Annotated in this window: 48 protein-coding genes and 1 pseudogene (2 of these 49 only partly in view); 14 read left to right on the forward strand and 35 right to left on the reverse strand. The window is 47.5% G+C overall.

All coding sequences use genetic code 11. From position 1 onward, the window contains the following. Positions 1 to 445: the beginning of a PrkA family serine protein kinase gene (locus B2739_RS07830; RefSeq protein ID WP_331345309.1), read on the reverse strand. It extends 1,478 nt beyond the left edge of the window; the window shows 445 of its 1,923 coding nt (coding positions 1-445); it begins with the start codon at positions 443 to 445; its stop codon lies off the left edge, out of view. Between the two features lie 330 nt (positions 446 to 775). Between B2739_RS07830 and aat the strand changes: the two genes are divergently transcribed. The 3 genes from aat (at position 776) to infA (ending at position 2,644) form a co-directional block, all read left to right on the forward strand. Next, entirely contained in the window at positions 776 to 1,489 is a 714-nt protein-coding gene (gene aat / locus B2739_RS07835) for a leucyl/phenylalanyl-tRNA--protein transferase (RefSeq protein ID WP_331345310.1), read from the forward strand. Positions 1,490 to 1,510: 21 nt separating this feature from the next. Then, a complete protein-coding gene (locus B2739_RS07840) occupies positions 1,511 to 2,218 on the forward strand; it encodes an arginyltransferase (RefSeq protein ID WP_331345311.1) in 708 nt (235 codons plus the stop codon). A gap of 207 nt (positions 2,219 to 2,425) precedes the next feature. Next, the gene (infA, locus tag B2739_RS07845; protein ID WP_039916411.1) at positions 2,426 to 2,644 is read left to right on the forward strand and encodes a translation initiation factor IF-1; all 219 of its coding nucleotides are present in this window, start codon (positions 2,426 to 2,428) and stop codon (positions 2,642 to 2,644) included. A gap of 97 nt (positions 2,645 to 2,741) precedes the next feature. On the opposite strand, the gene clpA is transcribed toward infA, so the two are convergent. Together clpA and clpS are read right to left on the reverse strand one after the other, a co-directional pair. Further along, positions 2,742 to 5,033 carry an ATP-dependent Clp protease ATP-binding subunit ClpA gene (gene clpA / locus B2739_RS07850; protein ID WP_331345312.1) on the reverse strand — a complete coding sequence of 764 codons (2,292 nt, stop codon included), beginning with the start codon at positions 5,031 to 5,033 and terminating at the stop codon, positions 2,742 to 2,744. A gap of 127 nt (positions 5,034 to 5,160) precedes the next feature. Further along, positions 5,161 to 5,532 carry an ATP-dependent Clp protease adapter ClpS gene (gene clpS, locus B2739_RS07855; protein WP_049629034.1) on the reverse strand — a complete coding sequence of 124 codons (372 nt, stop codon included), beginning with the start codon at positions 5,530 to 5,532 and terminating at the stop codon, positions 5,161 to 5,163. Positions 5,533 to 5,861: 329 nt separating this feature from the next. Between clpS and cspD the strand changes: the two genes are divergently transcribed. After that, complete coding sequence (cspD, locus tag B2739_RS07860) at positions 5,862 to 6,080, forward strand: cold shock domain-containing protein CspD (RefSeq protein ID WP_331345313.1); 219 nt, start codon at positions 5,862 to 5,864, stop codon at positions 6,078 to 6,080. Between the two features lie 179 nt (positions 6,081 to 6,259). Here the strand turns inward: cspD and B2739_RS07865 are convergent, their stop codons facing one another. Beyond that, positions 6,260 to 8,485, reverse strand: coding sequence for an NADP-dependent isocitrate dehydrogenase (locus B2739_RS07865; protein WP_331345314.1), 2,226 nt, complete (start codon positions 8,483 to 8,485; stop codon positions 6,260 to 6,262). Between the two features lie 229 nt (positions 8,486 to 8,714). On the opposite strand from B2739_RS07865, the gene B2739_RS07870 reads away from it, so the two are divergent. After that, on the forward strand, positions 8,715 to 9,479 hold the full coding sequence (locus B2739_RS07870) for a pseudouridine synthase (RefSeq protein WP_414633218.1): 765 nt from the start codon (positions 8,715 to 8,717) through the stop codon (positions 9,477 to 9,479). Positions 9,480 to 9,549: 70 nt separating this feature from the next. Here the strand turns inward: B2739_RS07870 and B2739_RS07875 are convergent, their stop codons facing one another. The 6 genes from B2739_RS07875 to cysM all read right to left on the reverse strand — a co-directional run bounded on the left by B2739_RS07875 (position 9,550) and on the right by cysM (position 18,336). Continuing rightward, complete coding sequence (locus B2739_RS07875) at positions 9,550 to 10,764, reverse strand: HD-GYP domain-containing protein (RefSeq protein WP_331345315.1); 1,215 nt, start codon at positions 10,762 to 10,764, stop codon at positions 9,550 to 9,552. 279 nt (positions 10,765 to 11,043) lie between these two features. Further along, the gene (gene mazG / locus B2739_RS07880; RefSeq protein ID WP_414633219.1) at positions 11,044 to 11,889 is read right to left on the reverse strand and encodes a nucleoside triphosphate pyrophosphohydrolase; all 846 of its coding nucleotides are present in this window, start codon (positions 11,887 to 11,889) and stop codon (positions 11,044 to 11,046) included. Beyond that, on the reverse strand, positions 11,861 to 14,101 hold the full coding sequence (gene relA / locus B2739_RS07885) for a GTP diphosphokinase (protein WP_331345317.1): 2,241 nt from the start codon (positions 14,099 to 14,101) through the stop codon (positions 11,861 to 11,863). The genes mazG and relA overlap by 29 nt, the downstream gene beginning before the upstream one ends. A gap of 88 nt (positions 14,102 to 14,189) precedes the next feature. Beyond that, on the reverse strand, positions 14,190 to 15,722 hold the full coding sequence (gene rlmD, locus B2739_RS07890; protein ID WP_331345318.1) for a 23S rRNA (uracil(1939)-C(5))-methyltransferase RlmD: 1,533 nt from the start codon (positions 15,720 to 15,722) through the stop codon (positions 14,190 to 14,192). Positions 15,723 to 15,808: 86 nt separating this feature from the next. Next, complete coding sequence (locus B2739_RS07895) at positions 15,809 to 17,284, reverse strand: CotH kinase family protein (RefSeq protein ID WP_331345319.1); 1,476 nt, start codon at positions 17,282 to 17,284, stop codon at positions 15,809 to 15,811. Positions 17,285 to 17,448: 164 nt separating this feature from the next. Further along, positions 17,449 to 18,336 (reverse strand): cysteine synthase CysM, encoded by an 888-nt coding sequence (cysM, locus tag B2739_RS07900; protein ID WP_331345320.1) that lies wholly within the window; start codon positions 18,334 to 18,336, stop codon positions 17,449 to 17,451. Positions 18,337 to 18,502: 166 nt separating this feature from the next. On the opposite strand from cysM, the gene B2739_RS07905 reads away from it, so the two are divergent. Further along, on the forward strand, positions 18,503 to 21,301 hold the full coding sequence (locus B2739_RS07905; RefSeq protein WP_331345321.1) for a response regulator: 2,799 nt from the start codon (positions 18,503 to 18,505) through the stop codon (positions 21,299 to 21,301). Positions 21,302 to 21,319: 18 nt separating this feature from the next. On the opposite strand, the gene recO is transcribed toward B2739_RS07905, so the two are convergent. The 6 genes from recO to lepA form a co-directional block, all read right to left on the reverse strand. Further along, a complete protein-coding gene (gene recO, locus B2739_RS07910) occupies positions 21,320 to 22,033 on the reverse strand; it encodes a DNA repair protein RecO (protein ID WP_331345322.1) in 714 nt (237 codons plus the stop codon). 12 nt (positions 22,034 to 22,045) lie between these two features. Beyond that, entirely contained in the window at positions 22,046 to 22,972 is a 927-nt protein-coding gene (gene era, locus B2739_RS07915; protein WP_331345323.1) for a GTPase Era, read from the reverse strand. Positions 22,973 to 23,042: 70 nt separating this feature from the next. Beyond that, complete coding sequence (gene rnc, locus B2739_RS07920) at positions 23,043 to 23,723, reverse strand: ribonuclease III (RefSeq protein WP_331345324.1); 681 nt, start codon at positions 23,721 to 23,723, stop codon at positions 23,043 to 23,045. Between the two features lie 3 nt (positions 23,724 to 23,726). After that, positions 23,727 to 24,164, reverse strand: a complete 438-nt coding sequence (locus B2739_RS07925) for a DUF4845 domain-containing protein (protein WP_331345325.1) — start codon at positions 24,162 to 24,164, stop codon at positions 23,727 to 23,729. A 68-nt stretch (positions 24,165 to 24,232) separates the two neighbouring features. Next, positions 24,233 to 25,081 (reverse strand): signal peptidase I, encoded by an 849-nt coding sequence (gene lepB / locus B2739_RS07930; protein ID WP_331345326.1) that lies wholly within the window; start codon positions 25,079 to 25,081, stop codon positions 24,233 to 24,235. Between the two features lie 87 nt (positions 25,082 to 25,168). Then, on the reverse strand, positions 25,169 to 26,959 hold the full coding sequence (lepA, locus tag B2739_RS07935) for a translation elongation factor 4 (RefSeq protein ID WP_414633220.1): 1,791 nt from the start codon (positions 26,957 to 26,959) through the stop codon (positions 25,169 to 25,171). Positions 26,960 to 27,249: 290 nt separating this feature from the next. Between lepA and B2739_RS07940 the strand changes: the two genes are divergently transcribed. The 4 genes from B2739_RS07940 to B2739_RS07955 all read left to right on the forward strand — a co-directional run bounded on the left by B2739_RS07940 (position 27,250) and on the right by B2739_RS07955 (position 32,236). Continuing rightward, positions 27,250 to 27,939, forward strand: coding sequence for a hypothetical protein (locus B2739_RS07940; RefSeq protein WP_331345327.1), 690 nt, complete (start codon positions 27,250 to 27,252; stop codon positions 27,937 to 27,939). 86 nt (positions 27,940 to 28,025) lie between these two features. Then, entirely contained in the window at positions 28,026 to 28,643 is a 618-nt protein-coding gene (locus tag B2739_RS07945) for a DUF4412 domain-containing protein (RefSeq protein ID WP_331345328.1), read from the forward strand. 30 nt (positions 28,644 to 28,673) lie between these two features. Beyond that, positions 28,674 to 29,936, forward strand: coding sequence for a hypothetical protein (locus tag B2739_RS07950; protein ID WP_331345329.1), 1,263 nt, complete (start codon positions 28,674 to 28,676; stop codon positions 29,934 to 29,936). Between the two features lie 2 nt (positions 29,937 to 29,938). Beyond that, positions 29,939 to 32,236, forward strand: coding sequence for a hypothetical protein (locus B2739_RS07955; protein ID WP_331345330.1), 2,298 nt, complete (start codon positions 29,939 to 29,941; stop codon positions 32,234 to 32,236). Positions 32,237 to 32,294: 58 nt separating this feature from the next. Here B2739_RS07955 and B2739_RS07960 read toward each other — a convergent pair whose 3' ends face one another. The 5 genes and pseudogenes from B2739_RS07960 to B2739_RS07980 form a co-directional block, all read right to left on the reverse strand. Continuing rightward, the gene (locus B2739_RS07960; RefSeq protein WP_331345331.1) at positions 32,295 to 33,116 is read right to left on the reverse strand and encodes a hypothetical protein; all 822 of its coding nucleotides are present in this window, start codon (positions 33,114 to 33,116) and stop codon (positions 32,295 to 32,297) included. Positions 33,117 to 33,161: 45 nt separating this feature from the next. Beyond that, complete coding sequence (locus B2739_RS07965) at positions 33,162 to 34,133, reverse strand: HEAT repeat domain-containing protein (protein WP_331345332.1); 972 nt, start codon at positions 34,131 to 34,133, stop codon at positions 33,162 to 33,164. 136 nt (positions 34,134 to 34,269) lie between these two features. Then, positions 34,270 to 35,319, reverse strand: a pseudogene (locus B2739_RS07970) (glycoside hydrolase family 11 protein); the annotation flags it as partial. A 450-nt stretch (positions 35,320 to 35,769) separates the two neighbouring features. Then, positions 35,770 to 37,176, reverse strand: coding sequence for a Do family serine endopeptidase (locus B2739_RS07975; RefSeq protein ID WP_331345333.1), 1,407 nt, complete (start codon positions 37,174 to 37,176; stop codon positions 35,770 to 35,772). A gap of 199 nt (positions 37,177 to 37,375) precedes the next feature. After that, complete coding sequence (locus tag B2739_RS07980) at positions 37,376 to 38,443, reverse strand: OmpA family protein (protein ID WP_331345334.1); 1,068 nt, start codon at positions 38,441 to 38,443, stop codon at positions 37,376 to 37,378. A 197-nt stretch (positions 38,444 to 38,640) separates the two neighbouring features. On the opposite strand from B2739_RS07980, the gene pyrC reads away from it, so the two are divergent. The 3 genes from pyrC to B2739_RS07995 all read left to right on the forward strand — a co-directional run bounded on the left by pyrC (position 38,641) and on the right by B2739_RS07995 (position 41,558). Next, the gene (gene pyrC, locus B2739_RS07985; RefSeq protein WP_331345335.1) at positions 38,641 to 39,678 is read left to right on the forward strand and encodes a dihydroorotase; all 1,038 of its coding nucleotides are present in this window, start codon (positions 38,641 to 38,643) and stop codon (positions 39,676 to 39,678) included. A gap of 92 nt (positions 39,679 to 39,770) precedes the next feature. Then, a complete protein-coding gene (gene rnt, locus B2739_RS07990) occupies positions 39,771 to 40,394 on the forward strand; it encodes a ribonuclease T (RefSeq protein ID WP_331345415.1) in 624 nt (207 codons plus the stop codon). Positions 40,395 to 40,514: 120 nt separating this feature from the next. Then, complete coding sequence (locus tag B2739_RS07995) at positions 40,515 to 41,558, forward strand: catalase family peroxidase (protein ID WP_331345336.1); 1,044 nt, start codon at positions 40,515 to 40,517, stop codon at positions 41,556 to 41,558. Positions 41,559 to 41,587: 29 nt separating this feature from the next. On the opposite strand, the gene B2739_RS08000 is transcribed toward B2739_RS07995, so the two are convergent. Continuing rightward, positions 41,588 to 42,064, reverse strand: a complete 477-nt coding sequence (locus tag B2739_RS08000) for a MaoC/PaaZ C-terminal domain-containing protein (protein WP_331345337.1) — start codon at positions 42,062 to 42,064, stop codon at positions 41,588 to 41,590. A 170-nt stretch (positions 42,065 to 42,234) separates the two neighbouring features. On the opposite strand from B2739_RS08000, the gene B2739_RS08005 reads away from it, so the two are divergent. Next, complete coding sequence (locus tag B2739_RS08005; RefSeq protein ID WP_331345338.1) at positions 42,235 to 43,056, forward strand: universal stress protein; 822 nt, start codon at positions 42,235 to 42,237, stop codon at positions 43,054 to 43,056. Positions 43,057 to 43,219: 163 nt separating this feature from the next. On the opposite strand, the gene B2739_RS08010 is transcribed toward B2739_RS08005, so the two are convergent. The 13 genes from B2739_RS08010 to ccoO form a co-directional block, all read right to left on the reverse strand. After that, positions 43,220 to 45,010, reverse strand: coding sequence for a glycosyl hydrolase family 18 protein (locus B2739_RS08010; protein WP_331345339.1), 1,791 nt, complete (start codon positions 45,008 to 45,010; stop codon positions 43,220 to 43,222). A 596-nt stretch (positions 45,011 to 45,606) separates the two neighbouring features. Beyond that, positions 45,607 to 46,407 carry a co-chaperone DjlA gene (gene djlA, locus B2739_RS08015; protein ID WP_331345340.1) on the reverse strand — a complete coding sequence of 267 codons (801 nt, stop codon included), beginning with the start codon at positions 46,405 to 46,407 and terminating at the stop codon, positions 45,607 to 45,609. A 69-nt stretch (positions 46,408 to 46,476) separates the two neighbouring features. Further along, positions 46,477 to 48,105: a protein adenylyltransferase SelO gene (locus B2739_RS08020; protein WP_331345341.1), complete on the reverse strand. Its 1,629-nt coding sequence runs from the start codon at positions 48,103 to 48,105 to the stop codon at positions 46,477 to 46,479. Position 48,106: 1 nt separating this feature from the next. After that, entirely contained in the window at positions 48,107 to 48,490 is a 384-nt protein-coding gene (gene gloA, locus B2739_RS08025; RefSeq protein WP_331345342.1) for a lactoylglutathione lyase, read from the reverse strand. A gap of 80 nt (positions 48,491 to 48,570) precedes the next feature. Continuing rightward, a complete protein-coding gene (locus tag B2739_RS08030) occupies positions 48,571 to 50,193 on the reverse strand; it encodes a hypothetical protein (protein WP_331345343.1) in 1,623 nt (540 codons plus the stop codon). A 335-nt stretch (positions 50,194 to 50,528) separates the two neighbouring features. Further along, entirely contained in the window at positions 50,529 to 51,326 is a 798-nt protein-coding gene (locus B2739_RS08035; RefSeq protein ID WP_331345344.1) for a sulfite exporter TauE/SafE family protein, read from the reverse strand. Continuing rightward, positions 51,323 to 51,514 (reverse strand): cbb3-type cytochrome oxidase assembly protein CcoS, encoded by a 192-nt coding sequence (gene ccoS, locus B2739_RS08040; RefSeq protein WP_331345345.1) that lies wholly within the window; start codon positions 51,512 to 51,514, stop codon positions 51,323 to 51,325. The genes B2739_RS08035 and ccoS overlap by 4 nt, the downstream gene beginning before the upstream one ends. Positions 51,515 to 51,551: 37 nt before the next feature. Then, a complete protein-coding gene (locus B2739_RS08045) occupies positions 51,552 to 53,999 on the reverse strand; it encodes a heavy metal translocating P-type ATPase (RefSeq protein WP_331345346.1) in 2,448 nt (815 codons plus the stop codon). A 14-nt stretch (positions 54,000 to 54,013) separates the two neighbouring features. Further along, on the reverse strand, positions 54,014 to 54,574 hold the full coding sequence (locus tag B2739_RS08050) for a FixH family protein (RefSeq protein WP_331345347.1): 561 nt from the start codon (positions 54,572 to 54,574) through the stop codon (positions 54,014 to 54,016). Between the two features lie 64 nt (positions 54,575 to 54,638). Then, positions 54,639 to 56,045, reverse strand: a complete 1,407-nt coding sequence (ccoG, locus tag B2739_RS08055) for a cytochrome c oxidase accessory protein CcoG (protein ID WP_331345348.1) — start codon at positions 56,043 to 56,045, stop codon at positions 54,639 to 54,641. Between the two features lie 118 nt (positions 56,046 to 56,163). Continuing rightward, positions 56,164 to 57,075, reverse strand: coding sequence for a cytochrome-c oxidase, cbb3-type subunit III (gene ccoP / locus B2739_RS08060; protein ID WP_197085464.1), 912 nt, complete (start codon positions 57,073 to 57,075; stop codon positions 56,164 to 56,166). A 24-nt stretch (positions 57,076 to 57,099) separates the two neighbouring features. Further along, complete coding sequence (locus tag B2739_RS08065; protein WP_331345349.1) at positions 57,100 to 57,294, reverse strand: cbb3-type cytochrome c oxidase subunit 3; 195 nt, start codon at positions 57,292 to 57,294, stop codon at positions 57,100 to 57,102. Beyond that, positions 57,294 to 57,671, reverse strand: partial view of a cytochrome-c oxidase, cbb3-type subunit II gene (ccoO, locus tag B2739_RS08070; protein WP_049628998.1) — the 3' portion only. It continues 234 nt past the right edge of the window; the window shows 378 of its 612 coding nt (coding positions 235-612); its start codon lies off the right edge, out of view; it ends in the stop codon at positions 57,294 to 57,296. Before ccoO ends, B2739_RS08065 begins: the two co-directional genes overlap by 1 nt.

Raw genomic sequence — 57,671 nt, forward strand, 5'->3', positions numbered from 1 at the left:
TAAATAACCCGAGTGGCGATTCAAATACAGGAGAGCCTTTGATGCAGTAAATTGGCATTTTCTCCATCAAGGATTTGAGCATCTCTGCCAATGAGGATTTACCGCCACCCACCGGCCCCAGCAAATACAAAATTTGTTTCTTTTCCTCTAAACCTTGTGCAGCATGTTTGAAGAAAGACACTATCTGCTGAATGGATTCTTCCATTCCATAAAATTCACTGAAAACTTTATAACGCTTGATAATTTTATTGGAAAAAATACGACTCAGGCGAGGGTCTTGCGAGGTATCGACCATTTCTGGCTCACCGATCGCCATTAGCATACGCTCAGCAGCAGAAGCGTATACACTGGGATCTTTTTTACACAGTTCAAGATATTCCTTGATGGTTAACTCTTCCTGCTGGGTAGTTTCAAAACGCTCGCGGTAATGACTGAAAATACTCATAATCTACCTCGGGTTAGCGACTAAAGCGGCAAAATTAACAACGAAAACATTACACCATTTTTTGCGGTTTACCTTGGCAATAAACGTTAATTTACTGATACTCCTAAGCATAGTCCTAAAATTCTCAAGCATTAAACGGAATAACAATTTATTGACTGATTTCTCGCTAAACTTTTACACTCAAAAAACGCGCCAACTAACAACACATTCCAACAATCCAATAATACTTAACAAATAGTAGATAGCCGGATAACCAATCGCCTGTAACACCATTACACATAACATTTAGTTATCAGTTACTGATACGTAAAAAAGATCGATTGAGACTTCATGAATAGACTTTGTTGGTTAGATCCAGACACATTGGAATTTCCCGATCCTTCGCTTGCACTGAGTGACCCAGAGGGTTTGGTTGCGGTGGGAGGAGACTTGTCACCCGAACGAATTCTTGCCGCTTATCACAAAGGGATTTTCCCTTGGTTCAATCCGGGCGACCCTATTTTGTGGTGGAGCCCCGATCCACGCACGGTCGTGTTCCCCCATCAGCTGCATATATCCAAAAGCCTTCGTAAAACCCTGCGCAAAGCAACTTACCAAGTCACCTTTGACAATTGTTTTGAAACTGTCATGCGCGCCTGCGCCGCCCCCAGAAGTTACGCCGATGGAACCTGGATTAGTGAAGACATTATTGAAGGTTACTGCGCACTGCATAAACGCGGCTTTGCACATTCTGTAGAAGTTTGGCTCAATGATGAATTGGTGGGAGGACTTTATGGTATGGCACTTGGCCGTGTGTTTTTTGGCGAATCCATGTTCAGCCGGGCAGACAACGCATCCAAGGTCGGATTTGCACACCTGGTCAGGCAACTTTGCACCTGGAACTTCCAGCTCATCGACTGTCAGGTCGCTAACGATCATTTATTTAGTTTGGGTGCAGTGGAAATCCCGCGTGAAGAATTCCAGCAATTACTGGTAAACTTTGCCCACGAGCCTGATGTTTATTCTTTGCCTTGGTCAACATTGACTCTGGCGCCGTGGGAATAACCGGATTTGCGTGAGGCATCTATGTCCGATTTATCAACTCTCAAACTTTTTGCAACACAGCCCCACCCTTGTAGTTATCTTGATGGACAAGAAGCTACAACGGTTTTTGTTGATCCTGAAGCAAACATAGATCCATCAATCTACACACAGCTCTCCCAATTGGGTTTTCGTCGCAGTGGCGCGCACTTGTATCGCCCTCAATGCTTGCGCTGCCAAGCGTGCATTTCCTGCCGGATTCCGGTAAAACTGTTCAAGCCCAATCGCAGCCAAAAACGCTGTTTGCAGCAGAATCGAGACTTATCACTGCATCTTACCCAGAATATCAACACACTTGAGCACTACAGTCTTTATTCACGCTACATTGAAAGCCGCCATCAGGATGGTGACATGTACCCGCCATCAGAAGAACAATACAAGGCATTTTTGACCAGCGAGTGGGGTATTACCCAATTTATCGAGATTAGACTGGGCGATCGATTGATTGGCGTTTCTGTCTGTGATCATCTGGGAGACGGGTTATCAGCTGTCTACACTTTTTACGATACACATGAGGAGGCCAGAAGCTTGGGCAAATTTGCCATATTGGCCCAGATCGAAAAAGCAAAAAGCATGGGGCTTGATTATTTGTATCTGGGCTATTGGATCAAGGAGTGCGAAAAAATGAATTACAAAATCCAATATCGCCCCTTGGAGTTATTGGTCAACCGCCGCTGGATGCGCCTGAATTAAGCACACTCCCTCAAGGTCAGCACTATCGGCTGGAAATTGTGCAGAATTACGCCCAATCCCTTCGATATCTTCGTTTATCTGCCGCTTTTACTCCCTTTCCCCTTGGCACCGCTGGTTAATTAAGGCACAATCCACGCCTATTTTTTTACCCCCTCCCGTTGTAGATATGACGGGGATGATTACCGGAAAAGTTGAGGAAACTGCCGCATGGCAAAAGACGATTGCATTGAATTTGACGGCGAAGTGGTTGATACCCTGCCCAACACTACCTTTCGCGTAAAACTGGAAAATGGGCATGTAGTCATTGCTCACATTTCAGGAAAAATGCGCAAAAACTATATCCGCATCCTTACAGGTGACAAGGTCAAGGTTGAGATGACTCCCTATGACCTCACCAAAGGCCGTATTACCTACCGCGCGCGCTAGTCATTCATCTGGAAAGATATTCACTTTCTGCCAGACAATAAAAAAGCCGCACTGCTGCGGCTTTTTTATTTTTTACCCTACTTCGACAACACTTCTATCAAGCGGGCAATGCGTGCTTAGCCCTGACATCTATAACAATTTTGTCTTCAACCGTGTCCACATCCACCGCAACAGTTCCTCCACCATGTGAAAGAGAGCCAAATAGAATTTCTTCTGCCAGTGGTTTCTTCAGTTTATCCTGAATTAAACGAGCCATTGGGCGGGCGCCCATTTTGACATCGTATCCATGGATCGCCAGCCACTCTCGCGCCTCATCACTGATCTCAAGCGTCACATGCTTATCATCCAACTGGGTTTGCAATTCCATCAGGAATTTATCAACCACTGTTTTGATGGTATTCAACGTCAGCGAAGCAAATTGAACAATCGCATCCAAACGATTGCGGAATTCAGGAGTAAACATCTTCTTGATTGCTTCCATACCATCGGTGGTGTGATCCTGGTGAGTGAAGCCAATAGATGCCCTGCTCATCACTTCCGCACCTGCGTTGGTTGTCATAATCAAAATGACATTACGGAAATCTGCCTTGCGTCCATTGTTATCAGTAAGGCTGCCGTGATCCATCACTTGCAGCAGCAAGTTAAAGACCTCTGGATGCGCTTTCTCAATTTCATCCAACAACAATACACAGTGTGGCTGCTTGGTAATGGCATCGGTTAACAGACCACCTTGATCAAATCCCACATAACCCGGTGGCGCACCAATTAAGCGCGATACAGTATGGCGCTCCATATACTCTGACATATCAAAGCGAACCAGCTCCATCCCCATACATTTTGCCAACTGACGGCACACTTCGGTTTTACCCACACCCGTTGGACCAGCAAACAAAAATGAACCGATTGGCTTTTCTGTTGATCCCAAACCAGCGCGAGACAATTTAATTGCAGTAGCAAGGGTATCAATTGCCTCGTCCTGACCAAACACGGTCATCTTCAAATTCTGATCCAGTTTACGCAACTGTTCTTTATCAGAAGAAGAAACGCTTTTGGGGGGGATACGCGCAATTTTTGCCACTACGTTTTCCACATCAGTAACGCCGATAGTTTTCTTGCGTTTGCTGGGAGTCTGTAATTGCTGATATGCACCCGCTTCATCGATAACATCAATTGCTTTATCTGGCAGGAAGCGGTCGTTGATGTAACGCTCAGCCAATTCAGCGGCAGCACGCAACGCAGCATCGGTATAACGCAAACTGTGATGCTGCTCAAAACGACTCTTCAAACCTTTCAGGATTTGGTAGGTTTCTTCAACACTAGGCTCATTCACATCCACTTTTTGGAAACGACGGGAAAGGGCACGGTCTTTATCAAAAATACCGCGATATTCCTGATAAGTGGTTGAACCCATACAGCGAATTTCACCTGACGACAACAAAGGCTTCAACAAGTTGGAGGCATCCATAACACCGCCCGACGCAGCACCTGCGCCAATAATGGTATGGATCTCGTCAATAAATAAAATCGAATTTTTTTGTTTCTTCAGTTCATTCAATAGACTTTTGAAACGCTTTTCAAAATCACCGCGATATTTAGTACCCGCCAACAGTGCGCCCATATCCAATGAGTAAACCACACTGTCAGACAAATTCTCGGGGACATCACCATCTACAATACGTTTGGCCAAACCTTCCGCAATAGCGGTTTTTCCAACACCAGACTCGCCTACCAACAAAGGATTGTTCTTGCGACGACGCGATAGAATTTGGCAAACACGCTCAACTTCATATTCGCGCCCTACCAAAGGATCTATGCGCCCTTGCATTGCTGCTTCGTTCAAATTACTGGCAAAACTTTCTAACGGACTTTGCGATGTAGATTCACCACTGGTAGCTTCTTCATCCTGATTTTCTTGCGATGAGTGCTGGTCATGTGTGTGATCTGTATGACCAGATACTTTATGGATACCGTGAGTGATGTAATTCACTACATCAATACGTGCGATGCTTTGTTGTTTAAGATAATAAACAGCCTGACTTTCTTGTTCGCTGAAAATAGCGACCAGAACATTCGCACCTGTGACCTCTTGTTTGCCTGATGATTGGACATGGAATACTGCGCGCTGTAAGACACGCTGAAACCCCAGCGTTGGCTGCGTCTCACGTTCGGAATCATTCTCCGGAATGAGCGGCGTAGTGGAATCAACAAACTCAATTAATTCTTTGCGCAGACTCATCAAATCTGCACCACAAGCACGTAACACATTTGCTGCCGAATCATTATCGATAAGCGCCAACAACAGATGCTCGACCGTCATAAATTCGTGTCGCTTGGAACGCGCACCTTTGAAAGCAAGATTTAAGGTTACTTCAAGATCTTTACTTAACATCGCGCCTACCCTCATCTAACCAACAAATTTGAAATCTTCCTGCAGCTTATAAATTCCTTACAACTCTCTGTACACCAATCTAAGCTGTCGTTTACTGAACACGATCTGAACGTCCAGATAAGATTCTTTATTCACCATCATCAACTGCTTCAATTTCACACAACAACGGATGTTGGTTTTCTCTTGAATATTGATTCACTTGTGCTGCTTTAGTTTCAGCAATATCACGAGTATAGATGCCGCACACCGCTTTGCCGTGAACATGTACTGTTAACATCACATGCGTTGCTTTCTCACGCGACATGGAGAAAAACATCTCCAATATTTCCACCACAAAATCCATCGGTGTGTAATCGTCGTTCAGCAACATCACCTTGTACATGGGAGGTCGTTTGAGCTTCGGTTTGGATGTCAGAACTGCCAAACCACCATCAGACTCATCGGCAGAATTGTCATCATCTTTACTTAAGGTTAGTAGAAGGTTTTGGAGATTGCCCATAGAGATTCAATACAAAATAAAAAGATTGGTTAATGGTGCGCATTGTAACCCATAGGTATATCAACCCCTAATAGCACCGGATACGGTTTACCGCTTGACTTTAGATCAATTGTTGGATAAAAAAAGAACACTCAGTGCATACAAATGCGGCACCTTGTCTAACAAGCATCCGAATAAAAGCACAGAGACTCTAATAACAATTCTGAGAAATTCAACAAGGTTACAAAAACCAGCATTTCGTCCAACCCCGAGCAATAGCTGTTCTTGGGAAAATAATAACGACAGTGATGTTTTTCAAGGGCATCACCTGGGCAGAAGGACTCCAATGTATGTCAACAGGCACCGTGAAATGGTTCAATAATGCAAAAGGTTATGGCTTCATTCTGGCGGATGAAGGCGGGGAAGACTTGTTTGCACATTATTCCGCTATATCAATGGATGGCTATAAAACCCTCAAAGCCGGCCAGCAAGTCACTTTTGATATAACAAAAGGGGATAAAGGTTTGCACGCAGTCAATATCTCTGCGCCTGCGAGCAACAACCTTTAAACTAATCCTATTATTTATCAATTAGATAGAGGCAACCTTTGTTGCTTAATGCCCAATCATCGACACTGACTTCAATCGTTGATTGCGTAGATTCCCAATTGATAAACACCCAATAAAAAAGCCTCTCGTGTTTCCACCAGAGGCTTTTCGCATTATCTGCTGGCTTAACCAGCAATTTATCAGCCTAAGCTAGCCAACACAGTGTTGAGTGTTGTGCTCGGGCGCATCGCAGAAGATGTTTTTGCAGTATCTGGACGATAGTAACCGCCCAAATCAACTGGTTTACCACCTGCAGCAATCAGTTCTGCAACTATTTTGCTTTCATTTTCAACCAGGCTTTTGGCAAGCGGTGCGAACTGTGTAGCCAAGGCGGCATCTTCAGTTTGAGCCGCCAAGGTTTGCGCCCAGTACATAGCCAGATAGAAATGGCTGCCACGGTTATCAAACTCACCTACTGCACGGCCTGGTGACTTGTTGTTGTCCAGGAACAAGCCGTTGGCTTGATCCAAGGTCTTGGCGAGGACTTTGGCTTTGGCGTTGCCGGTTACGTTGCCGTAATGATCCAACGACTCTGCCAACGCCAGGAACTCACCCAATGAATCCCAACGCAGATGCCCTTCTTCGACAAATTGCTGTACGTGTTTCGGAGCCGAACCGCCAGCACCTGTTTCAAACAAACCGCCGCCATTCATCAGAGGAACGATCGACAGCATTTTGGCTGAAGTTCCCAATTCCATGATTGGGAACAAGTCAGTCAAATAATCGCGCAACACGTTGCCGGTAACAGAAATCGTGTCTTTACCCTGACGAATGCGATCCAATGAAAATTGGGTTGCCGCTTCAGGTGACATGATGTGAATTTCAAGACCGTTGGTATCGTGGTCTTTCAGATAGGTTTTTACCTTGGCGATCAACTGGGCATCGTGAGCACGTTTCTCGTCCAACCAGAACACAGCTGGGGTACCGGTTGCACGGGCACGGTTAACCGCCAGTTTCACCCAGTCCTGCACTGGCAGGTCTTTTACCTGACAGGCACGGAAAACATCACCTTCTTCAACTGCTTGTTCCAGCACCACTTTGCCATTGGCATCTACCAAGCGCACAGTACCGTTTGCAGGGATTTGGAATGTCTTATCGTGTGAACCGTATTCTTCAGCGGCTTGCGCCATCAAACCTACGTTTGGCACGCTGCCCATAGTCACAGGGTTGAATGCACCGTTCTTTTTACAATCGTCGATAACAACCTGATAAACACCCGCGTAGCAACGGTCAGGGATACAAGCTTTCGTATCTTGCAGCTTGCCTTCAGCGTTCCACATTTTGCCGGAATCACGAATCATCGCAGGCATAGAAGCGTCTACGATTACGTCGCTCGGTACGTGCAGGTTGGTGATGCCTTTATCGGAATTCACCATTGCCAATTGTGGACGGGTTGCATAAAGCGCTTTGATATCCGCTTCAATTTCAGCTTGCTTTTCCGCTGGCAATGATTTGATTTTGGTGTACAGGTCGCCGATACCGTTATTAACATCAACACCCAGCTCAGCAATTACTGCCGCGTGTTTTTCCAATACCGGAGCGTAAAACACAGATACGAAATGACCGAAAATAATTGGGTCAGATACTTTCATCATGGTGGCTTTCAGGTGGACTGACAGCAATACACCAGTATTTTTTGCATCTTCAATTTCTTGCGCAATAAAACTACGCAGCGCTTTTTTGCTGATGACAGACGCGTCAACAATTTCACCTGCCAATACTTTTACAGACTCTTTTAACACTTTGACCGAGCCATCAGCAGCAACCAGTTCAATCTTCAAACTGCCTGCATCGGCGATAGTGGTAGATTTTTCGCTGCCGTAGAAATCGTTGCTGTCCATATGTGCAACATGGGATTTTGAATCAGCGGACCAAGCGCCCATTTTGTGCGGGTTTTTGCGTGCGTAGTTTTTAACTGACAGAGGTGCACGACGATCCGAGTTACCTTCACGCAGTACCGGATTTACAGCAGAGCCTTTGATTTTGTCATAGCGTGCTTTGAAGTTTTTCTCTTCATCGTTCGCCGGAGATTCAGGATAGTCGGGCAAGTTGTAGCCCTGACTTTGTAATTCTTTGATCGCCGCTTTCAGTTGCGGGATGGATGCACTGATATTTGGCAGCTTGATGATATTCGCTTCTGGTGTAGTCGCTAATTGGCCCAATTCAGCCAGATGGTCACCGATACGTTGGGCATCAGTCAAACGCTCGGGAAATGCAGCAATAATACGGCCAGACAGGGAAATATCACGGGTTTCAATCACTACACCGGAAGACTTGGTGTATGCCTGAACTATCGGTAACAAGGAATATGTGGCAAGGGCGGGGGCTTCGTCGGTAAGGGTGTAGATAATTTTTGAATCTGTCATTTTAAAGATGGCTCCATCAATTCATGCGGCTCGGCCTTGTGAGCTCTACCATTAACAATATGAAAATTTAGAAAAAGAGCCCCGCCACAGGGATCGACCCCTTGCCAGAGCGCTGGCGATTCTACACCCCCAGCCGGGTTTATGCATGAATTATGTTGCTTTGGCGGCAGGGCCAATCTCGGCTAAAATCCAGTTTTTCTTCGATAACCATCACGTTGTATAAGGGTTTATGGCTTCTCTCATTCTGTTTAACAAACCTTTTGGTGTGCTTTCGCAATTTACCGATGGCGAGGGTCGTCCGACACTCAAAGACTACATCAAAATTCCAAAAGTCTATCCGGCCGGTCGATTGGATCATGACTCTGAAGGATTGTTGCTGCTAACCGATGACGGCGATTTGCAACATTTCATCAGCCACCCGGCACACAAACAACCGAAAACCTATTGGGTTCAGGTTGAGGGCGCCCCCAACAGTTATGCCCTGACCAAGTTGCGCCAGGGCGTTGAGCTGAATGATGGTATGACGCAACCAGCAGAAGTGCGCCTGATTCCTTCACCCAAAATTTGGGAGCGAAATCCGCCTATTCGCGATCGCGTAAATATCCCGACACAATGGTTGGAGATCGTCATTAGCGAAGGGCGCAACCGTCAAGTGCGCAGGATGACTGCTGCTGTCGGCCACCCGACACTGCGATTGGTGCGGGTAAAAATCGGCAACTGGACACTGGAAGGTATCGAGCCAGGCAAATACAAAACCGAAACCGTACAAACACCTACCGTGCCAGGGATGAAGCCTGCGCGTCCGCGCAGTGATGCCAAAAAACCGGAAGCTCGCGCACCCGGCCGCCATAAACCCAATACCAAAACCAACAATAAAACGGGCGGCAATAAATCCGCTTCCGGTACAACAAAATCGTCGACGCCTGCAGCGAATACGCATAAAACGCTGGTGATACAAAAATCGAAACCTAAACGGATTATCAATCCTGAATAATGTCATTCGTCAAAAAAATAAGGTGCCATCAGGCACCTTATTTTTTCAAGCGCGCTAGCTGCTGCAAATATTAATAAGTAAATGCCAGCCCCCTCTCGCGGTATTCCCTGATTCTGATGCCATAACTTCCATCGCATAGCGCTCGCTTGATCAAAAAGGATTTATCCAAATTTTTTTGTTCCACCTCGTTCAGATTAATAATGCGCTCTTTATCGAGCGGTTTATTCAAATCTTTCACAACAATAATTTTGGGTAAGTGGCGATATTTGTGGTTGGACTCCAATACTATCCCGACCAAACCATTCACCAATTCAACAAGGCTACCGGGCGGATACAAACCAACACATTTGATAAATTCCAGCGCAAGCCGTTCATCAAAATGCGTTCCGCGGTCATGAAAAATGCGCTTGAGCGCCTCGGTACCGGGAATCGCGCGGGAATAGCAGCGATCTCCCGTCATCGCATCATAGGCATCGACGATACCGATAATGCGCGCAAAATCTGAAATTCCTGAAGCTTTTAATTTACGTGGATATCCGCTTCCATCTACCCGCTCGTGATGACTGTAAGCAACATCGACCGTTGAGTTGGGAACCCCCGGTGAAGACATCAATAAATTGCGGCCGTGAACAGTATGTGCCTTGATGATGTTGAATTCTTTTTCACTCAATTCTTCGCGTTTATTTAATATTTGGGGAGGCACACGCATCTTCCCTACATCGTGCAACAAACCACATAAACCCAATTTTTCCAGCTCTGCTTCGCTCATTCCCAAGTGGCGGCCAAACGCAATCGCGAGTATGCATACATTGAGGCAATGCTCAGCAGTGTATTCATCCTCGTTGCGCATTTTGGACATCCATATCAATGCATCTGCATTGCGCAAAATACTGCTGACGCAATCTTTCACTGTCGCCTTTGCTTGCTCGGTATTCACAACACCACCGAGACGCACATCGTCCAATAACGTTTTAGTGAGCTTTTTGGCTTCGCGGAACACGCCCAAGGCAGCTTGATGCTCTTTTTGGGCTTCGATTTTATTAATGTAGGTTTTGACTTTGGGGATGGCAGATCCGGAAACACCTCGTTGCTCCGGCGGAATCCACTCGTCACGGACAGCATCAATCCAGACATACTGGGAAAACTCGGCAACAGTATCTATATCATCCAGGCTTTCAATCATAAAGCCTTGCATAAGGAAGGGAGTTTCTTGCCAGTCACGGTCGAGCTTGGAGACAAACATGCCTATCTTCAGCTCGGAAATGTGGATTTTGATGGTGCTCAATCGCTTATCCACATAGCCTGGCTTGACTTCACGCTGATCTGGTACAGATCGATCCGATTCACGCCAACCCAAGGGAACCTCACTATCAATGTTTTTATTGTTGCAGCAGGCATTTCAACGATTCATTCCTATGAATCATAGCTGCTTTCAGAAGTGTTCCCTTGTAATAAAAAGCTATGAACTTGCGTTATTGTTATTACTTACTGGAGGTTTTGAGCGCCACTGCGGGAATGGCGGGTTGATGAAAAAGCGGATCAAGGTGATGCAAAGCAATCAGTATCAGTGCTGCTTTGCCTGTTCCCACAGTCGGTTCATTTCGGTAATCGATGTTTCCGATAATGACCGTTCAGCATGGGTTTCAATATAGTGGAAACGCTGTTCAAATTTTTGATTGGCAATCCGCAGCGCTTGTTCAGGATCTATTTTTTGGTAGCGGGCGATATTCACCACGGCAAACAACAAATCACCCAACTCTTCTTCAAGTGCCTTGGTATCGCCCGAGTCCAATTCCGCTTCTACTTCAAGTAATTCTTCACGCACTTTGGCGATAGGGCCGTACACATCCTCCCAATCAAATCCTACGCTTGCAGCACGCTTTTGCAATTTTGCCGCGCGGCTGAGTGATGGGAGATTCAAAGGCACATCGGCCAACAAACCTCGTGCACCTTTCTCGGCGCGCTCTTGTTGTTTGATCGCCTCCCAGCGCGCTTTGACATCCGTTGGCAAGGTGTGGCGATTATCAATGCGACTGTGCAATGTCCCATCGGGAAATACATGGGGATGACGGCGAATCAACTTCGCGACCAAATCAGAAACAACGCCGGCAAATTCAAAACGCTCTTCCTCTTTACCCAGCTGGCTGTAGAAAATAACCTGAAACAATAAATCGCCCAGCTCTTCTTTGAGATGGACAAAATCCTGTTTCTCTATCGCATCAACAACCTCGTAAGCCTCTTCCAGGGTTGATGGTGCAATGCTGGCGTAGTCTTGCTTGATATCCCAAGGGCAGCCGGATTGTGGATCGCGCAAACGCGCCATCAAATACAGTAAATCGTCAATTGTGTAATGAGCCACAGTCTTTCCTGCACAGAAAAAATTAATGTTTGCGCCGCGCCGAAGCGACATTCGGCAACTGGTTAAGTTTGGTGAGTATGCGGCTCAATTCATTGAAGCTGCGGATTTCTACCGTCACTTGCATATCCACCGTATTTTTGCGCTTGTCCGATAGCGTTTGCATCGCGATAACATTGATGCGCTCAGCATCAAGCAGCACCGTAATATCCTTAAGCAAACCATAGCGATCGTAAGCTTCTATCACTATATCTACCGAATAGAAACTTTGCGGTGTCTCGCCCCATTCCACTTTGATAATGCGCTGGGGCTCATCCGCTTGAAGCTGCAAAATATTGGAGCAATCCTGACGATGGATGGAAACCCCTTTGCCAAGGGTGATGTAACCTGTGATCGCATCGCCGGGAACCGGATTACAACAATTGGCGATTTGAGTAAGCAAATTACCCACACCTTCGATGTAAAAATCCGAATCTTTTTTCTGCCGTGGCGATTTGGTTTTGAACGGAATCAATGGCTGCTGCGGATGGGCATCGTCCACTTGTTTTTGTGCCGCATTCAATACTTGCCCAACGCCAATATCACTTGCGCCAACCGCGACATAAAGATCATCGAGCGAGTTAAAGCGTAGTTTTTTTGCCAGCTCATCAAAGTCGAGATCGAGTAATGCCAAACGCTTGAATTCGCGATCAAGCAAGGCTTGGCCTTCGGCGATATTTTTATCGCGCGCCTGCTGCTTGAACCAGTGTTGGATTTTGGCGCGTGCACGCGCAGTGTTCACATAACCCAAGGCTGCATTAAGCCAATCGCGACTGGGCGATTCCAACTTGCCGGTCAGCACTTCCACCTGATCCGCATTCGCTAATTGGTAATTGAGCGGCACTATGCGGTTATTGACTTTCGCACCGCGACAGCGATGCCCGACGTCCGTATGAATTTTGTAAGCAAAATCGAGCGGCGTTGCCGTACGCGGCAAATCCACCACATGCCCTTCGGGAGTGAAAACGTAAATGCGGTCCTGATTGACTGAACGCAAATCTTCCTGCAAATGGCCTGAATCACCACCGAGCTCTTCATGCCATTCCAGAACCTGACGCAACCAAGCAATTTTTTGCTCGTAGCCGTCTTGCGCCGCTTTGGTATCGGTACCCTTGTAACGCCAGTGGGCGCAAACACCCAGTTCGGATTCCTCATGCATTTCCTGGGTGCGGATCTGGATCTCCAGTACTTTGTTTTCTGGCCCCCAGACCGCGGTATGCAATGAGCGATAACCGTTTTCTTTAGGCGAGGCGATGTAATCATCAAATTCGTGCGGAATATTGCGCCATAAACTGTGGACGATACCAAGAACGGCATAACAATCGCGTACGCTGGGCACCAGAATACGCACAGCGCGGATATCGTAGACTTGGGAGAACGGTATGCCTTTGCGCTGCATTTTCCGCCAAATGCTGTAGATGTGCTTGGCGCGTCCATCCACTGAGCCCTCAATGCCCGCTTTTGCCAACTCACTGCGCAACAGGTTGAGCAAATTATCGATGTACTCTTGCCGCGCCAGACGGCGCTCATCCAATAACTTGGCGATGCGCTTGTAATCATCGGGTTGCAAATAGCGGAACGATAAGTCTTCCAGTTCCCACTTGATATGGCCGATCCCCAAGCGATGGGCGAGGGGCGCATAAATATCGGCAACTTCGCGCGCAACCTGCCGACGGCGATCCGGTTCAGCGTTTTTCACCGAGCGGATGGCGCAGGTACGCTCTGCCAGCTTGATCAGTGCAACACGCACATCATCAACCATAGATACCAGCATTTTGCGGATTTTTTCTGCCTGCTCCGTCGCCTGGGAGCCAAGCACGCGCTCTTCTTCGTTGCGCTGGTAGCTGATCGCCGCCATGCGCAATACGCCTTTGACCAACTTGCTGACGGTATCGCCAAAACGTGACTGGACATCGGCAAGGGTGATTTTATGTTCGCGTACTGCGCGATACAGGATCGCAGCAACCAGAGCTTCCTGATCCAACTGCAAATCAGCCAGAATTTCCGCCATTTCAAGGCCGATGCGGAAGCAGGAAAAATCTTCCCCCCAGCTATGATCATCGTCCGCATGGATGTCGACAAGCGACAGGCTCAGCTCCGCCGCACGGCGCAGCTCGGCACGGTTCGCATCCGATTGGGTATAGGTCTTATTGAGGCGATCAATCCAGGCGTCTATATCAACCTGTCCATCCGCCGCCATCGGATGATCTGCTCTGACTTTAACCATAAGTTATTCACTTCTAAAAAAAGCGCCTTCCTGACAAAGCGATGTCCTAACAAGGCGTTTCCCAAAAAACGCCTTTAAAAAAAAGAATCTATTTAAGCAAAAACAACGCCATAGACTCGACATGACTGGTATGCGGAAACATATCCAACACTCCTACCGCATCCAGTGAGTATCCAGCTTCCGCCAGCAATGCGGCGTCGCGCGCCAAGGTAGCGGGATTGCAACTCACGTAGACAATCCGCTTGGGGGAAAGTTGCTTGCCGGAAACCCAGCGCTGGATACTGCCAATAATATCTTTTGCACCATCGCGGGGCGGATCAAGCAAAATAGCATCGATCCCCTGCTCGCTCCCCACCAACCGCTGCAATTGAGTATGGGTCATATTGGCAAGATTGGCGGCAACAAACGCGGCATTGACAATACCAAGCCGCCCGGCGTTTTCGCGGCCACGCGCCACCATCGACTCCACAGCCTCTATACCAATCACCTCCGCGCACTGTTGTGCGATAGGCAAGGTGAAATTGCCGATACCGCAAAACAAATCCAACACTCGCTGTGAGGGCGTAAGCGCAAGTAACTCTAGCGCCTGGGCAACCATCTGCTGGTTGACGAGCGGATTGACCTGTGTGAAATCCTGCGGGTGAAACGCCAGCTCAAGCGCATTCAGGTCATAAACCAAGCGAGGATCACAAGCTGTGCCATCCAGCTGCGTTAATCCCACATTGCCATTGGGTTCCAGCCAGACCTGGCATGCGTATTCACTGGCTAGAACAGCAAGAGAGGCTAGATCGGCTTCGGCCAGTTTTTTGGTGTGTCGCAAAATAATGGCGCTGGTATTTTTACTGCGCACGAGCTCAACGTGAGTCACGGCTTTATTCCCACGCAAATTACCCAGCCATTGCCGCACAGGTGCCAGCAGCACATTCAACTCTGGTGCCAACACCAGGCAGGTTTCTATCGGCGTGATGGTATTACTCTGCAGTTGACGAAAGCCCAAGCTCACACTGCCATCGGCTTCATACCAAACCCCAAGCCGCGCGCGGCTGCGATACGCAACACTGGCACTGCTGATGGCAGGCAATACGCGTTTGGGCACTACGCCACCCCAATTCTGCAATTGTTGCAGCAGGCTTTGTTGTTTCATTGCCAATTGGGTTGCGGGGTCAATATGCTGTAATTGGCAACCACCGCAACGAGCATAATGCGCACAAGGAGGCTCCCTGCGCTCAGCGACCGGCTCCAGAATCTCATCCACACGCGCTTCAATAAAGCGTGAGTGCTCTTCCACCAGGCGCGCCGTAATTCTCTCGCCCGGCAATGCACCACTGACAAACAGGGTTTTGCCATCAATGTGCGTCAACCCACGGCCATCGTGACTCCAGCGCTCAATCGTAAATTCGCCCAAGCGCTTGTTAGTTTGAGGCAGCACTTTTTCAGCAACACGTGCCGCATTCATACGCGGCGCATCGTCGCGGATATAAACACTTCCTTCTTTCTGGCCCCCCGCCTCTTTTTTAGGACGAGGCTTTTTACCTAACAGGCTGCCACCACCTTTGGAATTACCTCCCTTGGGAGGCTTTCCATTAGATGAGTTGCCACTTTTGCCATTGCGATTGGACATGGATTATTTCCAGTAAAACAAATACTGGCAGTGCATTTTCATATCAAACAATGCACTGCCTTGGGATTTATGGATTGAGCAGGGAGTTAGGGATTGAGCTGGGAATCAATCCACAAATAACGCTCACGCTGCCAGCGAATTAATTCTTTGCTTTCCGCTTCGTAACTGCCTGTACCGCCGTGAGTACCGTGCAGTATCCAGGAAGCAAAATCAGTAATTGACCAGATGCTGTAATTTTTTGCCTGCACTTTATTCAGCCAGGCCGCGCGCGCTTCGGCATACTGGAAAATGTAATCCAATTTTCCTTCTGCTTTCAGCGTGTTCCATCGCGCGGTGACTTTCGCCTGGAACGCAGGATCCTGGAACAAACGATTAAACCAGGGTGATGGGCGTATATGCCAACCATAAACTTTATCGACGTTATCGTATCCGGCATTACCCATCGCCAAATCAAAGTCCCACACAGGGCCAAAGAATAATTTTCCATTGCGTTTTTTATAAAGATAGAAACTGGCTACTGCACCATCAGGATTTTTGAACAGCTCATTGATCAGGTAGTAATTGATTGCAGAATCCACATCAATGTACGCCGCATAACCCAATTGCTCGTCAGTAAAATTATTGCCGAATAACGCCGCTTCGGTATCGATAATATATTGGCCGATATATTCGCGCTGCGCGGCCCAATTAGCTTCCAATAAGGTTTCCGGTGTATCCAAACAAAACGGATTCATACCGTGACTGGAATCAATACAGTAAGTAGTTTCTCTTGCGGTGTTCACGCCATTTACGCAAACAGGATCCCAGGCTGCACCTTTGCAATAATCTTTGTGCATACGGAAATCCACTTCCATTAAATAACCGCCGGTAATTTTTTCAGCATCAGTATCTGCCGCTTTTAATTCGGGAATATTCACACGGTCTTTTGCCACACGAATATGTTCAACCAACTGGTACACACCTTGGTAATTTCCATTCAACGTCAATTCAACATATTGGTTGCGGGTAGTGTATTCCATGCCCGCATGGCGGCTAAACATGAAAGCAATGTCATTGCGCATCAGCGGTTTGTCAGCATAATTGGCGAGCAACACCCAATGTCTGCTAGAGGGCATGCCCAGCATTTGAGCTGCACTGGTTAGCTTGAGGCGATAAGGTTTTTTTGCCCAATCCCACGTGGAATTACCTCGCCCACGAATCTCCAACGCGCCTTCCACTTTTGCGCCATCCATGTCAGTAAGTGAAAAGTTACCGTTCAAATAGGTTTCTTTTGAAACAATCGGCGCTGAATTAGCAGTAGTAATATTCAACGCAGGCAAGGCTTCTACTACGCCCACAGGAAAATCAGCTGGTTTGCTCGAGGCAGCCCAACTGGTACTGGGCGCACTGATGACTGATGAGGATGAAGATGACAAAACAGATGAAGTTGTTGCAGGTGTTGACGATGCCGCAGCAACAGCCGAGCTATTGTTGGCAGGCTTTGTAGAACTCCCTCCGCCACCACCGCAAGCTTGCAACGTCATCAACATAAAAACGAGCAAAAAATAATAAGTGATCCTCATAAAAAATATCCTGATTTGTTATTGTAGATAAAACATATTGAAAACTTGCCGATTGGATTTTTGCGACGCAATGACAAACACATAAAGCCAAAAAGCTTTATTGAAAACGATAAAAATGAAAGGCAATTAATTAAATAAAATAGCGTTAATTAACGATAACAACATTAATTAAACAGCCCTGAGGATAAGTAGCGATCACCCCGGTCACAGATAATCGCAACTATCACCGCATGCTCAACTTGCTGACTCAATTCCAAGGCTGCAGCAACAGCACCACCGGAAGATACGCCACAAAAAATTCCCTCTTTGCGCGCAAGTTCACGCATAGTATGTTCAGCTAATGGCTGCGGCATACTCACAATCCCGTCTACGCGATCGCGCTCATATATTTTAGGTAGATACGCTTCCGGCCAGCGACGTATACCTGGAATTTGCGCACCTTCGGCTGGCTGTAAGCCAATAATTTGGATGTGCGGATTTTTCTCTTTCAAAAAACGTGAAGTGCCCATGATGGTTCCCGTAGTTCCCATTGAGCTAACGAAATGGGTAACTAAACCACCGGTTTGCTGCCAAATTTCAGGGCCGGTACTGGTGTAATGTGCGAGTGGATTATCGGGGTTGCCAAATTGGTCGAGTACTTTTCCTTTGCCTTCGGCCTGCATTTTGAGTGCGAGATCACGCGCGCCTTCCATGCCCGCTTCTTTACTCACCAAAATCAGCTCGGCACCATAAGCTGCCATTGATGCTTTGCGCTCGGCAGTAGAGTTATCGGGCATGATTAAAATCATACGGTAGCCTTTAATAGCAGCCACCATCGCCAATGCAATGCCGGTGTTACCACTGGTCGCTTCAATAAGTGTATCGCCAGGTTTGATATCACCACGCAACTCAGCGCGGCTGATCATCGACAGCGCCGGGCGATCTTTAACCGAACCCGCCGGATTATTTCCTTCCAACTTTACCAACACAACATTGCTGGTCGCACCAGGCAAGCGTTGCAAACGCACCAGAGGGGTATTGCCAACAAAAGCTTCGATAGTGGGAAAATCCATAATGACCTCAGGTTTACAGATATGCTCGACGGTTGCACTGGCGCGCGTGAGGCGGCTATTCTACCTGTGATCTTCGACACTGCGAACACCCAAGGGCATATGCACAGCAGAAATCCCTACTTATATATGCACAGCAGAAATCCCTACTTATAAAAGACCATCGCCTATGAACAATAAACGCAGCAGTATTAAATCCGATGTCTGGCGTCTGATTTTTATCCCCTCCATCAGCATTATTATTCTGATTGCGATAAGCCTTACCTATTTATGTATTTCACAAATCAATAAATTTATCGATTTGCGCGGTAGTGTGCTTGCACAAAAAACTGCACATCTTTTACATAAACCACTCATGGATGGTAATACCGAACTGGTACAACACATCCTCGAGGCCTCCCTGGAAGAACCTTATATACGTGCAATCCATGCATATTACGCAGATCATGACAAACACTTCCACAGTGGCCCACAGTTTATGGAAACAGAAGATAAACGTGAGCCCGACATGCACCAGCCGCTGGAGCGGAAAACCTATCGCACCCTGCGCTTCTCCAACCCATTGGTGAATCTCGACAATAAACAACCGATTGGCTGGTTAGAAATTGAATTGATGGCTGCGCCTTATATTGTGGTCCGCTATGAAGCGATAGTGCTGACTATTGCATTGACTTTCTTATGTTTGATCATCGGCGCTTACTTTGCGATTGCACTTTACTATCGCATCACTGATCCGCTGGAACACATTAAAAATGTGGTGCATGCGCTGGCACGTGGCCGGCTGAATGAGCGGGTTGAACAACAAAATTCCAGTGAATTTTTTGGCCTTGCTGAATCCATTAACACCATGGCGGATTATATGGAAGCCGCACAAGCCGATATGCAATCGCATATTGACCATGCCATTGAAGATTTACGTGAGACTCTGGAAACCATTGAAATCCAAAACGTAGAACTGGATTTAGCGCGCAAAGAAGCCCTGGAAGCGAGCCGTGTAAAATCAGAATTTCTTGCCAATACCAGCCATGAAATCCGTACTCCACTCAACGGTATCTTGGGTTTTATCAACCTCGCCTTAAAAACCGAACTCAATGAACAGCAGCGTGAATATTTAGAAACTATCCGCGACTCTGCGCAAAACCTGCTAACCGTTATCAACGGCATTCTCGATTTTTCCAAAATTGAATCCGGCAAATTAACACTGGACTATGCACCGCTGCCTGTACGCAGCTGCATTGACGAAGTACTCCACATACTGGCACCCGATGCACATGAAAAACATTTGGAGCTTATTAATTATGTCGAGTCAGGTATTCCCAAAAATTTATTAGGCGATGCGCTGCGCTTTAAACAGGTTTTGTCCAATTTGGTGAGTAACGCCATCAAATACAGTAACGCTGGCAATGTAGTTATTGATGTCAGTGTGCTGCAGCAACAGGAAACACAAATTACATTAAAAGTATGTGTTAGCGATGAGGGCATAGGGCTCACCCGCGAAGAACAGGAACAATTATTCAGCCCATTTAACCAAGCCGATTCATCCAACACCCGCGAACATGAAGGCACAGGTTTAGGCTTGGCAATTTGCAAAGGATTGGTTGAACGTATGCACGGCGAAATAGGCGTTGTCAGTGAACCGGACAAAGGCTCGACATTCTGGTTCACCGCGCGTTTGGGGATCGACAAACGCCAACCTTCCACCAGCCAACTTGCCAATCTGGAAGACTATCGCATTTTGTTGTGCGGTGAAAATACAGCTTCACTAAAACAAATCGATAATCTACTGCATGAATGGAAAGGCAATACCCAAAGCATTCCGGCTATTCATGATTGCTTCCCAATTTTGCGCACTGCACGCAATGAGAATAATAATTTTGATTTGCTTATTTTGGACATCGCACCCAATGAGCGAAAAATTCCACCGGTATTGCTCAACAATCTTGCCGAACAATTAAACGCTGAATTTAACTGTACGTTGATTGCCTGTTGCACACCTGCACATCAACGCCTCTTCCGTGCCCACTCAGAACGCTCGCAGGTTCTGTTTATCAACAAACCGATTGCCTACGATGCGCTTTTACAAACACTGGGCAGACAATTGGATTTGCATATCAAAGATATGCGCGAGCAAGACGAAGAAGCACTGCGCCCGAGTGTTTCTGTTTTACTGGTTGACGACAACCCTGCCAATTTGCAGCTCGCCTCAGAGTTATTGCGCGGTCTTAACACACAAGTCGTGCAAGCCAGCAATGGAAAACAGGCAATTGAAGCCTGCAGCACTCAGGAATTTGATGTTGTGTTTATGGACATTCAAATGCCCGGTATGGATGGTATGGAGGCCACGCGCCATATCCGCGCACAAGAACAAGGCAAGCGCCGCACACCAATCATCGCACTGACAGCTCACACCATCACCGAGCAAAAATCTGAACTATTAATTGCCGGCATGGATGATTGTATTAGTAAGCCTGTCAACGAAACCCAGCTGGCGCACATCATTAACCGCTGGGCAAGTTTGTCTGGAAAAAAAGAAGTAGTTATCCAAGCCGATGAAAAAACACAGCACCCATTGCGCGACCCTCTGCCAACGGAAGACCTCACGGGCTCAGTCGATATTCAACTGTGTTTGAAGCTTGCCAACAATAAACCTGCACTGGCACGCGATATGCTCCGCATGCTCCTGGAAGGATTGGAAGAAGAAAAACAATTGATTAATTTGGCACTAAAAAATAGCGACTTTAATCAGCTAAGTGAGCTGATCCATAAACTTTATGGGAGCAGTTGCTATTGTGGTGTACCCCGCTTAAAACACATCAGCGGCTTGCTGGACAAATTATTCCAAAGCAAACAACACGAACAAGCACGCGATGCGATACCCGCACTTAATCATGCTTTGGATGATTTGATTAACTGGGGGCGCAATAAAAATATTGATGCATTATTTGGGCTGAAAACTAGCGAAGCCTAATGAGGCTTGCGCTTTGGCCTAGTCTTGCGCTTTGGCTTGAACAAATAATTCACGGCTATTGAGCGGGCGGCTACCCAATAATGGCTTTAGCATCCGGCGCGCTAATTGTTTAGCAGCAAGACGCGTTGCCGGATCAGAATAATCCCCTGCAGCAATTGCAAGCAACCATTCACCCTTCAGCAAAAACTGTTCAGGAATATCCGGAGCAGCACTAAAAAATCCTTCCTGTATATGACACTCATACCACCCTTGTGGCTGGATTTCACAATCGTTGCGAGCATCTTGCGTAAAATCGACTGCGTAACCCAACTCAGCTAATAACCGAAATTCAAACTCACGCAATAATGGTTCAATATCTTGTTGGCGCTGCAACGCAATCAGGCTTTGTTCATACGCAAAATAAAGACCATTATGTCGATCCATTTCGGGCAACAAACGTACCAGCAATTCATTAAGATAAAAACCTGAGTAAAGGTAGTTGGCAGTCAACAACAAAAAATGATTATCAGATTCAAAACTGGTGAGCAGTTTCATATCGGTCTTGCCTTGCCAGCAAACTAATAAACGGCTGAAGGGATTTAGCAATTGACGCTTCGGTGTTTTATTTTTCCGTACTCCGCGCGCCACTGCGGTCACGCGCCCGTAGTCGGGCGTAAGGAAATCGATCAGTAAACTGGTATCGCGGTAGGGGCGCGTATGCAAAATATAAGCTGGTTGCAAATCAACGCGCATGATTGATGTGGATTAGAAGTCGTTATAGCCAAGACTGCGTAAAGCGCGCTCATCGTCTGACCAGCCCGATTTTACTTTCACCCACAGCTTTAGCATTACTTTGTTATCAAATAATTTTTCCATATCTATACGCGCTTCCGTCCCTATCAATTTTATTCGCGCGCCTTTATCGCCAATCAGTATTTTTTTCTGCCCATCGCGCTCAACTAAAATCAATGCCGAAATATTCAATAGGTGCCCTTCCTGGGAAAACTCTTCAATTTCCACTGCCATTTCATAAGGTAATTCATCACCTAGCTGACGAGTAATTTTTTCGCGGACAATTTCAGCGGCCATAAAACGCGAGCTACGGTCAGTAATCTGGTCTTCGGGATACATATGTATTCCCTCTGGCAAACGCTCAATAATCAGTTGCTCCAAACGCTCCAGGTTACTGTTACGCAACGCCGATATTGGGACGATTTCTGCCACATTTAATTTTTCTGCCAAGTGTTGTAAGTGCGGCAATAATGTTTCTTTATCTTCAATCTGGTCGACTTTATTAACAGCCAAAATGACAGGACACCGAATGTGCTGCAACTTTTCGGCTACTGCTTCATCCTCTTCAGTCCAAATAAAACGATCAACCACGAACACTACAACATCAACATCTTTCATCGCCGACGTTGCCGCACGATTCATATAGCGATTAATCGCTTTTTGTTGCCCCAGATGCATTCCGGGAGTATCAACAAAAATAATCTGTACATCACCTTCCGTTTTAATGCCTACAACCGCATTGCGCGTTGTTTGCGGCTTGCGTGAAGTGATACTGATTTTTTGCCCAAGCAGATGATTGAGCAAAGTCGATTTACCCACATTCGGACGACCAACAATTGCAACATAACCACAGCGGTTGTCACCGGTACCAGACTGATGTGTTTCTGAATCAAATGTCATAACTGTATTCAATGGAAGTGGACTATTAAAAGTCGGTATGGAAAATCAAAAAATGAAGCGAAAATCTGAATTAATCAATGTTCAGCTGTGCCAACATCAATGTAGCCGCTTGCTTTTCTGCCTCGCGACGATTGGACGCTGTAGCTTGCGTCGGCTGCTTGGACAATACCACGCGACATTCAATCGTAAATATTTGTGCGTGCCCTTCACCGCCAACTTGTACAACCGCATATTCCGGTAAAGGTTGGCGCTGCGCTTGCAAATATTCCTGTAATCGGGATTTAGAGTCTTTGGCGCTGGTATTCAATGACAATTTATTAAGCCGCGCTGCGAACCATGCCAGTACTCGCTCGCGACATACGTCGAGCCCTTGTTCGATATAAATTGCACCAATAATCGCCTCGACACTATCAGCCAAAATAGAATCGCGTTGCTGACCACCGGATTTCAGCTCGCCCTCACCTAAAATCAAGCACTCACCCAATTCAAATTCACGAGCTATTTCAGCCAGGGTTTCGCCTTTTACAAGCTGGGATCTTAAACGGCTTAATTGCCCTTCCCTCGCCTCGGGAAAGCGTGTAAACAAATCTTCGCCAATAATAAAATTCAGAATCGAATCACCGAGAAACTCAAGGCGTTCATTATTAGTTGCGCCATGGCTGCGATGGGTCAGCGCCAACTGCAGCTGACGCTTATCTTTGAAATGATAGCCAAGGCGTTGCTCAAGGCGCTGGTACTTAAGTGTCAACACAAATTACTTGGCGTTAAGAGGAATGAATGGACGGCAACATTGCCCGGGGCGACTGCTGTCGAGATGGTTTTGAAATGTCAGAATAACATCGATGTTGTAAAACAATGGCGCGCGGGTTTCATAATCCACAGTCACCAACACCTTTTCGCTCTCGCGTAAAATTTTGATATTTTTAGTAGGGCCTTCACTGCGCACGTTGTTAATCATGTAAAAGTTGGTCAACTTCTTCCGAATTTCAACATCGGTCATTTGTTCAACTCTTTCACCACCGCCTTCCAGTGAGCGCAGCGCTGCTTCCACATAGCGGTTTTCCGCGTACATTGGAACCACTTTAAATGCAAATAAAAGGAAAAAACCAGCGATAGCAATCACCAACGCCCATTGTATCATTCCCAGCCCACGCTGGTGTTTGATCAGTTTAACGGTATGCATTGTGCTCATTGGATTTGGCTCCGGATGAAGTAAATATCTGAATCACTGCTCAATACTGATATTTATAACAACAACACTTATTTAATAACACCGACATGATCAAAAGACGGGATGCTCAGAAATTTCTCCCAATGCATCCACACCGCAAATGCTTTACCAACGATAGCATCTTCAGAGACCATACCCCATTCGCGGCTATCCAGACTGTTATCGCGATTATCGCCCATCATGAAATAGTGGCCTTCAGGCACAACCCATGATCCCTGGATACTTAAACGGCTTGGGTTTAAATGTTTATAGGTGGTGAACTCTTTGCCGTCAATCGTTTCCGTCACCATGCGCAATACAGGAGCACCGGCGGGCAACTCTGCCACCAATTTTTCCTCAATAACTTTGCCGTTCAAGGTCAATACATGGTTGTTATAAGAAATGTGATCGCCCGGCACGCCAATAACGCGCTTGATGTAATAAATCTCTGGTGCATGGGGAGGGAAAAACACCATGACATCGCCACGCTGTGGTTTTCCGATAGGAATAATTTCATTATTCAATACAGGCGCACGAACGCCGTAGGCGAACTTATTCACTAAAATAAAATCCCCCACTTCCAATGTAGGGATCATTGACCCCGAGGGGATTTGGAATGGCTCAACCAAAAACGAGCGCAAGAAAAACACGATGAATAAAACCGGGAAGAATGACTTTGAATACTCCACCAGTACAGGTTCTTTTGCGGCAACCGATTTAGCTTCTTCGTAAGCATTTTTTTGTTGCTCGGTGTGCAGCTCCATCCCACTAAATTGTTTTTCAACAGCGGCAACTTTTTCCTTACGAGGACGGGACAACACCAACGCGTCAAACAACCACACCAAACCAGTAACCAATACCGCTAGCGTGAGAATCAGGGGAAGATTAATGCTGCTCATCAAGGTTCCTTAGTGGTTACAAAAAATTGTGGTTGCAAAAAGTTGTGGTTGCAAAAAATAATGTCTATTAATGTCTTACAAAAAATATTAACTATCAATTTTCAATACGGCAAAGAAAGCAGCTTGTGGAATTTCAACGCTACCCACTTGCTTCATACGCTTTTTACCAGCCTTTTGCTTTTCCAACAGCTTTTTCTTACGCGTGGCATCGCCACCATAACATTTGGCTGTTACATCTTTACGCAACGCTTTTACGGTAGAGCGCGCAACAATCTGACCACCAATTGCCGCCTGAATAGCAACGTCATACATCTGACGTGGAATAAGCTCTTTCATTTTTTCAGTCAGTGAACGTCCCATTCCGTGCGCCTTATCGCGATGCACAATAATCGCCAGCGCATCCACTTTTTCGCTATTGATCAACACATCCAAACGCACCAAGCTCGCTGCCTGGAAGCGCACAAAGCTGTAATCAAGTGATGCAAAGCCGCGGCTTACAGATTTAAGACGATCAAAGAAATCGGTCACCACTTCGTTCATCGGCAATTCGTATCGCACTGATACTTGTGAACCAGTGAATTGCAAATCTTTTTGCACACCGCGCTTTTCGATACACAGCGTGATCACATTCCCCAAATGCTCTTGCGGTACAAGAATATTCGCCTCAACGATCGGCTCACGCATCTCTTCAATAGAGCCGGGGTCTGGCAATTTAGACGGGTTATCGACATAAATAACCTCGCCGCCACGCTTAACCACTTCGAATACCACAGTCGGCGCCGTAGTGATCAGGTCAAGATCGTACTCGCGCTCCAAACGCTCCTGAATGATTTCCATATGCAGCATGCCAAGGAAGCCCACACGGAAGCCGAAACCCAACGCATCCGAACTTTCAGGCTCATAAAACAAGGAAGCATCGTTCAGAGTTAACTTGGCCAAGGCTTCGCGGAAATCCTCAAAATCATCGGAGCTGATCGGGAACATACCGGCATAGACTTGCGGCTTGATCTTTTGGAAACCTTCCAATGCCTCAACTTCAGGTGTTTGTGCATGGGTGATGGTATCTCCCACAGGCGCGCCGTGAATATCTTTGATACCGGCAACCACAAAACCCACTTCACCCGCTTTGAGCTCTTTCAATTGGGTTGGTTTAGGGCTGAATACGCCTACACCGTCAACAATCTGGGCTTTACCAATAGTTTTGGTGATGATTTTGTCTTTCAGGCGCAGCGTACCTTGCTTGACACGCACCAGCGATACAACGCCGAGGTAGTTGTCGAACCAGGAATCAATAATTAAGGCCTGTAAGGGAGCGTCAACATCGCCGACCGGTGGCGGAACCAATCGCACCAGTTCCTCCAATACATCTTCCATGCCCATACCGGATTTGGCAGAACAACGCACGGCTTCGGTGGCATCAATACCGATAATATCTTCAATTTCCTTCGCAACGCGGTCTGGTTCTGCCTGGGGCAAATCCATCTTGTTCAGAACCGGAATCACTTCCAAGCCTTGTTCAATGGCGGTGTAACAGTTGGCAACTGACTGTGCTTCTACACCCTGCCCGGCATCCACCACCAGCAATGCACCTTCGCAAGCTGCCAGCGAGCGGGATACTTCATAGGTAAAGTCCACATGTCCGGGGGTATCAATAAAGTTGAGCTGATAGGTTTTACCATCACGCGCCTTGTAATGCAGGGTCACACTGTGGGCTTTAATGGTGATGCCGCGTTCACGCTCCAAGTCCATAGAATCAAGGACTTGCGCTTCCATTTCACGGTCACTCAGGCCACCGCACATTTGGATGAAGCGGTCGGCGATGGTGGATTTACCGTGGTCAATGTGGGCGATGATGGAAAAGTTGCGGATATGGCTCAGGTCAGTCACAGGTGCTTGGCTACTTTGTTTGAAGTTGGATTTTGGTCCCCGAAACAGGGGGGCGAAAAGATTGGGCGGCATTCTAGCCTATTTGGTTATCGGGTGCCATGAGCCGCGCCGTCTGGGTATGCGAGCGCAAGAGCCATAAGATGAACCCCTTGGTCACAATTTTTTACAGACCTACCCCAATCACTTTTGCACAATGACATTACTGTTATCGCAACCGATAGCCCAGTGTTATTAGTAAGCAATTTACAATGTTACCTGCTCAATGGAATATGAGGCTTAGCATGAACCAGCCCCGTTATAATATTTACACATTAATTCACAAAGGATTGCGCGCAAGCCTGTGCCAACATTTAATTGACCTTGGCAAGCTCGACGACACTGATGCAGCCGCAGTAGCGCATCAATTGGATCTAACGGCAAACCTGCTGCATTGCTGTCGCAATCATTTGCTACACGAAAATACTTTTATTCATCCGGTTTTACATCAACTGGGCGATACACCGCGCCAGACAATTCATGACCATTTTGAGCATGAAATTGCTATTGCAGGATTGCACGACAAAATTTTCAAAATCAAACAATTACAGGATCACGAACGAGCACAGGCACTGCTGGATTTATACAGTGTTTTTTCTTTGTTCGTTGGCGAAAATTTTTCCCATATGCGTATTGAAGAAACTTTTAATGCTGAATTGTTATGGAAACATCTCAGCGATAAAGAAATCCAGACTATTGAACAACGTATTATGGATTCCCTGACGCCTGAAGAAAACCTGCTAAGCTTACTGATGATCCTGCCGAACATTACTCACACTGAACGCTGCATGTTCATGCAGGAATTGCAACAGACAGTGCCCGCCGATGTTTTCAATAACACTGTCGCCATGCTAAAGCCGCTGTTGAATACCAAAGACTGGCTGAAGCTAAACCACACATTAAAGCTCAGCCAACCAAAAGCAACTGCTGCCTGATTAACCTTGTTTTTCTTATGCCTGCGGGGTTATCGATGCCAGATACCCGCAGGCCTTTTTATTCCACCCACAAACGGACTTTTACCATGAAACAACTCCCCCATTTATTCACTCTCTTTTTTTCCTTAACTACCGGTTTGCTTTTTTCCCACAGCAGCAACGCCAATAATATCCCTGCGCCCGACACGGAATATTCCGGTGTGCGCCAGGTTGTTATGGCCGAAGGTAGCTTTACCCAAACCGTGCACCACTCACACGGAAAAGAGCGCAACGAAATGCAAATGGAAGGCATGAGTATGATTTCAATTATTCGCCCGGATAAAAACATAGCCTGGCAACTAATGCCAATGCAAAAAATGTACATGGAAGTTGATATGAAATCGGCCAATAAAATGTCTGGTAATGCACCAGATGACGTCACCATTGAAAAAGTAGGCAGTGAAACACTGGATGGCATGAACACGACCAAATACAAAATTCTAATGAAAGATAAAAGTGCTGGCGGTTTCATTTGGTTATCACCTGAAAACATTCCGGTGAAAATGGATTTCTTAAGTAAAGAAGGCAAAAACAAAAATCGGGTGACCATGACATTGAAAAATCTGAAAGTCGAACCACAAGAAGCAGCCTTGTTTGAGTTACCACCGGGCTACCAACCCATGCCGAGCATGGGCAATATGATGAAAAACTTTAAGCCGCAATAAACTGGACATTATTCACAAGGAAATTTTGTTATGAAAAAAATACTGGGTGCTTGCTTACTTGTGATTGCATCAGCAGCTCCACTAAGTTTTGCTGATTGCGTTGCCGACTTGGGCGTGGCCGATGCGCAACAAGCCTACCAACAAGGGATGAACCTTGAAGCACAAGGGCAGCTTTGGGATGCCATCAATAAATACGATGTCGCCCAAGGGTATGTATGCGATGACGGTGGCAACCCTGTTGCCAAGCAAGCGCTCACCAAAGCGATTGCACTCGGCAGCAAGCAAGGAAAACTGGAAGAGCAAAAGGAAAATTTATTTAAGGATGGAAAACCTGTCGGCGCGTTCCAATGGTATGAAAAAGGTTCGCAGTTTGCGGCCGCTGATAAAGTACTGATTGCTGCACTGAAAAAAGCACCAACCAATAGGCAGCTCTCCGCGTTTGCACAAGAACATTTTAAAGTGCGCGCTCAGGATTACTTCAAATCCAACAATAAAACGGCCATCAGTATGACCGGCGGCTACAGTCTGGATCCAACATTCGACCCTTATGTTGTGAGCTTACCGCCCACCAATATTGAACGCTTATTGAATAGTTACAACACAGTATTGCCCGATGCGTATTTGCAGGCGTTTGCAAAACTTGAACAGCAAAAAGATGCCATCAAACCTGGCGATATGATGGGCGCGATGAATATGCAACAAGCATCCACACAATTCCAACAACAGTGGAAAACGGATCGTGTTGAAGATATTCGCAAAGCATTTGATGAAGCCCATAGCTGGACACAACAAATCCGCGACTATAAAGAAGCTGATGTGTGGCGCGCTAAAATAGACCAGGCGCGCCTCGCCCATGCAGACCGGATCAGCAAATCCTACAGCGGCACAGTTAAATTAGTGGAAAGCGCATTGGAGTTTTATCGTCAACTCGATAAAGAAGCGCAAATTAGTGCGCTGGAACAAAAAGCACGCAGCTACGCTGACCAAGCGATGGCTGCAGCGCAATACCAACGCGCCAGCGATTTTTATTCACTGATTGGCGATTACGATAAAGAAGAACAAGCGCGCGCAAAAATAGAAGCCCAACGCGACCAAATGGCGAAAGATGCTGAAATGGGTTCAGCGGCGCAAATTGCCGAAATGCAAAAAATGTACAGCGATCCGGAAAAAATCCAGCAGCTACAAAAGCAAGCACAAGAGATGCAAAAACAACTGGAAGAACAGCGTAAAAAAGGTACATCGGCTGAATACCAAAAAGAAACCGATGAACTGGAAGATGAGCTTGGACTGTAGGAATGACAATAAAAGCAAAAGGATTTTATAGCGCGCTGCTGGCACTTGCTGCCAGTGCGCCTATATTCGTGTTAGCTGATGATGAACCTGAACCGGTTTACGCCGATGTACAAATGGAAAGCCTTCCCTACGAAGGTGAAAATTGTGAAGGCGGTGATTGGAGCCTTAATTGGAAAGGGCCAGTCTATGTTGAAAATGGACCGCTCGCCGATCTGCTGATTAGTTACACGGCTTTTGATACCAGCCACCCGGGGCAACGAGCAATTCCCTCGGTAAAATTCCAGAGCAACAAAGTGACTTGTCGCGATAACGATGGCAAGGTCATTATGACGGCCAATGTTAGCCAAAAAAATTCCAACAAAGTCCAGCTCACGGTGAGCCTTGCACAAAACGCGGCTTACAACACCCCCGCCTTTATTTTTTCTGCCGATGAGATGGGCATTTGCAGGGTCAGCTCCGCTGGTACATCTTTTGAGTATCCCAACGTAATGGCAAGCATCCACACAGGAATGCTCAACGCAATCAGCCCTGCGCTGGACATCACGCTGGAAGACTTGCAAAAAGGTTTTAACAAAACCTATAAATTTGATGGAACGGTAGTGGGTATTGCACCTATGTGCATGGGGAGCCAATTAAAAACCGGCTCTGTGAGTTTGCGTTATAAATCCGGCGCAGAAGATCCGGAAGTCGCGTTCAATGCCTGTTTGCATTTGGCGAAAGATGAGACCCGCGAAGTGAGTGCAGATGGCTCACCGAAAAACGGAAACTATCAATTCACAGCTAATCCCACCGATGTATTGGCAATCACCCGCCAACAAAACAACAGCGCAACTATCCAGGGGAAAACACCCGGAAAAGGTGAAGTGACCGTTGACTACACCGTCAAAGGAAAAACAGCCAGCGCCACTATTGCAGGTAGTGTTGTTGAGTTAGTCAACATTAATAACGGCGCGGATATTCCCAAGTTAGGAATTTATGATGCTGAAGGTAAAAAAATCCAAACGTTTTACAGCTTTCCGCTCAACCTAAATCCGGTTGATGGCTTTGTGCAAATGACACTGGCAAATGACACTATCGCCAGCGTCACCAACACGGCCACCAGTATTCAAATTCAACCAGTAAAAACTGGCAAAACATTATTGCAAGCAAAGACATTATGCGGCAGCGATATTGGTGAGCCTACCGCGATTGAGATTGTGCGTTGCGATGATGAAGTACAAGAAAAATTGCGCATCAAAAAAGAAGAATACAAACGGCGCACTGACACTATTGTAAAACGCATTACCGGATTGACCGGTGATAGCGAGTTCCAGCGCGCTGCGACTGAAATCGCAGACACCACCAAAGACATGGCCATCAAAACCGGCGAATCCATTATCAACACGCTCAGCTTTGGTGAAGCGCAACAGGCGAAGTTTGCTGCATCAAAAGGTATTCATCTCAGCCAGCAAATTGTGATCAATAACCAACGGCTTGAGGTTGCAGGCACTCTCTGGGACAGTTACAACGCCGTAGGTGATGCACAGACCGCATTCGCAAACCCTGATGATATGACTGCACAAGCAAAATTTTATATTGGCACCGCCGTATTGGTTGCTCAAAATCAGGCTATTGCGCTTGGAAAAACCTATGGCGAAGCGTATTTAGCTGCTGAAAAATTTGGCAAGGATTTAGGGATTCTTGCGGGCGTTGCGGACCAACTGGCAGAGCTTGAACCACAACACAGCAAGTTAATTAAAGAATATATCCAGATTAGCGACCGCCTTGCCTATTGTGAAAAAACACCACCGCCAAAAGAAGACCAACCGCTACCACCGCAACCGGAAGAAAGCGAGCCACCAGTAGAGGAAATTCCACCAGAAGAAATTCCGGTTACGCAAGAACCAGAAGAGGAAGCTGAACCGGAACAAGAACCTGAAGAAGAACCAACACCACCCAGCGAGGAAACGCCAAAGAAAACCTATGGCCTTGCCTGCCGCATTCAGGATCTAAAAGCACCGGGCACTGCACAAAAACTGCGGGAGTTAAAACAATTGCATGCTGCACATTTGCAATCGCTCAATACAGCGAAAACAACATTGGCAACATGGCAAAACGCGCTTGAAAAAATGAAAGTAGCCAATGAAGGAACCGATGCGCAACGTGCTGCGGCATTCCCACAATTCCAGCAGGAATATGAACAGTTTTTATTGAAATCTGCACAACAGGGTTTTGATAGCCTGGAATTTTTGCAAGAAACGGAAGAGTGCCCCGATCGGCTACAGATTAAAATGGATCAAGTCAGGGCTCGTTACAACTAATCTACGAGAATTTAAGTTACGAGCATTTAACTTACGAACATTTAAGTTACGAGCAGTGTTAAATCGGTGGCAACTCTGCAGTGATATCCGCAATAATGAGCTGGGTGCGAGCTTTTTGACTGAGATATTGCAACTGGTTAATCACATCCTTAGCGAGCCAACTGATCGATTGGTCAGGGTGATTAACCAGTGCCTCAGCATAGTGGAGATGACTTTCATTGCCGGTAGCACGCAAGGCAAGCAACGCATCTAATATCACGCTGTTGTTTTGACTTTGCAGTAATGGCTCGATAACACCCACTGCACCAACGTAGTGGGTTTTTGCCAATTCCATCAGCATTTTTTGTTGCGCTTCAGGTTCTGCGTTGTGCACATTTTTCTCTATATCTGCAATATAGGAATCCAACAATTGATTATCACCGCGCAGCGATAACACTTGTGCCAATACACGTTTTAATTCCGGTTGCGACTGATGATGGTAAAGTTGACTCACATCGGCATCCGGCAACAGCTCATCATTTTCCGCCAGATCTACAATCACTTTGGCTGCAATCGCAGTATTTTTTTCCTCGCTATTTTTTTGCCCGGCAATTTTTTGATCGGAATGCTGCGCAAGAAAATCGCGCAGCTTTTCGGCAATTGAGCGTTCATCACCAATAAAACGCGTGCGCAAATCTTTTAGTAATTGATCGACATTCATTGCTGATGAGGAAATTGTTGCTGAGTCCGCAGCGACATAGGACGTTTGTGGCTGGGGGCCCAACCCTGATACAGGCTCGCAATTGTCAACATCAAGAGACACAATCGTAAAATAGGTTGCCGCTGAACCTATCGCCGCCGCCACCAAAAACATCGCAACCGATTTCAAAAATTTATACATAGTGATTCACTTATTTTTTATCTGTTTTTTCTGCCAGAAAATCCGTTAAGGCATATTCAGCACCGGCAATTCAGCGTTGATATCTGCACTGCTGAGCTGTGTGCGGGCTTTATCGCTCAGATTTTGTAAATTACTGACTACATCTCTGGCCAGCCAACTGACTGATGCATCAGGATGATCGACCAGTGCTTCTGCCAGATAAACATGCCGCTGGTTGCCGGTAGAACGCAATGCCAGAAGTGCATCCAACTTCACAGCGGGATCGCTATCTTGCAGCAAAGGCGCGATGGCATTTGCGGCGCTGGCATGGTGGGTTTTTCCCAAAGCGATCAACGCTTGTTGCCGCTCTGCCGGATTATCACTATGCAAATTTACCTGCGCTTCATTCACTTGTTTTTCGATCAGGCGATTGTCACCGCGCATTGATAACACTTGTGCTACAACACGTTTTACATCCGGATTAGTTTGGTTACTGTAGAGCATATCCAATGCTTGATCGGGAAGAATCACCGGGTTCTCTGCCAGCTCCAGCAAGCCTTTTGTCGCGATGGCAATATTTTCAGCACTGGAATCATCCTGTAATAACGCATCGATTTTTTCTGCAAATGACCGTGAATCTTGCGCGGATGACGCACTTAATGCGCGCAACTTTTGATCCAGTTCATTTAATTTTTCTGCGTTGCCAAGGAGTGTGCCGGGAATAACCGATTGATCATCGCCAAGACCAGCAGATTGCTCCTGCACTGATTGCGTAACAGAATCAGCGCCACCATTTTTTTTCACCAGAGAATCCAATGCCAACCAGCGCGCGTTTTTTAATGCTTCATCTTTGCGCGCGATCTCTACCTCTTTTTGCGCAAGCACAAGTTCCAAATCCAGCATTTTATTTTCCAGCGCCTGAATCTTTTCAGACTGGCTGGCATCATCGGTTGTCAGGGCGATAGCCGCATAACACATCACTGCACCTGTAATCGCAGCAAATAGATAATTGGGGATGGAGCGACTGGTGTTGCTCATCGTCTATGCCTCTCTATTGTTTTTATATGAGATGTTTTTTTACGGAATGGGTTTTTATATCGACAAAAAAGGGGCTAACAATCCGCCCCTTTTTTGTAACGCATTTACATCATTCGCCAGTCAACCCTTAGAGGTTGCCATAGCCAATTGCGCCGTTGCAGTGCATCCACTCGCTCAGGCCGTTACCGCCACCACAGGCACCATTTTGATAAACACCGGTGTTGTAAGTTTGCGCTTCAGATTGACGGACAGAACCGTTCACACTGATGTAATCCACTTGCACATCGCGGTTACCCGAATCGTTGGTGTACTCCACCAAGCTACCGCCCGACAAAGACGTGGTCGCGGTGTAGTTGGTCATCGTGGTGCTCAGTGTCCAGGTTTGTACTGCTGTGTTATTCACCTTGAGCGTGATGCTCTCACCCCCGACAGAACCACGAGCACGTACCACGATGGTTTTGCTACCACCACCAGCAGAAGATGAACTACCACCACCGCTGCCTGAAGCAACAGTAATATCGGAACTGCCGTTGCTTTGATAACCTTCGGTCGCCATTACTTGATAGTCATGGTTGCCAAGGTTCAGGCCTTTGCTCGCCCAGAAATTAACGTGGTTAGCGAAGGTGATAGTACCGGAGATATTGCCGAAACCTTTTTTAGGGTTTCTTACGCTGAAGTATTGATAGAAGGTTTGGGTTCCATCGATCGATGGTTGCTGGGTACGCAAGCAGCGGCGCACGTTATAGGTCGCACCATCACTGGTGAAGCTGCCGTAGTCAGTACCGCCGGAACAACTGGCCGGGTTGTATGAACCATAACTTTCAATAATGTAGTACTCGATCAACGGATTGCGGGTCCAACCGTAAAATGCCAGATAGGAGTTTTGGCTATTGCTTACACCGTAGTTACCGGAGTAATTCAATACGCGCGAACTGCTGCCCGGATTCCAGCCTTTACCCCCCACCCAGTTGTTGGTGTTGTTGGTCCATTGCGATGTATAACGCCCGCCTGACTGTAACGTCATAGAGGCGCTGCCAGAGTCTTTCCAGAAGGTGTAGTAGAAGCCGTTATTGGTGCCAGTTGAATTTGACGTCAGGGTTTGCGCGCTTACTGCAGATACGCAAAACGCTGCGGCACACGCAACAACGGATGAGATAACACGTTTTTTAACATTGGTTAATTTCATTATTAGATTCCTTGGTTTTCTGCCATTCAACCAATACCGCTTATAGAGGAGAAGGACTGCGGTTGATTTACCCATTGCGGGTAGGTTTACATCGAAAACCAGAAAGGGGTTGCTGTTATTGTTAGATCTATCCGGCGCTTTCGATGTGAAATTTATAAAACCAACGACATATATTGTCAAACTAACAATAAGCATATAGTCAATGTAACCATTTACATCTTGTAGATGTGTGAAATGGTATGCACCACACGAGTAACGCATGAGTAGAAGCGTTACTTGAAGGTAACGCGTTCAATTATCGAGCGGATAAAAACAAACACCCGGAACCTCGTGATCACGAGATTCCGGGTGTTGTGAAAATAGCGATGAGTGAAACTGCAATCACTCCGGTAATGTCGTCTCAATCATTTCTTTTGCTCAACGACTCCTTCCAGTCATTCTCATAAAACGCTATTTGAGAATAACCGAGCGGAATACAGAGCGCCCCTGCCGATAGAAACGGATTGCCTGAGGCTCGTTTTTGGGCAGCCCCTTAACCACTTTTGCGTAGTCCGCAGGCGATTTGATATCCGTAAACGCCAGCTGGGTAATCACATCCCCGACTTGTAATCCTGCCTCGGCGGCGGGGCTGCGCGGTTTGACATCGCGCACCACAACACCGGCCTCAGCACCGCCGCGCTGGGTTTGCTCCAGTGGAGCAACAATCAACCCAAGCGCATCCACTGTACTTTGCGCAGGTGCCGATGCTGGACGCGCCGCCGCTTCTTCAGGTGATACCGGCAGGATTCCCACTGTGACGCTCAGGGTCTGCTCTTTACCCTTGCGCATAATTACAACGGGCACTTTGGTTTTAGGGGTTGTACGGCCGACCAGATAAGGCAAATCGCTGGAGGTATGCACGTCACTGCCATTGAATTTGATGATCAGGTCACCGGCTTTTAATCCGGATTTTGCGGCAGGCCCCTGTTCATCAACCTCGCTGATCAATGCACCCACGGGTTTATCCATACCCAACGAGCTGGCCAGATCTTTATCCACATCCTGGATCATCACCCCCAGCCAACCGCGATCAACGCGCCCCTTGTCTTTTAATTGGGCGACGACATCAATCGCCAGGGATGAAGGGATTGCAAATGAAAGACCGACAGAGCCGCCACTGGGTGAATAAATTTGTGAATTGATGCCGACGACTTCGCCATCCATATTAAACAGAGGGCCGCCAGAGTTACCGGGGTTAATGGCGACATCGGTCTGGATAAAGGGTACGTAATTACTCTCGCGGTGCGCCGATGGAATGCTGCGGCCAATCGCACTGACAATACCGGCAGAGGCCGAGTAATCCAACCCGAAGGGTGAGCCAATTGCCACTACCCACTGCCCTACTTTCAAGGTTTCATCTTTGGCCAAACTCAAGGTGGGCAGGTTGTTGGCATCGATTTTCAGCAGCGCCAAATCCGAGCGCTCATCGCTTCCCACCAGGGTAGCAGTATATTCGCGCTGGTCGCTGAGAATCACCGTAATAGTGTCCATTCTGTCCACTACGTGGTCATTGGTGAGCACATAACCATCGCTCGAAATAATAAAACCCGAACCCAGTGAACCACGGTCGCGCGGCATTTGGCGGCGCTCTAACAACTCGCGGAAAATATCCGGCAGGCCATCCATATTGGGTGGCAAATTTTGTGGTGCTTGCGCAATTTCGCCTTTGGATACGGCGGTGATTTTGACTACCGCTGGCGAGTGCTCGGCAATCAATTCGGTGAAATCCGGAAGCTCGGCGGCATAACTTCCAATCGACAAAATACTAATGCTGACTATTGCGATCACTTTCGCCCATTTGCCAGTCAATCTTTGCATGGAAAACTCCTCTGTAGACACTTTTTTCCACTGGCTATGAATAGCCAAGGTTCGCAGCTTCTGACTGATGGAGAATTAAAAAATTCCAATGACGACACTAATTTCGCGTTAAAAAAAACGTGCCGGTTAAGAAGCATTCACACATTGTGAAAAGAAAAATGAAATAACAAAAAATAACGCGGGAATTTTCATAAAAATACTATCGCAACAAATCGCCACGGGGCGGCTTGCCGCTAGTGAGATCTTGTCGTTCCACCATATCTTCCAGCTGTTGCAAATTAATTGGCAAGGGTTCACTGCTTACCGAAGACGATTGACCTACCGTTTTTGCAGCCGCTTCTTCAGCAGCTTTTTGTTCTGCTAATTTCATCGCGGCTACTTTTTTTTCCATCTCTTTACGTGTGGACTCGTTTTCCAAACGCACAGTTACACGGCGGTTTTTCGCCTGTCCCGCTTTGTCTTTATTATTGGCGATAGGAAATTGATCGCCGTGCCAACGGGTAGTGATTTTATTGGAATCGATACCTTTATCGATCAGATACTGCGCCACCCATTCCGCCTGAATCTGCGATTGTCTCTCGCCATCTTCAGGTGTCTCCAATTTATCGCTGTGGGCATCGATAATAATGCCCAGCACCTTGGGGTCCGCTTTGACGTAACGGATGATGGTATCCAATTGTGTTTTGGCGGTTCCACTTAAGGCTTCTGCGCTGCGGCCATAAAAAATAATGGTGCGCGAAATTTGGTTGAAGGTGTACGGAATAAGGTTGGTGATGCACTTTCGGTACTGGCTAAACGCCGGATTAAAATTGCGCGCCTCAAGCCCCACTCGCAACCCACTGTCTCCCATACCACCGCTGAACACGACATTAGTGCCCCGCTCCAAGGTCTTGGTAATGGAATCTAACTTAGTGGTGATTTTCAGCGATGCTGTGCCGCCCGTGGCCTGCGCCTGCCCTAACACAGCCGGGCTATCCTCGGGGCGCCACATGGGAGGGATAGACTCAATCCGCACAGAACCGGCAGCAAATGTCTTGTTGGTATGCCGCAGTTCAAGTGACTCTGCCACGCCTGTACTGCGGGAAAACCGTGCACTGCCAAATCCGGGAATGTCATGGCTAAGGCTACAGGCAAAGGCTCCCGTCTGCGCCGTCCATTTGGCATCGCTGAAACTGGCGCTGTATACCTGGGCAGACAGTAACTGGCTGTATCCGAGCATGGGCAGTAATAACAGTGGAGTAAAAAGGCGAAAAACAGGCAACAGCATGGGCAAATCCGGTCAACACATGAATAAAGATCACTGCAGTATAGACAGCCAACTGCAGAATGCCCCGATCATCACCGAGAATTAAGGCTGCGGATATGGGGTATTTTTGATAGCATGCCGTCAATTTCCACGTTTTAGCTTATCCGCTCTCTACGCGTATCGACTTCTCTTTTTTCTAGACTTATTGGAATCTCCGCATGACCCAGCAGCTAACCCTGACACGCCCCGACGACTGGCACATCCATCTGCGCGACGGCGCTGCCCTCACCCGCACAGTAGGTGATGCAGCCAAGCAATTTGCACGTGCCATTGTGATGCCCAATCTGGTACCGCCGGTCATGAATGCCGCCCAAGCGCTGGAATACAAAGCGCGGATTCTGGCTGCGCGACCTGACGCAAGCCAGTTCGAACCATTGATGGTGCTTTACCTCACCGACAATACCGATCCCGCTGAAATCGCCATTGCCAAAGCCGCCGGTGTCACTGCGTGCAAACTCTACCCTGCAGGTGCCACCACCAATTCGGCATCCGGCGTGACTGATCTGAAAAAAATCTACCCTGTGCTGGAGGCGATGCAAAAAGCCGGTATGCACTTTTTACTGCATGGCGAAGTGACCGATTCGGCGATTGATATTTTCGACCGCGAAAAAGTGTTTCTCGACCGCACCCTCAGCCAGGTAGTGAAAGATTTCCCGGCTCTGAAAATGGTGCTGGAACACATCACCACCGCAGATGCAGCCCAATTTGTCGCTGCTGCACCGACCAATGTCGCCGCCACAATCACCGCACACCACCTGCTGTACAACCGCAACCACATGCTCGCTGGCGGCATTCGCCCACATTACTACTGCTTGCCGATTCTCAAACGCAGTACCCATCAGCAAGCCTTGATCCAGGCTGCCACCAGCGGCAACCCGAAATTCTTTTTGGGTACCGACTCTGCACCTCACGCCAAAGACAAAAAAGAAGCCGCCTGCGGCTGCGCTGGCAGCTACACCGCCTTCGCGGCAATTGAACTCTATGCAGAAGCGTTTGAAGATGCCGGAGCACTGGATAAACTCGAAGCCTTTGCCGGCCATTTTGGTGCTGATTTCTACGGTTTGCCTCGCAATACCGATACCATCACGCTGGTGAAAAAAGAATGGCAAGTCCCCGAGACCCTGTCTCTGGGCGATACTCCACTTGTGCCACTGCGCGCAGGTGAAACACTGCGCTGGCAATTACAAAACCGTTAATACGGCAACCATCCATCTCATAACAGCCAATTGCAACGGCTTAAGGCAAACCAGTGAATCCACCTGAAAATAACCGTGATCCCGAATCTCCAATGGCACAGCGCTTCCGCGGCTTTTTGCCGGTCATTGTGGATGTCGAGACCGGTGGCTTTAATTCACAAACCGATGCGCTGCTGGAAATTGCCGCAGTCACTTTGCGTATGGACCACGAGGGTAACTTGCATCGCCATGAAACCTTTTCGTTCCATGTCGAGCCATTTGAAGGCGCCAATATCGAACAGGCGGCGCTGGATTTTACCGGTATCGATCTGGATGACCCCGAGCGTATGGCCGAACCGGAATTAATGGTGATGACGGACCTGCTCAGCGCAGTGCGCCGTGCCGTCAAAGAAAACGGTTGTACCCGCGCGGTGATCGTCGGCCATAACGCACACTTTGACTTGAACTTCGTCAACGCAGTAATCGACCGCTGTCACATCAAACGCAGCCCGTTTCACCCGTTTTCAGTATTCGATACGGCCACGCTGGCGGGATTGGCCTTCGGGCAAACAGTACTGGCCAAAACCTGCCAGGTTGCGGGCATTGAGTTCAGCAATAGCGCGGCACATTCTGCCGCCTACGATGCAGAAAAAACGGCTGAATTATTTTGCGTGATTGTTAATCGGTGGAAGGAGCTCGGTGGCTGGAACCCGATATTTGATGAAGAAGACGAATAAGCAGTCAGCGTAAGGATGGTATCCAGCGCAGGTAAAGAAAATTAAACCTTCTGGCCTCACCTGATCGGAACCCGCTAGTGTCGCGTAACAAGGTAGATTATCAACGCTGGAACACTGCTTATGCGTCACTCCCCACTCTTGCTCACAAGCCGCACACATCAATACACCAATCACTTATTGATCGCGGCGTTTATCGCTCTGGGCGCCAGCCCGGCTTTTGCTGCAGAAGCGACAACTGCTCCTGACAATGTCGGGCCGCAGGAACTGATCCAGACATTCGAAGCCCTGTCGGGTATCCACAAAGGTATGCGACGCGGTCACGCCAAGGGCTTCTGCGCCAAAGGTGTTTTTACAGGCGCGGACGGAGCTAATAAATACTCCTCATCACCTATCTTTGATGGCAAAACACATCCCGTGACAGTGCGCTTCTCTCTGGGTGGCGGCAACCCTGCTGCCAGCGATTCCGCACGAGGTCCACGCGGAATGGCACTACAGATCAAATTACCCGATGGCCAATTACACAACATGGCGATGCTCAGCACACCTATGTTTCCGGCAAAAAATCCCACTGTCTTCAATGGCCTGCTAAAAACATTTATCCCCGATCCGGCAACTGGCAAACCTGATCCAGCCAAAACCGCGGCCTATCGCGCAGCTAACCCGGATACGCAAGCACAACCTGCTTGGCTGGCCAGTCACAATCCCTCCTGGAGTTATGGCTCAACCAGCTATTATGGCATACATACGTTCTTTTTTACCGGTAGCGATACACAGCGCCACAAAGTGCGCTGGCAATTTACACCGGTAGCCGGTGAAAAATTGCTGAGTGATAGTGAACTGGCAACAGCAGGTACCGACTTTTTGATGGACAACTTGCGCCAGCAACTCAAGCAGGGCGCAGTCAGTTGGGATATGGCAATCAGCTTGGGAGAAGCCAGTGATAGCGAGATCGACCCGTCGCAAACCTGGCCCGATAACCGTACCAAAATCAAAATGGCACGCTTGGACATCACCGCGGCTGATATCGCCGACAAATATTGCGATGGCGTGAACTTTGACCCTAACCGGGTGACGGCAGGAGTGGCTCCCAGCGCAGATCCGGTACTCCAGATGCGTTCGGCCGCCTATGCTATTTCATTTGGAAAACGTTTGAGCGGCCAATAAAGTATTGGCCGGATTCAGGGTTAACCGTATTAATCGCCGAAATGGATCTTCGGCACATAGCCCGGTGCCAGGGATTGTTTTTCTGCGGGCGCAATAACTTCCGCAACACCCTTGGCGATTAACTTGCCTTCCTGATTGTGAGCCTCGCAATCCAGCACCACCAGTCTTACGCGCTCTTTGATTTCACTGACAACCAGCGTCACAGTGACCGTATCACCCACTTTTACCGGATGTTTAAAGCTCAGGCTTTGACTGCGATAAACCGAACCAGGGCCGGGCAGACACGTCGCAATCGCTGCTGATACCAAAGCGCCCGTCCACATGCCATGACCTATGGGTTCACCAAAAGGCGTAGTGGCAGCGTAGTCTTTATTGAGATGCACCGGGTTTATATCACCGGAACAGGTAGCAAACAGAATGATGTCCTGTTCAGTCAAGGTCTTACTGTAAGTGGCGCTCTGACCAACAGTCAGTTCATGGATTGGATAATTTTCAAGCAAGTTCATAGTGTTATCACTGAGGCTCTGTAAAAAAGGCGTACAGTTTAATCCATATCAAACTTATTTAACCGCTATCGGCCGCAGCAAGCGGGATTGTCGCTGTAAAAACCCCAAAGGGGTTGCTATGCTAGCCCCAACCGGAAAATAACAACCCACTTTTTTAGGGAACCATCAGTATGTCCAAGTCACAAAAGCTGTTCGTCGTCGTTGACCCCAATGATACTCATCACATTGCGCTTGAGCGCGCCATTATTGTCGCCTCCCTGATGCAAGGCCCAAAACCCAAGGTTCACGCATTTGTGGCTGTGGATGGCGATGCAGTAGATACCCGCTCAGTTAACGACCACCTGTTCCGCGACCTGACCTGGTTTGAACAAAACATCAAAGCTCCATTGGCTAATGCCGGAATCGAATACACGCTCGAAGTATCCTGGTCGTCAGAATGGCAAAAATCCATCATGGAATCGGCCAAGCGCTTCGATGCCGATCTGATTTATCTGCCAGTGCATGCAACCAATAACAACAGCCGCTTCTTCTTCACCGAATCAAAATGGGAACTGTTGAAAGGCGCGTACTGCCCTGTCGTACTCATCCGTCCAGGTGCAAAAGCACAACGCAAAGTGATTCTGGCTGCCATCAACGTTCAGGCTCAACGCGATGTACAAATCGAACTGAACAAAAAAATTATCGAAGCTGCAAAATTCTATGCCGCAACCTACGGCGCAGATCTGCACGTGATCAACGGTTATCTGGACTCAATGAGCTACCCTGATCGCGGCAAGCTGGTCAGTATCAGTGGTTTGCCTAACGAGAAAATCCATGTAGAAAATGGTTACACCTCTGACGTAGTTTCAGCTTTGGCAGAAAAAATCGGAGCCGACTTGATTGTAATGGGTACCCTCGGCCAAAACGGCATGACCAAGACTCGTCGTGGCAATACCGCAGAGCGTTTGATTGCAGCGGTCGATACCGATGTAATGATTCTGAACCACGAGTAATCGCTTAACCAAGCGCAACAAAAACCGGCAGGCACTTCACTCTTGTGAAATATCCGCCGGTTTTTTTATGCCTGCATTTTGATTACTAAAAAACAAATGTCGCCCATAAAAAAATCCGGCAGCCAGTGACTGCCGGATTTTTTTATCGCACAGGTTGCAGCGATTAACGCATTGAGTTGCCAATCACGTTGATCAACTCGCCACCCGTAGTATCACCACTCAGCTCCCAGAAGAAGGTGCCGCCCAGGTTTTGCTGATGGACATAATCCATTTTGCCAACCATGGTTTGTGGAGTGTCGTAACTCCACCAGTTGCCGTTACAGAATGCGTAGGCAGTGCCACCAACAGTACCGGTTGCAGGGCAGGTATTTTTCAATACCTTGTAATCTTCAATACCTGCTTCATACGAACCTGTTGCAGCGCCCGTTGCTGCACCGCCAGGTGCTGCTTGGGTTACACCACTCCAGCCGCGGCCATAGAAGCCTACACCCAGCAGGATTTTGCTTGCAGGGATACCTTTGGCTTTCAGCAATTGCACCGCAGAATCTGAATAGAATTCAGCGGTAGGGATACCTGCATAACCATAAAGCGCGGAGTGCGGAGCAGTTGGGCCTTTCGCAGCGAATGCACCAAAGTAGTCGTAAGTCATCGGCATGATGAAATCCAGATACTGGGCAGCTCCAGCATAATCAGCAGCGTTGATTTTGGATGGAGCAGCGCCGATCGCTGAAGTTACCAATGCGTTGGCACCAAAGCGGGTACGCAATGCCTGGATCAGGTTTTTGTATGCTGAGAAACCACTGGTATCACAGGTCAAACCACAATCGTTCGGGTATTCCCAATCGATGTCGATACCGTCAAATACATCAGCCCAACGTGGATCTTCAACCAGGTTATAGCAAGAGTTAGCAAATGCAGTTGGGTTAGCAGCTGCTTGACCAAAACCACCGGACCAGGTCCAACCACCGAATGACCAAATCACTTTGATGTTTGGATAGGCTTTTTTCAGTTTGCGCAATTGGTTGAAGCTACCGCGCAACGGTTGGTCCCAGGTATCGGCAACACCGTCGACACTCAAATCCGCAGTGTAGGCACGCTCGTAATCAGCGTAAGCATCACCAATCACACACTGGCCATTTTTGACATCACCGAATGCGTAAAGAATGTGAGTCAGCTTGGCTGCCGAACCGCTGGTTACAATATTTTTAACGTGATAGTTGCGCGCATATGTACCCCACTGCGCAAAATAACCAACTACTTTTTTACCACCCACAACAACTGTACTGGATGCGCTGGAAGACGCGACTGAACTGGCGCGAGAAGAAGCGACCACAGAACTTGGCTGGGATGATGCCACCACAGAACTTGGTGTGGATGAGGCAGGTTTGGATGATGCCGCAATCGAACTAGCCTGGGACGATGCAGTGCAATTGCTGACTTTGCGCCAAACACCCCAGTCACCGGAATTGGCGGGGTTATCACCTTGCGTCCACCACTGGGCTTGGTAAACAGCACCATTGTGAGAGGCAGTATTGCCCTGAGTGTAAACCGCAGTGCTATTCCAAGCCGCAACACCAGCACAGCCCGCGGTAGAAGTTGCAGAGCTGGTGGTTACAGATGCAGCAACAGAACTGCGAACAGACGATGCGACAGATGCAACGCTGGACGCTGTGCTGCTTGTGGTAGTGCCATCACAAGCGCCAAGGTCACTCCAGGCGTTAGCCCAAGCCCAACCCACGCCCGGCTCGTAAGGACCGCCAACAGAACACCATCCGCCAACAGTACAGGAATACGCATTGCCACCATTTTTTACGATAGCGCCCGTGTTGTACGTGCCTTGTTGATAATTGGCAACACCACTGCAGTTATATGCTTGCACTTGGACACTGGCCAAAGCAGCAGCTGATAACAGCCCCAAACCTGATAATAATCTGAAGGGTCTAAAGGATTTCATTGTTATTTTCCTCGGTATATTTTTTCATTTCACTTCTGCTGACTCACTGTGAACAACAGAAAGCTCCCGGACTTACACAGCTCAGGTTGCAGGTAATTGATCCTGCTCCTTTATTTTTATTGCTCCGTCAGACAAGCGTCCTGCCAGAAACACATCCGCATTTTTCAGGCAAAAGAAAACCATTAGGCAATAAAAAGCCCTGAGTTCTTAACCCGATAAAATTTCAAGCATTAGTAATGGATAAACAGCACACACCACCTTGCACGCCGCAAGGAAGATTCGATCCTGAATGAGAAAAACAGTAAAAAAACCAGCGCTTTTCGTCGTAGAAAAACAGGTTTTCCAGCCGCTACCTAGCGAATACCACAATTATTATTCTTGTAAAAAAACGTTAACACTAACTACAGGCTGAAATTACACCCTAATGGACAACGTTGTCAACACTTTGCCGAAAACTTGATTGAGGTGTCACATATTTTTCTGGGGGAGGAATGATGGGATATGGAGAAGAGTATTTATCACCCTTGGTTTTTATATTTTTTTCTATCAAACCAAGGGCGTAATGGAACAATTTATAGAATTTTTTTATAAGCAAATCAGCGGGATTTTTTAATCAAATCGTAAGCAGCCTGAATTTCCTGTGAGCGTTCTGTAGCTGCTTTAATCATGTCATCAGGTAGGCCTTGGCCAATCAATTTGTCCGGATGATACTCACTCATCAGTTTACGATACACTTTTTTCAACTCGGCATCTGTCGCTGTTTTTTCAACACCCAAAGCCTCGTAAGCCAAGGTCAATTCATCTGCGCGCGGTGGTGATTGATAGCCACCTTGAGAACCCTCCCCTTGCTCACGCTTAAATGCATTTTGCGCACTCAACATCCGCAGCAGTTGCTCAAACGCAAAACGGGAAAACCCTAATTGCTCTGCAACACGGCGCAACACTTGCGCTTCTTGTTCATCCAAAATTCCGTCAGACATCGCCAGATTCACAAGATTGACTAACAGCATATTGATGAGATTAGGGCTTGCTCCGCAGTGTTGCTTAAAAGCAATCATAGTTGCATCAAAGTTAAAATTATCCGCAGCACCTTGTTTGAATAAATTGATCGCTTCACGTCTGTGATCGGCAGTCAAACCCATTTTTACCATCAGTGATTCAGTTAATTGAATTTCTGTTTCACTCACTCGCCCATCAGACTTGGCTAAATGCCCGAGCAATACAAATACCGTCGTGAAAAAATTGGTCTGCACTGCATGCAATTGCTCACCCGATAAATGAGGCGTTGTCCGACGTTTTTTATCCCATAGAAAATGCCCTAAAAAAATACCGATGACAGCACCAACCGGGCCCAACACCAAAAGCCCTGCTAAAAAACCAACTACTTTTCCGACCATGATTGTCTCTTAAAAAATGTAATTAAATAGCTTGAACCACGACTGCACTAAACACTTTTGCCTATTGCACTAGGAACTGCATGACAACATAGAACAACCTGCTTTATGCCGTGCCCACTCTGGACGCTTGGCAAAATAGCGTTGAAATTGCGGCTGCTCTTCGTATGGCTTGCGCAGTAACTGCAACAAGGTTTCTACTTCAGAATAATCACCCTGTGTGGCTTTATCGATTGCCTGTTGCGCCATGTAATTACGCAACACATATTTGGGATTCACCGCGTTCATACCTACACGCCTTGTGTTTTCATCACTGCCGGTCAATACAAAATCCTGTTGTACCCGCTGTGCATATGATCGCAGCCAATCAGCCATAGTAGATTCAGCTACTGCATCGGGCGATGTGTAATAAGCATCGCGCACGATATTAACCACCTGCGCATCCGCATAGTGATGAATGTCATACACGGGTAAATTGGCAAGCGTGCGATAAAAAATTGTCATGTCTATTTCAGACGACTGCAGTATCTGAAAAAGTTGGTCGCCCAATGCTTGATCCTGCGTGGGATCATAAGCACTCAACCCAAGCTTGGCAGCCAGATCGCGCTCTGCACAGCGCTCATACTCATTGCGATATTGTTCCAATGCTTGCTGGAGCGGCTCAACACTATTGATTAATGGATAAATAGCATTGGCTAACTGCACGAGATTCCATAAGGCTATCTGCGGTTGATTGCCGTATCTATAACGTCGCCCTTGCGCATCGGTTGTATTGGGTGTCCAGTTAAGGTCATACCCTTCGAGCCAGCCATAAGGCCCATAATCAATCGTCAACCCAAGGATGGACATGTTGTCAGTATTCATCACACCGTGAACAAATCCGACGCGCATCCAATGCGCCATCAGTTGTGCCGTGCGAATACACACTTCGTTAAACCACTGCACATAAATGGGAGAGTCAATAACAGCTGATGACTGGGCGAGTAAATGCGGAAAGTCAGAGCGAATTGTAAAGTCCGCCAGTTGCTTTAATAGTGCAATATCACCGCGCGCAGAAAAAATTTCAAAATTGCCAAAACGGGTAAAACTGGGCGCAACACGACACACAATTGCGCCAGGTTCCATTTGCGGATTACCGTCATAAAACATATCGCGCCGCACATATTCACCAGTCGCAACAAGGCTTAACGCACGCGTGGTAGGAACTCCCAAATGGAACATGGCTTCACTACACAGAAATTCGCGCACCGATGAACGCAGCACCGCAAGGCCATCGGCGGTGCGCGAATAAGGCGTTAGCCCTGCGCCTTTTAATTGCAACGTCCAGTGCTCACCTCTCTGGTTGAGCACCTCACCTAAATTAATTGCACGACCATCACCCAACTGTCCGGCCCAATTGCCGAACTGGTGCCCGCCGTAACAACAGGCATGCGGCTGCATACCATCAAGGATTTTGTTGCCGGAAAATATTTCTACAAAATCATCCCCGGAAAAAATGGTGTCAGGTAAATCCAATAACGCCGCCACTTCCGCAGCACCACATACCAGTTGTGGATTTTTTACCGGTGTAGGCATTACCCATGAATAAACAGCATCCATTACTTGGCGAGGAAAAACATTGTTCTCTTTATCTGCTGGTAATTCGCATACTAAACGGTTGTCAAAGCGAAGCTGCGATAATTGCGAAAGCAAACGAGCCACGTTATTTGATACCTAGCAGTTCGATTTTATAGCCGTCAGGATCTTCAACAAAAGCCAGTATGGTAGTGCCATGCAACATAGGCCCTGGTTCACGGACAATTTTGCCCCCGGCTGCACGGATTGCATCGCAGGTAGCGTAAACATCATCGCATCCTAAAGCGATATGCCCATAACCCTTACCCAAGTCGTAACTCTCTACACCGTAATTGTATGTTAACTCGATAACGGTGTTATTTTTTTCATCGCCATAGCCAACAAAGGCAAGCGTAAATTTACCTTCGGGATAATCCTGCTGGCGCAACAGCGTCATACCCAAGGTTTTTGTGTAAAAATCAATGGACTTTTGTAGGTTGCCTACACGCAACATGGTATGAAGAATCCGCATACTGACCTTTCATTAATAAATAAATATATGGATGGGACAAGAAGGAAAATTTATTCGCAAATCAATATGATTGAATAAATTTAAAATTTTGATTCAGCACCGACCGTTAACTGATACTCGCCTACACCTTCGGCGTTACGCGCAGAAGTTGGCACAGCAAAATCCACATGCACAACATTGCCAATGCGCACCTTACTGGAACTTAAGCGCAGCCCTATACCAACATTACTCAGCACAGGACTATAACCGTATTGTTCTATACCCCAGGCCTTACCGACATCAGCAAAAACTACTGCACCGACACGCATTAAGTTAAAGATATGGAGATCAGAAAAATAGCGCCGTTCTATACTGAATACGTAGCGCTCATTACCACGCTGGTAATCTGTCGGGTACCCACGTAGTCCAGTGATATCGCCTGCGGTCAGCTCTTCATATTGTGCAAGATCCTGCCCTGTATCGTAACGAAACCCTAAATACCAGCGACGCTTGTCATCCTGAAAATAATTGTAGGCGAGGCTTAGGCCCCACAAAGTACTATCAACGCCTTCCAACTTGGAATGACGGCGCCCATCAACAGTAATAGAGGTTTCAAAAATATGTTGATTGTGAAAAACCCTGACATGTGTGTAATCGCCGAGATAGCGAACAACATCATCCGGATTATCAAATTGGGTTCCCGCATAACCAACACGGAAGCTGAAGTTATGACCAATCGCTATATCTTCGGGGCGTTGGATTTGGTTAACGTTTTTGAAAACACCAAATCGACTTTCACGAAACTGGTATTCAATCCAAGGATACGCCGCTTTGCGCTGGGCAGGAATACTTTGCAAAGTATCATCGGTAACAAAAAAATTATCTTCTTCATTCGTAACACCGACTAACCAACGCCGGGTGTAGGATGAGCTGATATCCGTTGCCAAACCGAAATATATTTCGTTACTCATGCTCTGGTGGCGAAACTCATTGATCTGCTCATCCATATGGCGAATGAGTTGGATCAGACTCACATCTTGCGTGTAAAAACCGGCAGCCCAAGGGGTTTCCAATGAGTAAAATGGGTGGGAAATATCAACAATAGTATCGCGGCCGTCACTGGTATCCGCATAGTAAAGCCGTGTTGCAATTTGCGAGTTAAAAATATGTGGATTGCTGAAATCGTAACTGATCAAATTGCGCTGGGTATTTTCTTCGTAGCCAATCGTTAAACTATTTCCTGTACCAAAAATATTGCCATCTGCAATAGCAAAACCTGATTTGGTACCTTCTGATTCTTTGCTTAGCGATAATTGTGGCTCCAATGCCCATGCGTCGCGAGTAACCACCATAATATCCACCTGCGTTGCACAAACACGTATGGGGACTATGTAGGCATTCGTTAAATAAGGCCTGCGACGTAAAATACGTTCGCTCTCTTCAATTTTTTTAATATTGAGAGCTTCACCTTCGTTAAATAGTAATTGCGCACGCACCACATGTGGCCGTGTATTAAAGTGCAATTTATTTAGAAATAAATACAGGCGATTATTTTCATCGGGGTCTTCTTCATCAAACACCGAAAGTGTATTGAATTGAATGTGGCGAATTTTTTTGCCTTCGAGACCGTTGAATAAATCAAATTTGATGCGGCTATCCTTAATGTCCGCGACTTTTTGGTAGGATCGATAAAAACTTTCACAGCTCGCATCAGAGTCGGACACATTATCTCCAGCAGGAGATACAGAATCTTCAGCGTATGCAGTCAAGGCTAGCAAGAAAAGCGACAGCCCCAAAGCACAAACTCTGAAACAGACGATTCCGGCTGTTAGCCAGGCCGATTGGCAGATGAACCCGGTACGAGGGGTTTTGATCAGCATAAATGTCTCAAACGCTCACTCAACACGATTGTAGAATCGCTCCTGAAACTAGGACAGAAAAAGATCTGTTCAGTTTCAAGCTTAGCAGGCGCGCACCTTAGCATGGCAAAATTCATTAGCCTAGCGAGACACTGTTAAGAGTTTTTTTGAGACAAAGATCAAATTGCAGCTGCAGTCAATTATTCAGAATGATGCTGATGTTCCGAATGATCCATCGATTCATGATCCATTGATTCATGGTTCATTGACTCATGGTCCATTGATTGATGGTCGATTGCTGATTGATCAGCAGCGTGATGCTGGTGTTGTCCATGGAGATGCCCGCCACCCCAGATGGTCCACAGACCGAAGGCAATCACTAGTACCGCCATACTCCAACGTAATTGTGGGCGTTGGAGCAAACGCCCCAGCTGCTGGGCCGCAAAACCGGTTGCCAATACGCTGGGTAACGTCCCCAGCCCGAACGCCAGCATCACAAGCCCGGCTCCAAGGCCACTTCCTTGCGCCATAGCGTATCCCAGCGCGGTGTAGACCAACCCACATGGCAACCAACCCCAGAGTCCGCCCAACAAGAGCGCTTTACCGAAGTTATCGACCGGCATCAACGGTTTGCCCAGTGGTTGTAAGTAAACCCAGAGATAACGACCGGCATTTTCCAGGTACGTCAGACCTCGCCACCAATTAGCGAGGTACAAGCCCATTGCGATAAGCAATCCACCTGCCAGCCAACGCAGCCAGGTTGCGCCGCCCGATTCGGCGATTTGCCGTGCAAAAACGCCAACCAATACCCCCATTAAGGCATAACTAAGGATTCGCCCGAGGTTGTAACTGACCAGAATAACCCAGCGACGCGCCTTGGCATGAGCGGGAATCGCCATGCTCAAGGCCCCCATAATGCCGCCACACATACCCACACAGTGGGCACTACTAAACAAACCAAGCAAAAACGCGGCAGTAAGTGCAGACCAATCAATCATGGAAGTGGATTCTTATCGTCAGGTGCTTGAGCAGATTCCTTGTTCTTTTTCTCTGCGTCAAACAGGATGCGGTGGGCTTCTGTATCCAAATTGTCGTATTGACCATTGTTGATGGCCCAGAACAATACCTTGATCGCCAGACCAATAAACACCAAGGCACAGGGAACAAGAAAATAAAGACTTTCCATCAGTAACTCACGAGGGTTAGGGTCAGTGAAGCCAGTGTTAACGGGTGAGGCGCAATGCATTGAAAATAACGATCAATGAACTGGCGGTCATGCCCAATGCAGCCAGCCAGGGTGGAACCATACCTGCGGCAGCCAGTGGCAAAGCAATAACATTATAAGCCAATGAAAACCGTAAATTTTGTTGGATGATAGCCTTGGTGCGGCGGGCTATCTCCAAAGCATCGGCAATCACCCCCAGATGATCATTCAGTAACACCGAATCAGCACGGGTTTGGGCAAGATCTGAAGCGGATGCCATAGCCACTGACACATCAGCACCGGACAACACAGGGACATCATTAATACCATCGCCAATCATTAATACTTTATCACCTGCCGCCTGCCGCTTGGCCAGATGCGACAATTTGTCGCCCGGTTTGGCGCCGGAAATAAAGTCATCAATCCCCAGTTGCCGAGCAAGTTGTGCAACGGCACCTGTTTGATCGCCACTGAGCAGTTCGACATATATACCGCGGGATTTTAATGTTTGCACCAGGCTTGCAGCATCGGGACGAAGCTCATCCTCCAGGGCGATCCAGGCAAGAGCGCCTTGCTCACCGGACAACAAGAGCCAACTGTAGTGACCATCCGGCAACGTGAGTGAATCACGTATTTCAGGTGGCAAAGACTCGCCAGCAAACTCCATTGTGCCTAGCCGATAATGCTGCCCTTCAATTCGGCCTTCCACACCTGCAGCCGTCGTTTGTTTGATGTCTTCAGCTTTATAAGCATCCGTCCACTGATGGAATGCTGCAGCCAATGGATGGTTAGACCCCTGCTCCAGGGCTGCTGCCAAACCTAATAACCGATCCTGCTCTGGCTTGGACAGTGATTCCCCATTGTAAGCAGTGACCTTGACTACGTTGAACTGCCCTTTGGTCAGGGTACCGGTTTTATCAAAAATTACCCGATTAATACTGTTGAGCGTTTCCACCACATGGCCGCGCGCCACCAGAAATCCGCGCTGGCGCAAATTGGCTGTCGCTGCCGATAAAGCAGCCGGCATTGCTAATGCCAAGGCGCAGGGACAAGTCACTACCAACACTGAAAGCGTGACCCAAAGTGCATGATCGGGGCGATACCAAAGCCAGAATGCAAACACAGCCGTACACACAATTAACAAGCGTGCAATAAAAAACCGCGCTATACGATCAGCAGCAAGTACCTGCTGCGGTTTTTCTTCAGCAGCTTGGCTGGCAAGCCGCTCGATGGCGGATAGCTGGGTTGCAGCGCCTACCGCAGTTACTTCGATCGTTAGTGGGCTCTGATTATTCAGGGTTCCCGCGATAACAGTATCACCCGACCGTTTGACAACGGGTCTCGATTCACCCGTCAACAGAGCTTCAACAACCGTACTCTCACCCGCTAAAACACGGCCATCACAAGGAAAAGTCTCTCCTGGTTTGACCCTGACCTTATCACCTAACGCAAGCGCTTTGAGTGGCGTAGTTTGTTCAGTTTCACAACCGTTCTCTTCGCGTAAACAACAGGCAGTCAAGGGCATAAGCTGGGCGAGATTGCCAAATGCCAAACGGTTGCGATGACGTGCGCGCAGCTCGACATAGCGTCCCACCAACAGAAATAGCGTAAACATGGAGACCGATTCAAAATAAACTTCGCCACTGCTGGTCAGGGTCGCCCAGACACTTGCAAGGTAGGCCAAGCCGATAGCCAAAGCCACCGGCACATCCATCACCAAATGGCGCATACGGATGCTGCGCCATGCCGCCTGAAAAAACGGCCATGCCGAAAAAAACACCACTGGTGTCGCCACCAACATCGATAGCCAACGCAAAAAGTCCAACCAAAAGTCGGTAGCCCCTGTATACATCCCTACCGCCACCATCATCGCTTGCATGGTGCCAAAACCAGCAACACCAATTCGAAACAGGGCAATACGGTTTTCTCTCTTGATTAGCTCCTGTTGCTGGTCATCGGTCGCCGGGCGCGGCAAATAACCTATAGAGGCAAGCGATTGGAAAATTTGACTAAGGGGTTGTCCTGCATCGCAAACCACCGCGCAGCGATGGGTGCTTAGATTGACAGTAACCGATTTGATTGCAGGGTTCTGTTTAAGATGGGTTTCGATCAGCCAGCTACAAGCCGCGCAACTAATGCCCTCCAATAACAAATTTACTTGTTTGAGGGAGACGTCAAAAGGAATGACAAACTCGGCTTGTACATCAGGTAAATCATAGATCGCCCAACGGTTATGATCATTCTCATCCTGATTGGAAGGGCGCTCATTGTTACTGGTGCGAAACTGGTAAAAATTGTCCAAGCCACCATCAACAATCGCCATAGCAACAGCTTGGCAGCCAGCGCAGCACATTAGCTGCTGTTTCCCCTGAATTATGACAGGGTAATAACTGGCGGGGGGGACTGGCAAGCCGCAGTGATAACATGCTTGCCCGGTTTTGAAACCCGCAGGAGTAGGCAAATTCATCGGCCAGTAAACAATTACTTAACTCGCGGTGTCAGACGGGTTTGTTCGGCTTGGCGGAAGTCAATTTCGCCACTCAACGACCATGGAGCTTCATTGCGCTGGGCCAATTCCGCTACGGGATATAAGGTTAAATACCAGGAGTAATCCGGCTTAGCCTTCAGTTCACCGCGGTAGCGCCCGGCACCACTTACCGCCGTTAACAAAACCAGTTGGTCTTTATCCGCCTTAACCGGATGCCCCATCATTAATAGCAATTGCGATGGCATAAGTTTGTGATCACTGGGGGCATTGGCAATCACTAACAACACCTCACCAGAGACACGATCAAACTGCACATCGCCACTCAGACCCAACTCGCTGGCGCGCTTGTCTTGCCCCAAAGCCTGGTTAATCATGCGGCCTTCTTTGTAGTAGTTATCGATGATCACATCATCTGCACCTTTAAGTGCAATAGTGACAGTTATGCTACACATGATCATGATATAAATCAGCGGGCTAAACACAAACCAAAACCAAAACTGGCGATACCAAGGCTTGGCTGCCTCATCAATAGTGTTGTGGGTTGACTCGCTCATAACAATTCTCTCGTATCAGCCGGCGTATCCACTGCGCCGATGCAATTAACAACAGTGGTAACAATCAGGGGCCGATAAATGTCGTCGTATTGGTTGCCGTAATCTCAGCGTTTTCACGCGCACGCACCCTGAAGCGAATTTCCGTCTTTTTAGCCTTGAGGTCGGTTTTTTTGATTGCAACCCTCACCGGGATGGTCAGTACCTCCCCCTCTACTGCCGGAATAGCTTTGTACCCCTGGATAATGAAACCGTCGCTCCCTTCCACTTCCAGATCATATGTATGGGTAGCACGATCCATATTGCTGATTTTCAGGGTATACACATTCTGGATATGGCCATCTGCTTCGCGGTACATACGCACTCCACGATCACGCTGCGCCTCCAATCCAACAGGCACACGGGTCGCAATCGAATACACAAACAGCGAAATCATGATCGTCAACATCAGACCATAACCCAGCAATCGCGGGCGGAATACTTTGGTTTTACCATTTTGGATAGCATCTTCTGTGGTAAAACTAATCAATCCTCTTGGGTAACCCATCTTATCCATGACGCTATTGCAGGCATCAACGCATAGTCCACAGTCGATACATTCCGCTTGCAGTCCATCGCGAATATCAATATCCACAGGGCAAACCTGTACACACCAAGAGCAATCAATACAGTCGCCCATTCCCTGTTCTTTGTAATCGCTATCCAACTTGCGCGGGCCACGCTTTTCTCCACGCAAACTGTTGTAAGAAACAGTCAATGTATCGTGGTCGTACATCACCGCTTGAAAACGTGCATAAGGACAAATGTATTTGCAAAACTGCTCGCGCATAAACCCTGCGTTCATGTAGGTCGCTGCAACGTAAAACAAAACCCAGAATGCAGTTATCAGATCTAGATGGAACGTAAAAAAGCCTGCAACCAACTCACGGATAGGTGTGAAATAACCCACAAACGTAAGTGAGGTGACTAACGAAATAGCAATCCAGATAAATTGTTTGGCGCCCTTGCGCCATATTTTTTCAAATCCCCAAGGCTGGGCATCCAGCTTAATCCGTTTATTGCGATCCCCCTCACAAAGATGCTCAGCCCAGATGAACATTTGGGTCCACACCGTTTGTGGGCATGTGAATCCACACCAGACACGCCCAACCAAAACGGTAACTGTGAACAATAAAAATGCAGCAATCACCAAGAGCCAAGCAAGATACATCGCATCCTGAGGCCAAAAGGTTAACCAAAGAATGTGGAATTTGCGCTCGGGTAGATCGAACAAAATGGCAGGACGGTTATCAATCACCAACCAAGGAATCAATAAAAAACCCAGCATGAGTGGCAAGCCGGTATAACGACGCAAGCGTTGGTAGAACCCGGTAATGCGGCGGGTATAAATTTTATCATCCGCCTCATAGAGGTTTACGTAACGAATAGTAGGTTCCGTTGGTGATGGCCGTTGGTCTGAGGGTTTTTCACTCAAGGGGATTACCTCTTATAACTACTACCTTATGTAGCAGGACAGTAGGAAAGTAAGTGCGAAAAAAAAGGCAGGCCTTAGCCTGCCTTCCTTGGAAAGAGTATTAATTTTTCATAGAAAATTAATTTTCTTCCAATGACAGACTGTAAACATAAGCAGCAAGCAGATGTATACGATCCTCTTTAAGCAATTCTTGTTGCGCAGGCATTACACCATTACGACCATCACGCAGGGTTTGACGAATGGTTGCAGGTTCACCACCATAGAGCCAAATATCATCGGTCAGATTAGGTGCGCCAACCAGCTGATTTCCTTTGCCATCTGCGCCATGACAGGCAACACAATTAGTGGCAAATAATTTGGCACCTTTTTCAGCTTTCGCTGCATCGTGTTCGTTACCGGAAATTTGCAGCACATACTCCGCAACATCCACAACGCCTTCTTCGCCAATCACACCAACCCATGCAGGCATTGCGGCCTTACGACCATGCACAATAGTTTCGAGAATTTTTTCCGGGGTACCACCATAGAGCCAATCTTTATCAGTCAGATTGGGGAACCCGGGATTACCTCCACCATCGGCACCGTGACAAATCGCACAGTTGTTAGCAAATAAGCGGAAGCCCATTTTCAACGCATCCGGATTTTTGGCCACTTCCTCGATAGGCATTTTTGAGTAAACGCCATAGGTCTCTGCGTAAACCTTTTCAGCCTCAGCTTGATGTCCGCGCAACTCGTTTACAGAGGTCCATGCTTTCCCTTCACTATCTTTGAGACCTTCGTAAGTCCCCATACCTGGATAAATAATCAAATATCCAATAGAGAACACAAACGTCAGGATGAACATCCAGAACCACCAACGTGGTAACGGATTATCGTATTCCTCAATACCATCATATTCATGACCAGTGGTTTGCGCTTCCTTTTCATCACCGGTTATCGCACGTCTACGATTGGCCATTAATATCCAGAACAGCAACACAAGGTTAGTGCTGGTCAGGATAATGATCCATAAACTCCAAAAAGTACTCATATTAACTCCGCCCCTAATCGATGATTACTTTCGATCATCTGTCTGCTTGTTTTCTGGCTGCTTTGCGGTTCGTTCGGTTTTTTCATCATCCGCAAAGGGCAATTTCGCATCATCTTCAAAGCGTTTTTTCAATTTGGGCGAGAACGCCCAAAGGCAAACGCCAAAAAAAGCGATAGTCACCAACACGGTAGAAATAGCGCCAACTGTACCTGCGTCCATTAGCGCTTCTCTTTGAGCAATAAGCCAAGGTTTTGCAAGTATGCAACCAGTGCATCCATTTCAGTTACGCCTTGCACCGCTTGTTTGGCCCCCGCGAAGTCCTCTTCAGTGTAAGGAACACCTACTTTGGATAATGCACGCATTTTTGCCTCGGTGTGCTTACCATCCAGCTTGTTATCGTATAGATGTGGGTACGCAGGCATAATCGATTCAGGCACCACAATACGAGGATTGAACAGATGCACTTTGTGCCAATCATCTGAGTAACGACCACCAACACGCGCCAAATCTGGACCAGTGCGTTTGGAGCCCCACAAGAATGGATGTTCGTATACCGATTCACCCGCTACAGAATAGTGTCCATAACGTTCAACCTC

It is taken from the genome of Cellvibrio sp. UBA7661 (assembly GCA_002483365.1).
Taxonomy (GTDB): Bacteria; Pseudomonadota; Gammaproteobacteria; order Pseudomonadales; family Cellvibrionaceae; genus Cellvibrio.

Excerpts from the sequence above, each read along its gene's own strand:
- aat (WP_331345310.1), top strand. The coding sequence starts at position 776 with ATGAATAGACTTTGTTGGTTAGATCCAGACACATTGGAATTTCCCGAT.
- B2739_RS07840 (WP_331345311.1), top strand. The coding sequence starts at position 1,511 with ATGTCCGATTTATCAACTCTCAAACTTTTTGCAACACAGCCCCACCCT.
- infA (WP_039916411.1), top strand. The coding sequence starts at position 2,426 with ATGGCAAAAGACGATTGCATTGAATTTGACGGCGAAGTGGTTGATACC.
- clpA (WP_331345312.1), bottom strand. The coding sequence starts at position 5,033 with ATGTTAAGTAAAGATCTTGAAGTAACCTTAAATCTTGCTTTCAAAGGT.
- clpS (WP_049629034.1), bottom strand. The coding sequence starts at position 5,532 with ATGGGCAATCTCCAAAACCTTCTACTAACCTTAAGTAAAGATGATGAC.
- cspD (WP_331345313.1), top strand. The coding sequence starts at position 5,862 with ATGTCAACAGGCACCGTGAAATGGTTCAATAATGCAAAAGGTTATGGC.
- B2739_RS07865 (WP_331345314.1), bottom strand. The coding sequence starts at position 8,485 with ATGACAGATTCAAAAATTATCTACACCCTTACCGACGAAGCCCCCGCC.
- B2739_RS07870 (WP_414633218.1), top strand. The coding sequence starts at position 8,715 with ATGGCTTCTCTCATTCTGTTTAACAAACCTTTTGGTGTGCTTTCGCAA.
- mazG (WP_414633219.1), bottom strand. The coding sequence starts at position 11,889 with ATGTCGCTTCGGCGCGGCGCAAACATTAATTTTTTCTGTGCAGGAAAG.
- relA (WP_331345317.1), bottom strand. The coding sequence starts at position 14,101 with ATGGTTAAAGTCAGAGCAGATCATCCGATGGCGGCGGATGGACAGGTT.
- rlmD (WP_331345318.1), bottom strand. The coding sequence starts at position 15,722 with ATGTCCAATCGCAATGGCAAAAGTGGCAACTCATCTAATGGAAAGCCT.
- B2739_RS07895 (WP_331345319.1), bottom strand. The coding sequence starts at position 17,284 with ATGAGGATCACTTATTATTTTTTGCTCGTTTTTATGTTGATGACGTTG.
- cysM (WP_331345320.1), bottom strand. The coding sequence starts at position 18,336 with ATGGATTTTCCCACTATCGAAGCTTTTGTTGGCAATACCCCTCTGGTG.
- B2739_RS07905 (WP_331345321.1), top strand. The coding sequence starts at position 18,503 with ATGAACAATAAACGCAGCAGTATTAAATCCGATGTCTGGCGTCTGATT.
- recO (WP_331345322.1), bottom strand. The coding sequence starts at position 22,033 with ATGCGCGTTGATTTGCAACCAGCTTATATTTTGCATACGCGCCCCTAC.
- era (WP_331345323.1), bottom strand. The coding sequence starts at position 22,972 with ATGACATTTGATTCAGAAACACATCAGTCTGGTACCGGTGACAACCGC.
- B2739_RS07925 (WP_331345325.1), bottom strand. The coding sequence starts at position 24,164 with ATGAGCACAATGCATACCGTTAAACTGATCAAACACCAGCGTGGGCTG.
- lepB (WP_331345326.1), bottom strand. The coding sequence starts at position 25,081 with ATGAGCAGCATTAATCTTCCCCTGATTCTCACGCTAGCGGTATTGGTT.
- B2739_RS07940 (WP_331345327.1), top strand. The coding sequence starts at position 27,250 with ATGAACCAGCCCCGTTATAATATTTACACATTAATTCACAAAGGATTG.
- B2739_RS07945 (WP_331345328.1), top strand. The coding sequence starts at position 28,026 with ATGAAACAACTCCCCCATTTATTCACTCTCTTTTTTTCCTTAACTACC.
- B2739_RS07950 (WP_331345329.1), top strand. The coding sequence starts at position 28,674 with ATGAAAAAAATACTGGGTGCTTGCTTACTTGTGATTGCATCAGCAGCT.
- B2739_RS07955 (WP_331345330.1), top strand. The coding sequence starts at position 29,939 with ATGACAATAAAAGCAAAAGGATTTTATAGCGCGCTGCTGGCACTTGCT.
- B2739_RS07960 (WP_331345331.1), bottom strand. The coding sequence starts at position 33,116 with ATGTATAAATTTTTGAAATCGGTTGCGATGTTTTTGGTGGCGGCGGCG.
- B2739_RS07965 (WP_331345332.1), bottom strand. The coding sequence starts at position 34,133 with ATGAGCAACACCAGTCGCTCCATCCCCAATTATCTATTTGCTGCGATT.
- B2739_RS07975 (WP_331345333.1), bottom strand. The coding sequence starts at position 37,176 with ATGCAAAGATTGACTGGCAAATGGGCGAAAGTGATCGCAATAGTCAGC.
- B2739_RS07980 (WP_331345334.1), bottom strand. The coding sequence starts at position 38,443 with ATGCTGTTGCCTGTTTTTCGCCTTTTTACTCCACTGTTATTACTGCCC.
- pyrC (WP_331345335.1), top strand. The coding sequence starts at position 38,641 with ATGACCCAGCAGCTAACCCTGACACGCCCCGACGACTGGCACATCCAT.
- rnt (WP_331345415.1), top strand. The coding sequence starts at position 39,771 with ATGGCACAGCGCTTCCGCGGCTTTTTGCCGGTCATTGTGGATGTCGAG.
- B2739_RS07995 (WP_331345336.1), top strand. The coding sequence starts at position 40,515 with ATGCGTCACTCCCCACTCTTGCTCACAAGCCGCACACATCAATACACC.
- B2739_RS08000 (WP_331345337.1), bottom strand. The coding sequence starts at position 42,064 with ATGAACTTGCTTGAAAATTATCCAATCCATGAACTGACTGTTGGTCAG.
- B2739_RS08005 (WP_331345338.1), top strand. The coding sequence starts at position 42,235 with ATGTCCAAGTCACAAAAGCTGTTCGTCGTCGTTGACCCCAATGATACT.
- B2739_RS08010 (WP_331345339.1), bottom strand. The coding sequence starts at position 45,010 with ATGAAATCCTTTAGACCCTTCAGATTATTATCAGGTTTGGGGCTGTTA.
- djlA (WP_331345340.1), bottom strand. The coding sequence starts at position 46,407 with ATGGTCGGAAAAGTAGTTGGTTTTTTAGCAGGGCTTTTGGTGTTGGGC.
- gloA (WP_331345342.1), bottom strand. The coding sequence starts at position 48,490 with ATGCGGATTCTTCATACCATGTTGCGTGTAGGCAACCTACAAAAGTCC.
- B2739_RS08035 (WP_331345344.1), bottom strand. The coding sequence starts at position 51,326 with ATGATTGATTGGTCTGCACTTACTGCCGCGTTTTTGCTTGGTTTGTTT.
- ccoS (WP_331345345.1), bottom strand. The coding sequence starts at position 51,514 with ATGGAAAGTCTTTATTTTCTTGTTCCCTGTGCCTTGGTGTTTATTGGT.
- B2739_RS08045 (WP_331345346.1), bottom strand. The coding sequence starts at position 53,999 with ATGAATTTGCCTACTCCTGCGGGTTTCAAAACCGGGCAAGCATGTTAT.
- B2739_RS08050 (WP_331345347.1), bottom strand. The coding sequence starts at position 54,574 with ATGAGCGAGTCAACCCACAACACTATTGATGAGGCAGCCAAGCCTTGG.
- ccoP (WP_197085464.1), bottom strand. The coding sequence starts at position 57,075 with ATGAGTACTTTTTGGAGTTTATGGATCATTATCCTGACCAGCACTAAC.
- B2739_RS08065 (WP_331345349.1), bottom strand. The coding sequence starts at position 57,294 with ATGGACGCAGGTACAGTTGGCGCTATTTCTACCGTGTTGGTGACTATC.